53 protein-coding genes are annotated in these 52,589 nt (G+C 72.6%); 28 read left to right on the top strand and 25 right to left on the bottom strand.

Annotated elements, in window-relative coordinates:
• Positions 1-151: 151 nt before the first annotated feature.
• Entirely contained in the window at positions 152-913 is a 762-nt protein-coding gene (locus tag IF37_RS0120170) for a hypothetical protein (RefSeq protein WP_106981811.1), read from the bottom strand.
• Positions 914-1,021: 108 nt separating this feature from the next.
• Between IF37_RS0120170 and IF37_RS0120175 the strand changes: the two genes are divergently transcribed.
• Positions 1,022-1,384, top strand: a complete 363-nt coding sequence (locus IF37_RS0120175) for a DsrE family protein (RefSeq protein ID WP_030744364.1) — start codon at positions 1,022-1,024, stop codon at positions 1,382-1,384.
• Between the two features lie 19 nt (positions 1,385-1,403).
• Here IF37_RS0120175 and IF37_RS0120180 read toward each other — a convergent pair whose 3' ends face one another.
• A complete protein-coding gene (locus IF37_RS0120180; RefSeq protein ID WP_030744367.1) occupies positions 1,404-1,667 on the bottom strand; it encodes a DUF3099 domain-containing protein in 264 nt (87 codons plus the stop codon).
• 130 nt (positions 1,668-1,797) lie between these two features.
• Here IF37_RS0120180 and IF37_RS0120185 point away from each other — a divergent pair, with 130 nt between their 5' ends.
• From IF37_RS0120185 to besA, 5 genes are all read left to right on the top strand, one after another.
• Positions 1,798-2,535, top strand: a complete 738-nt coding sequence (locus tag IF37_RS0120185) for a DUF2993 domain-containing protein (protein ID WP_030744368.1) — start codon at positions 1,798-1,800, stop codon at positions 2,533-2,535.
• 204 nt (positions 2,536-2,739) lie between these two features.
• Positions 2,740-2,847 carry an Ms5788A family Cys-rich leader peptide gene (locus IF37_RS46650; RefSeq protein ID WP_348273507.1) on the top strand — a complete coding sequence of 36 codons (108 nt, stop codon included), beginning with the start codon at positions 2,740-2,742 and terminating at the stop codon, positions 2,845-2,847.
• A 127-nt stretch (positions 2,848-2,974) separates the two neighbouring features.
• Positions 2,975-3,820, top strand: coding sequence for a sulfurtransferase (locus tag IF37_RS0120190; RefSeq protein WP_030744371.1), 846 nt, complete (start codon positions 2,975-2,977; stop codon positions 3,818-3,820).
• A 46-nt stretch (positions 3,821-3,866) separates the two neighbouring features.
• Complete coding sequence (locus tag IF37_RS0120195; protein WP_030744373.1) at positions 3,867-4,154, top strand: DUF1416 domain-containing protein; 288 nt, start codon at positions 3,867-3,869, stop codon at positions 4,152-4,154.
• A 200-nt stretch (positions 4,155-4,354) separates the two neighbouring features.
• Entirely contained in the window at positions 4,355-5,746 is a 1,392-nt protein-coding gene (gene besA, locus IF37_RS0120200; protein WP_030744375.1) for an L-propargylglycine--L-glutamate ligase BesA, read from the top strand.
• Positions 5,747-5,823: 77 nt separating this feature from the next.
• Here the strand turns inward: besA and besB are convergent, their stop codons facing one another.
• The 6 genes from besB to IF37_RS39560 form a co-directional block, all read right to left on the bottom strand.
• Positions 5,824-7,374 carry an L-2-amino-4-chloropent-4-enoate dechlorinase/desaturase BesB gene (gene besB, locus IF37_RS0120205; protein ID WP_030744376.1) on the bottom strand — a complete coding sequence of 517 codons (1,551 nt, stop codon included), beginning with the start codon at positions 7,372-7,374 and terminating at the stop codon, positions 5,824-5,826.
• Positions 7,371-8,144 (bottom strand): 4-chloro-allylglycine synthase BesC, encoded by a 774-nt coding sequence (gene besC / locus IF37_RS0120210; protein WP_030744378.1) that lies wholly within the window; start codon positions 8,142-8,144, stop codon positions 7,371-7,373. Before besC ends, besB begins: the two co-directional genes overlap by 4 nt.
• A gap of 91 nt (positions 8,145-8,235) precedes the next feature.
• Positions 8,236-8,928, bottom strand: a complete 693-nt coding sequence (gene besD / locus IF37_RS0120215; RefSeq protein ID WP_253915810.1) for an L-lysine 4-chlorinase BesD — start codon at positions 8,926-8,928, stop codon at positions 8,236-8,238.
• 385 nt (positions 8,929-9,313) lie between these two features.
• Complete coding sequence (locus tag IF37_RS0120220; protein WP_030744382.1) at positions 9,314-10,666, bottom strand: hypothetical protein; 1,353 nt, start codon at positions 10,664-10,666, stop codon at positions 9,314-9,316.
• A 3-nt stretch (positions 10,667-10,669) separates the two neighbouring features.
• Complete coding sequence (locus tag IF37_RS0120225; protein ID WP_030744385.1) at positions 10,670-10,924, bottom strand: MoaD/ThiS family protein; 255 nt, start codon at positions 10,922-10,924, stop codon at positions 10,670-10,672.
• 50 nt (positions 10,925-10,974) lie between these two features.
• Positions 10,975-11,838 carry an alpha/beta hydrolase gene (locus tag IF37_RS39560; RefSeq protein ID WP_030744386.1) on the bottom strand — a complete coding sequence of 288 codons (864 nt, stop codon included), beginning with the start codon at positions 11,836-11,838 and terminating at the stop codon, positions 10,975-10,977.
• Between the two features lie 182 nt (positions 11,839-12,020).
• Here IF37_RS39560 and IF37_RS0120235 point away from each other — a divergent pair, with 182 nt between their 5' ends.
• The 6 genes from IF37_RS0120235 to IF37_RS0120260 all read left to right on the top strand — a co-directional run bounded on the left by IF37_RS0120235 (position 12,021) and on the right by IF37_RS0120260 (position 17,558).
• Entirely contained in the window at positions 12,021-12,800 is a 780-nt protein-coding gene (locus IF37_RS0120235) for a response regulator transcription factor (RefSeq protein ID WP_030744387.1), read from the top strand.
• 94 nt (positions 12,801-12,894) lie between these two features.
• Entirely contained in the window at positions 12,895-13,917 is a 1,023-nt protein-coding gene (locus tag IF37_RS0120240) for a LacI family DNA-binding transcriptional regulator (protein ID WP_079165813.1), read from the top strand.
• Positions 13,918-14,013: 96 nt separating this feature from the next.
• A complete protein-coding gene (locus IF37_RS0120245; RefSeq protein WP_030744389.1) occupies positions 14,014-15,024 on the top strand; it encodes a S1C family serine protease in 1,011 nt (336 codons plus the stop codon).
• 46 nt (positions 15,025-15,070) lie between these two features.
• On the top strand, positions 15,071-15,289 hold the full coding sequence (locus tag IF37_RS0120250) for a hypothetical protein (protein ID WP_030744390.1): 219 nt from the start codon (positions 15,071-15,073) through the stop codon (positions 15,287-15,289).
• Positions 15,290-15,375: 86 nt separating this feature from the next.
• Positions 15,376-16,110 (top strand): response regulator transcription factor, encoded by a 735-nt coding sequence (locus tag IF37_RS0120255; RefSeq protein ID WP_030744392.1) that lies wholly within the window; start codon positions 15,376-15,378, stop codon positions 16,108-16,110.
• A complete protein-coding gene (locus tag IF37_RS0120260; RefSeq protein ID WP_030744395.1) occupies positions 16,107-17,558 on the top strand; it encodes a cell wall metabolism sensor histidine kinase WalK in 1,452 nt (483 codons plus the stop codon). Before IF37_RS0120255 ends, IF37_RS0120260 begins: the two co-directional genes overlap by 4 nt.
• Positions 17,559-17,642: 84 nt before the next feature.
• On the opposite strand, the gene IF37_RS0120265 is transcribed toward IF37_RS0120260, so the two are convergent.
• Positions 17,643-19,427 (bottom strand): bifunctional UDP-sugar hydrolase/5'-nucleotidase, encoded by a 1,785-nt coding sequence (locus IF37_RS0120265; protein ID WP_030744397.1) that lies wholly within the window; start codon positions 19,425-19,427, stop codon positions 17,643-17,645.
• A gap of 185 nt (positions 19,428-19,612) precedes the next feature.
• On the opposite strand from IF37_RS0120265, the gene mshD reads away from it, so the two are divergent.
• A complete protein-coding gene (gene mshD / locus IF37_RS0120270) occupies positions 19,613-20,539 on the top strand; it encodes a mycothiol synthase (protein WP_030744400.1) in 927 nt (308 codons plus the stop codon).
• Between the two features lie 442 nt (positions 20,540-20,981).
• On the opposite strand, the gene IF37_RS0120275 is transcribed toward mshD, so the two are convergent.
• From IF37_RS0120275 to IF37_RS0120295, 5 genes are all read right to left on the bottom strand, one after another.
• The gene (locus IF37_RS0120275; RefSeq protein WP_030744406.1) at positions 20,982-21,632 is read right to left on the bottom strand and encodes a hypothetical protein; all 651 of its coding nucleotides are present in this window, start codon (positions 21,630-21,632) and stop codon (positions 20,982-20,984) included.
• On the bottom strand, positions 21,620-23,140 hold the full coding sequence (locus tag IF37_RS0120280; protein WP_106981812.1) for an ABC transporter permease: 1,521 nt from the start codon (positions 23,138-23,140) through the stop codon (positions 21,620-21,622). Before IF37_RS0120280 ends, IF37_RS0120275 begins: the two co-directional genes overlap by 13 nt.
• A 5-nt stretch (positions 23,141-23,145) precedes the next feature.
• A complete protein-coding gene (locus IF37_RS0120285) occupies positions 23,146-24,006 on the bottom strand; it encodes an ATP-binding cassette domain-containing protein (protein ID WP_030744410.1) in 861 nt (286 codons plus the stop codon).
• 73 nt (positions 24,007-24,079) lie between these two features.
• On the bottom strand, positions 24,080-24,907 hold the full coding sequence (locus IF37_RS0120290) for a zf-HC2 domain-containing protein (protein ID WP_030744425.1): 828 nt from the start codon (positions 24,905-24,907) through the stop codon (positions 24,080-24,082).
• 52 nt (positions 24,908-24,959) lie between these two features.
• Positions 24,960-25,502, bottom strand: a complete 543-nt coding sequence (locus tag IF37_RS0120295) for an RNA polymerase sigma factor (RefSeq protein ID WP_030744432.1) — start codon at positions 25,500-25,502, stop codon at positions 24,960-24,962.
• Between the two features lie 359 nt (positions 25,503-25,861).
• Here IF37_RS0120295 and IF37_RS0120300 point away from each other — a divergent pair, with 359 nt between their 5' ends.
• Genes IF37_RS0120300 through IF37_RS0120310 form a run of 3 tightly spaced genes read left to right on the top strand, consistent with a single transcriptional unit; the run spans position 25,862 to position 29,742 of the window.
• Positions 25,862-28,222, top strand: coding sequence for an RNA degradosome polyphosphate kinase (locus tag IF37_RS0120300; RefSeq protein WP_079165814.1), 2,361 nt, complete (start codon positions 25,862-25,864; stop codon positions 28,220-28,222).
• The gene (locus tag IF37_RS0120305; protein WP_030744440.1) at positions 28,203-29,312 is read left to right on the top strand and encodes a CHAD domain-containing protein; all 1,110 of its coding nucleotides are present in this window, start codon (positions 28,203-28,205) and stop codon (positions 29,310-29,312) included. The genes IF37_RS0120300 and IF37_RS0120305 overlap by 20 nt, the downstream gene beginning before the upstream one ends.
• A gap of 19 nt (positions 29,313-29,331) precedes the next feature.
• Positions 29,332-29,742 carry an NUDIX hydrolase gene (locus IF37_RS0120310; protein ID WP_030744442.1) on the top strand — a complete coding sequence of 137 codons (411 nt, stop codon included), beginning with the start codon at positions 29,332-29,334 and terminating at the stop codon, positions 29,740-29,742.
• A 46-nt stretch (positions 29,743-29,788) separates the two neighbouring features.
• Here IF37_RS0120310 and IF37_RS42300 read toward each other — a convergent pair whose 3' ends face one another.
• Positions 29,789-29,974, bottom strand: coding sequence for a hypothetical protein (locus tag IF37_RS42300; RefSeq protein WP_079165816.1), 186 nt, complete (start codon positions 29,972-29,974; stop codon positions 29,789-29,791).
• A 141-nt stretch (positions 29,975-30,115) separates the two neighbouring features.
• Here IF37_RS42300 and IF37_RS0120315 point away from each other — a divergent pair, with 141 nt between their 5' ends.
• On the top strand, positions 30,116-30,976 hold the full coding sequence (locus IF37_RS0120315; RefSeq protein WP_030744443.1) for a hypothetical protein: 861 nt from the start codon (positions 30,116-30,118) through the stop codon (positions 30,974-30,976).
• A gap of 117 nt (positions 30,977-31,093) precedes the next feature.
• Complete coding sequence (locus tag IF37_RS44975; RefSeq protein ID WP_173456930.1) at positions 31,094-31,255, top strand: hypothetical protein; 162 nt, start codon at positions 31,094-31,096, stop codon at positions 31,253-31,255.
• Between the two features lie 36 nt (positions 31,256-31,291).
• On the opposite strand, the gene IF37_RS0120325 is transcribed toward IF37_RS44975, so the two are convergent.
• On the bottom strand, positions 31,292-31,600 hold the full coding sequence (locus IF37_RS0120325) for a metal-sensitive transcriptional regulator (RefSeq protein WP_030744446.1): 309 nt from the start codon (positions 31,598-31,600) through the stop codon (positions 31,292-31,294).
• Positions 31,601-31,825: 225 nt separating this feature from the next.
• Here IF37_RS0120325 and IF37_RS0120330 point away from each other — a divergent pair, with 225 nt between their 5' ends.
• Together IF37_RS0120330 and IF37_RS0120335 are read left to right on the top strand one after the other, a co-directional pair.
• Positions 31,826-32,446 (top strand): DUF47 domain-containing protein, encoded by a 621-nt coding sequence (locus IF37_RS0120330; protein WP_030744448.1) that lies wholly within the window; start codon positions 31,826-31,828, stop codon positions 32,444-32,446.
• A gap of 7 nt (positions 32,447-32,453) precedes the next feature.
• A complete protein-coding gene (locus IF37_RS0120335; protein WP_030744449.1) occupies positions 32,454-33,452 on the top strand; it encodes an inorganic phosphate transporter in 999 nt (332 codons plus the stop codon).
• Positions 33,453-33,623: 171 nt separating this feature from the next.
• Here the strand turns inward: IF37_RS0120335 and pstB are convergent, their stop codons facing one another.
• The 4 genes from pstB to pstS form a co-directional block, all read right to left on the bottom strand.
• Positions 33,624-34,400 (bottom strand): phosphate ABC transporter ATP-binding protein PstB, encoded by a 777-nt coding sequence (gene pstB, locus IF37_RS0120340; protein WP_030744451.1) that lies wholly within the window; start codon positions 34,398-34,400, stop codon positions 33,624-33,626.
• Positions 34,401-34,446: 46 nt separating this feature from the next.
• Positions 34,447-35,511 (bottom strand): phosphate ABC transporter permease PstA, encoded by a 1,065-nt coding sequence (pstA, locus tag IF37_RS0120345; protein ID WP_030744453.1) that lies wholly within the window; start codon positions 35,509-35,511, stop codon positions 34,447-34,449.
• Positions 35,508-36,512 (bottom strand): phosphate ABC transporter permease subunit PstC, encoded by a 1,005-nt coding sequence (pstC, locus tag IF37_RS0120350; protein ID WP_030744455.1) that lies wholly within the window; start codon positions 36,510-36,512, stop codon positions 35,508-35,510. Before pstC ends, pstA begins: the two co-directional genes overlap by 4 nt.
• Positions 36,513-36,627: 115 nt before the next feature.
• Positions 36,628-37,758: a phosphate ABC transporter substrate-binding protein PstS gene (gene pstS, locus IF37_RS0120355; protein WP_030744457.1), complete on the bottom strand. Its 1,131-nt coding sequence runs from the start codon at positions 37,756-37,758 to the stop codon at positions 36,628-36,630.
• A 338-nt stretch (positions 37,759-38,096) separates the two neighbouring features.
• Between pstS and IF37_RS0120360 the strand changes: the two genes are divergently transcribed.
• On the top strand, positions 38,097-39,665 hold the full coding sequence (locus IF37_RS0120360; RefSeq protein WP_030744459.1) for an FAD-binding oxidoreductase: 1,569 nt from the start codon (positions 38,097-38,099) through the stop codon (positions 39,663-39,665).
• A gap of 55 nt (positions 39,666-39,720) precedes the next feature.
• On the opposite strand, the gene IF37_RS0120365 is transcribed toward IF37_RS0120360, so the two are convergent.
• From IF37_RS0120365 to IF37_RS0120380, 4 genes are all read right to left on the bottom strand, one after another.
• Positions 39,721-40,425: a phosphatase PAP2 family protein gene (locus IF37_RS0120365; RefSeq protein WP_030744461.1), complete on the bottom strand. Its 705-nt coding sequence runs from the start codon at positions 40,423-40,425 to the stop codon at positions 39,721-39,723.
• A 230-nt stretch (positions 40,426-40,655) separates the two neighbouring features.
• On the bottom strand, positions 40,656-41,657 hold the full coding sequence (locus tag IF37_RS0120370) for a bifunctional lytic transglycosylase/C40 family peptidase (protein ID WP_030744463.1): 1,002 nt from the start codon (positions 41,655-41,657) through the stop codon (positions 40,656-40,658).
• 92 nt (positions 41,658-41,749) lie between these two features.
• The gene (locus IF37_RS0120375) at positions 41,750-42,517 is read right to left on the bottom strand and encodes a serine protease (RefSeq protein WP_030744464.1); all 768 of its coding nucleotides are present in this window, start codon (positions 42,515-42,517) and stop codon (positions 41,750-41,752) included.
• Positions 42,518-42,596: 79 nt separating this feature from the next.
• The gene (locus tag IF37_RS0120380; RefSeq protein WP_030744465.1) at positions 42,597-43,523 is read right to left on the bottom strand and encodes an oxidoreductase; all 927 of its coding nucleotides are present in this window, start codon (positions 43,521-43,523) and stop codon (positions 42,597-42,599) included.
• Positions 43,524-43,613: 90 nt separating this feature from the next.
• Between IF37_RS0120380 and IF37_RS0120385 the strand changes: the two genes are divergently transcribed.
• The 7 genes from IF37_RS0120385 to IF37_RS0120415 all read left to right on the top strand — a co-directional run bounded on the left by IF37_RS0120385 (position 43,614) and on the right by IF37_RS0120415 (position 51,819).
• Positions 43,614-44,276 carry a TetR/AcrR family transcriptional regulator gene (locus IF37_RS0120385; RefSeq protein ID WP_079165815.1) on the top strand — a complete coding sequence of 221 codons (663 nt, stop codon included), beginning with the start codon at positions 43,614-43,616 and terminating at the stop codon, positions 44,274-44,276.
• Between the two features lie 321 nt (positions 44,277-44,597).
• Positions 44,598-44,906: a hypothetical protein gene (locus tag IF37_RS0120390; RefSeq protein ID WP_016436843.1), complete on the top strand. Its 309-nt coding sequence runs from the start codon at positions 44,598-44,600 to the stop codon at positions 44,904-44,906.
• 170 nt (positions 44,907-45,076) lie between these two features.
• The gene (locus IF37_RS0120395) at positions 45,077-45,907 is read left to right on the top strand and encodes a hypothetical protein (protein ID WP_030744469.1); all 831 of its coding nucleotides are present in this window, start codon (positions 45,077-45,079) and stop codon (positions 45,905-45,907) included.
• The gene (locus IF37_RS0120400; protein ID WP_030744471.1) at positions 45,897-47,246 is read left to right on the top strand and encodes a membrane protein; all 1,350 of its coding nucleotides are present in this window, start codon (positions 45,897-45,899) and stop codon (positions 47,244-47,246) included. The genes IF37_RS0120395 and IF37_RS0120400 overlap by 11 nt, the downstream gene beginning before the upstream one ends.
• Positions 47,243-48,805 carry an SCO6880 family protein gene (locus IF37_RS0120405; RefSeq protein WP_030744474.1) on the top strand — a complete coding sequence of 521 codons (1,563 nt, stop codon included), beginning with the start codon at positions 47,243-47,245 and terminating at the stop codon, positions 48,803-48,805. The genes IF37_RS0120400 and IF37_RS0120405 overlap by 4 nt, the downstream gene beginning before the upstream one ends.
• A 14-nt stretch (positions 48,806-48,819) precedes the next feature.
• Positions 48,820-50,232, top strand: a complete 1,413-nt coding sequence (locus tag IF37_RS0120410) for an ATP-binding protein (protein WP_030744475.1) — start codon at positions 48,820-48,822, stop codon at positions 50,230-50,232.
• 12 nt (positions 50,233-50,244) lie between these two features.
• Complete coding sequence (locus IF37_RS0120415) at positions 50,245-51,819, top strand: type IV secretory system conjugative DNA transfer family protein (protein WP_030744477.1); 1,575 nt, start codon at positions 50,245-50,247, stop codon at positions 51,817-51,819.
• A gap of 63 nt (positions 51,820-51,882) precedes the next feature.
• Here the strand turns inward: IF37_RS0120415 and IF37_RS0120420 are convergent, their stop codons facing one another.
• The gene (locus tag IF37_RS0120420) at positions 51,883-52,449 is read right to left on the bottom strand and encodes a GNAT family N-acetyltransferase (RefSeq protein WP_030744482.1); all 567 of its coding nucleotides are present in this window, start codon (positions 52,447-52,449) and stop codon (positions 51,883-51,885) included.
• Between the last annotated feature and the right edge of the window lie 140 nt (positions 52,450-52,589).

A 52,589-nucleotide genomic window follows, 5' to 3' on the forward strand; every position in this document is an offset into this window, starting at 1 on the left:
CCCCGGCGCCGGGACCGGCGGCGCGGGCCGTCCGGCACCGGCGGCCGCGCCGCCTCGGGGCCCTCGGCCGCCTCCGCCGGTTCCGCCGGTTCCGGTGTGCCCGGGGCCGCGGGCGGGTCCGGCTCTCCCGGGGCGTCGGTGTTCTCGGTCGTCACAGCCGCTCCATCTGCCGCTTCGCCAGGTCCAGGATGTCCTTCTTCGGGACCGGCTCGGTGTCGTAGATCCAGATCTGCATGGCCAGGTCCCCGCGCCAGGCGTGCGCCTCCGCCCGGTACACGCTCGCGCCGGAGCCGGTGCGGGGCGTGCGGTGCGCGTACGCCATGCCGTCGCCGGTGCCGGGGATCGCCCAGCTGTCGGCGTCGTTGTCCAACGCGGCCCAGTAGTAGCCGGACTCGGCCACGTCCTTGGCGCCGAGGACTTCCTGCTGCCGGTACTGGAGCAGCCGTATCTCGACCGTGCGGTCGCCGTCCTCGCGCCAGTCGACGACGGCGGCCCGGCGGAACTCGTCGCCGAGCTGTGCGCCGTAGCCGCCCGCCGGGTCGTTGTACGACTCCGCCAGCTGGGTGAGGTTCAGCCAGCCGTCCCGGCCCTGCCGGTACACCGCCTCGCGCGCGCCCTCCGGCTTCTTCAGCAGGAGTCTGCGCAGGTCGCCGTCGACCTTGACCCTGCGGTCCCGGGCGGCGGACAGGGGTTTCGGTGCCGGACCGGCGGCCTCGGCGAGCCGCGGCTGCGACAGCGGGGGCAGCGCGGTGGGCTCGCGGCCGACCTGGACGAGGTAGCCGGCGCAGGTGCCGGCGATCAGACCGAGCACGGCGGCACCGGTGAGCAGCGCGGGCAGCCGGCGCCGCCGCCGTCCCGGGCGCGGCTCCGGCCGCCCGGCGCCCCCCGGCTCCGGCTCGGGTCTCTCAGGCACGTCCAAGTCCCCTCCCACACACAGGAAGCGCGGCTTCCTCTTCCGCGCTCGCACAGGAGACTCATGGCATGCGCATGGAGTTGCGGGCAAGCGGATTACGATTCGGTCATGGCGAAGAAGCTGGTGATCAAGGTGACGGCCGGGGCGGACGCCCCCGAGCGCTGTTCGCAGGCGTTCACGGTCGCCGCGGTGGCCGTGGCCAGCGGGGTCGAGGTCTCGCTGTGGCTGACCGGGGAGTCCTCCTGGTTCGCGCTGCCGGGGCGGGCCGCGGAGTTCGAGCTGCCGCACGCCGCGCCGCTGCCGGACCTGATCGAGTCGGTGCTCGCCGCCGGGCGGATCACGCTGTGCACGCAGTGCGCCGCCCGCCGGGAGATCACGGAGGCGGACGTCCTGGAGGGCGTGCGGATCGCCGGCGCGCAGGTCTTCGTGCAGGAGGCCCTGGCGGACGGGGCGCAGGCGCTCGTCTACTGAGGCGTCCGCCGGGCCGCGGTCACGGACGCGGGCGCTTCTTGCCGTCCAGTTCGTCCCACCACTCGTCCGACTGCGGGTCGCCGGAGGGGTCGTCCCACCAGCGGTCCTCCGGCCCCCGCCGGTTGGCGATCATCGCGGCGACCGGCGGGATGACCATGGCCACGACGCACATGCCCACGGCCGCGGGCACGGACCAGATGCGCACGACCCCCCACGCCAGGACGAAGAGGCCGACGCAGACCCCCATCATGGCGAAGTAGACGTGCCGCCGCCGGGCGTACATAGCTCCAGGGTAGGGCCGCCCGCGCCGGTCACAACCGGTCCACGGTTTCACCGGGCGGGGCCGGGCGGGGTTACCGTGGCGTATCCGTACCGGACCCACGAACACCGTCACCGACCGGGGGAACCACCGCATGCGAGGCCTGCGCATACTGCTGATCGTCGTCGTGATCCTGGGGGCGCTGTTCGTCGTCGTCGACCGTGTCGCCGTGCGCTTCGCGGAGGGCGAGGCGGCGGACAGGCTGAAGACCTCCGAGAACCTGGCCTCGACCCCGGACGTGGACATCAAGGGCTTCCCCTTCCTCACCCAGGTCGCGGGCGGCTCCCTGGACGACGTCGAGGTCGGCATCAAGGAGTACGACGCGGCCACCGGCAAGGCCGGGCAGACCATCCGGGTCGAGGACCTCAAGGCCGACATGAAGGGCGTGGAGTTCTCCGGCGACTACAGCTCGGCCACCGCGGCCACCGCGACCGGCACCGCGACGGTCTCCTACGCCGAACTGCTGAAGACCGCCAAGTCCGAGCCGACCGAGGTCGCCCCCGGGGTCACCGCCCGGGTGGTCGGCCTCTCCGACGGCGGCAACGGGAAGATCAAGGTGGCGGTGGAGGGGGCCGTGTCGTCCCTCGGCATCGAGCGGACGGTGTCCGTGCTCAGCTCGGTGAGCGTGGTGGACGGCCGGGTCGAGGTGCACGCGGACTCCCTGCCCCAGCTGGGTGCCGCCGTGATCGCCGAGGACCGCATCCGCGCCATCACCGACTTCCGGCAGGCCATCGACCAGCTGCCCGGCGGGATCGAGCTGGACAAGGTGGAGGCCGCGAAGGACGGCGTCGAGATCAGCGTGAAGGGTTCGGACGTCCGGCTCGCGGGGTAGGGACCGGAACGCCGGCCTGGACACCCGGCGTCTCACCTCGTGAGACGGTCCTGTCCGCCACGCAGCCGCGCCGACGCGCCCGAGCGCCCGGAGGCCCCGAGAAGGGCGTCCGGGCGCTCTTCTCATATCACCATTCGGACGATCGCGTCTCGCCATGTGACACACCGGTGACACACCCGCCCGGACGTCCCTACGATCGACCGCATGCGGTATTCGACGAGCGTCCTCCAGCCGCGGGGACAGGCGGATCTCACCAAGCGGCGGGCAGTGGACCTGTGCCGCGTTGCCGCCATGCTCTGTCGCCCCTTCTGAGCGAACGTCCCCGTACGTCCGCATCCCTCGCCCGTCCTGCTGGAAGGGCACCCGTGCGCCGCTCGCCCACCGAGCGCGCCCCTCTCTACCCGCACGCCCCACCGCGACTGCCCCGGAGGAGAAGAGCATGAGCCGCAGCGACGTCCTGGTCGACGCCGACTGGCTTCAGGAGCACCTGGACGACCCGACCATCGCGATCGTCGAGGTGGACGAGGACACGTCCGCCTACGAGAAGAACCACATCAAGAACGCGATCCGCATCGACTGGACCAAGGACCTCCAGGACCCGGTCCGCCGTGACTTCATCGACCAGGAGGGCTTCGAGAAGCTCCTGTCGGAGAAGGGCATCGCCAACGACCAGACCGTGATCCTCTACGGCGGCAACAACAACTGGTTCGCCTCGTACGCCTACTGGTACTTCAAGCTCTACGGCCACGACGCCGTCAAGCTCCTCGACGGCGGCCGCAAGAAGTGGGAGCTGGACGCCCGCGAGCTGGTCGCCGGCGACGAGGTCCCGGAGCGCCCGAAGACCTCGTACAAGGCAAAGCCGCAGGACACCTCGATCCGCGCCTTCCGCGACGACGTCGTGGCCGCCATCGGCGCGCAGAACCTCGTCGACGTCCGCTCGCCCGACGAGTTCTCCGGCAAGCTGCTCGCCCCGGCCCACCTGCCGCAGGAGCAGTCGCAGCGCCCGGGCCACGTGCCGACCGCCCGCAACATCCCGTGGTCGAAGAACGCCAACGACGACGGCACGTTCAAGTCGGACGAGGAGCTGACGGCCCTCTACGCCGCGGAGGACGTCGACCTGGCCAAGGACACGATCGCCTACTGCCGCATCGGTGAGCGCTCGGCCCTGACCTGGTTCGTCCTGCACGAGCTGCTCGGCGTGGAGAACGTCAAGAACTACGACGGCTCCTGGACCGAGTACGGCTCCCTCGTCGGCGTGCCGATCGAGCTCGGCGCCGGCAAGTAACCCATCCCGACCGACCCACCCGGTCAGACCCCTCTGGAGAAGCAGTATGTGCGGTGCGAAGGCCGGCGGCCCGGACGCCTCGACGATCAAGCCCGGTGAGACCACGATCCAGGGCCAGGTGACCCGTGACGGCGAGCCGGTGACGGGGTACGTCCGTCTCCTGGACTCCACCGGCGAGTTCACCGCGGAGGTGCCCACCTCCGCGACCGGCCAGTTCCGCTTCTACGCGGCCGAGGGCACGTGGACCGTGCGCGCCCTGGTGCCGGGGGCGACCGCCGACCGTACGGTCGTCGCGCGGCAGGGCGGGCTCGCGGAGGTCGCCATCGCGGTCTGACCGGGCCGGCAGGGCTCGTGTGACGGAGGAGGGCCGCATCCCCCGGGTTGGACACCGGCGGGGATGCGGCCCTCCGGCGTGTTCCGGGGTCGTCATGAAAAATCGGGAAATTGAATATGAAATGACGGGTGAATTCCGGCCACCACCGGAACGGGCTATTCCACTACCATTTCCGGAGCGCCGCCCCTAATCTCCCCTCTATGGCAGATTCCGGTTACACGCAGATCCTGATCTACGCGCTCAACTACGCCGATCGCATGCTGGAAGAGGTGCCGTATCTGCGTTACTCCGCCGAGCGGAGCCTGGGTTATCTGTGGCGTCTGCGCGACCCGGAGGAAAGAGCCGTCGTCGTGACCTCGGAACCCGTCGATCCCTACACCCTCGAATATCATTTCCGGGATGTCTTCGGATTCGACGACCGAATGACCGCGAGCGCCCGCGACCGCCTCGCCCTGCTCACCCCCGCCTCCCACCGGTCCCGCCCGCTGGACGACCTGGTCCTCGCCGACGACGCCCTGGTGGCCGCGCTGCGGGACGCCGCCCGCGAGACACCGCGGGCCGGGATCGTGCACTTCATGGCCTCCGAATCGCTGGACGAGCTGGCCCGCAGGGTCGGCGCGGACCTGGACGAGGGACACGCCTCCCTGGTGGCCCGCTGGGGCAGCAAGGCCGGCAGCAAGGAGATCCTGCTGCGCGCGGGCGTCCCCGTGCCCGGGGGCGGCGCCGAGGCGCTGCGCACCGAGGAGGAGGTGGCGGCCGCGATCGGGCGGCTGGCCTCCGCACCACACCGGCCGCGGCACGTGCTGGTGAAGCTCAGCGCCAGCACCTGGGCGGCCTCGATCGGCAACGTGCTGATCGACTGCGAGAAGTTCGCCGCCACCGCGGACCTGCTCGGCTCGGCCGAGGTCATCCGGATGTCCGACGACGACTTCTACCGGGAACTGGCCGACGAGGGCGTCATCGTGGAGGAGTTCCTGGAGGACGTCACCTCCTCCCCCAGCGGCCAGGGGCGGATCGCGGCGGACGGCACGGTCAGCGTGGTCTCCTGCCACGACCAGGTGCTCTCCGGCGGCCAGTACTGGGGCTGCCGGTACCCGGCGGAGGAGCGGCGGCGCCCCGCCCTCACGGACGCGGTGGCCCGTACGGGGGCGGTGCTCGCCTCGCTGGGCCACCGGGGCAGCTTCGGGGTCGACTTCGTGATCGCCGGGGACCGCGAGCCGCTCGCCGTGGAGATCAATCTGCGCAAGGTCGGCCCCAGCCACGTGCTGCGCTACGCCGAGGCCCTCGTCGGCCGGGAGGTCGGGGACGACGGGGTGCTGCGCCGGCCCGACGGGCAGGCCATGTGCTACGTGCACGGCCGGATCCTCGACCCCGGCGCGCTCGGCAGTCTCGACCCGCGGACCGCCGTCGAGCGGCTGCGCGCCCAGGGCCTGCTCTACCGCCGGGACCGGGGCGAGGGCGTCGCGCTGCACGTACTGGGCGCCCTGAAGACCTGCGGCTTCGTGGAACTCACCGCGCTGGCGCCCGATTTCGCGGACGCGGAGCGGTACGCGCGGGCGGCCGAGGAGGCGCTGCGGTCCGCCGCCGGCTGAGGACGCGGCCCGCAGCCGGCCGGTGAGCGGGCGGGTCCCGGACCGTCGGGACCCGCCCGCTCACCGTGCCGCGTCGTTCACCCGGGGCGCAGGGCCCGTTCGAATGCCTCCACCACCAGCTCCGGCGGCTCGGTGCCGACGGAGACGCGCAGCATGTCGCGGTGGAGCCCCCGGGCGCGCAGGGCGGCGCGTCCCCGCTCCGTCCTGAGCAGGTCGTAGTGGGCGATGAACACCTGCGGGGAGGCCATCGTGAACTCCGCCCCGAAACTGGGCCCCTTGGCGACCGCGAGCCGGTCGTACACCTGTTCAAGGGGGACCTTGAGGTCCACCATGAGCAGGCCGCCAGGACCGCCGGTGGGGCGGGCGACCTTGCGGTAGTTGGCGGCGGAGCGGGCGTCGAGCGGCCAGCCGGTGTCCCGGACGACGCCGGGGTGGCGCTTCAGGCAGCGGGCGAGGGCGAGGGCGCCCGCGTTCACCCGCTCCATCCGCTCCGCGTAGCCGCGGACACGGGCCGCCACCCGGGCCGTGTCCCGGCGGTAGGGCTCGTCGCCGTGGCGCGGCAGCACGGTCATGAGGTCCGCGGCGAGCGGCAAACCGGGGGCGACCACCACCGCCCCCATCAGGACGTCGGCCGATCCGGTGGCGAACTTGGTGAGGCTCTCGCAGACCACGTCGGCGTACGGGACCACGTCGACGTTGTGCGGGGTGGCGATCGTCGCGTCGATCACCAGGGCGCAGCCGGCCCGGTCCGCGATCTCCCGCAGCGCCGGGACGTCGGGGACGCGCAGGCCCGGATTGCTCGGGATCTCCGCGACGATGCCGGCCAGGTCACCGGCGTGCGCGGCGACGGCCCGGGCGACCTCCGCCAGGTCGTAGGGGTCCGGGACGGTCGTGTGCCCCGCGCCGACGATCCCCTTCTCGAACAGGTGCATGGTGTCGAAGAAGATCCAGCCGAGCTGGAGCCAGTGGCTCCGGCCGTTCGCCCGCTGAATCTCCGAGACCGCCTCGACGGCCGCCGTCACGGCGTTCATGCCGCTGTTGCGCAGCGTCACGTACGCCGGGCCGGGGACGCCGTAGGCGTCGGCGAGGACCGTCCGGACGGTCTCGGCGGGCGAGTCGTCCACCGTCTCCTCGGACTGCCGGGCGTCGATCAGGCCCGCGTCCCACAGGACGTCCTCCGCCTGGCGCGAGGACAGGTGGCCGCCGGTGTGCTGCACATGGGCGCGCGCCCGCGCGGCCTCGGGCCCCCCGGCGGGCAGCCGGACCCCGGACAGGCCGTGCCCGCCGAGCACCAGGTCGCGCACCGCCTGAGGGGGCAGGCCCGCGTAGGCGGCGGCGGCCCGGGCGGACCGCGCCGAACGGGTCAGCACCAGCCCCTCCCCCGGCCCCGCGTCCTCCCGCGCGGCGAGTTCCGCCACCCGGGTCACGTACGGGTGCGTCCGGAAGCGCGGGTACCCCCAGGAGATGCGGCTCAGGGTGGCCGCGTCGCCCGACTCGTAGCCGACGACCGAGGCCACGTCGGGGATGGACACGGACACCGAGTGGAGCGAGCCGGGGACGGGCCGGCCGGCGGCGATGTGCCGCAGGCCGTCGGCCGACCCGGTCCGGCCGGAGGCCGCAGGGCTCATGCGTCGAGGCCCACGAGCCGCTGCACGCCGTCCCAGTAGTCCTCCACCAGCCCGAGGAACTCGAAGGCGCCCTCCTCGAACTCGGCCCGGGTCGCGGCCGAACCCACGTAGGGGGCCATCGCGTTGAAGACGGAGTTGCTGTGCCCCACCTCGACGTCGATGTGCAGTTGCCAGAAGTGGCGCACGTCGGCGTCGTACCCCTGGTTGCGCAGCCCGTCGTTGATCTTCGAGACCATGATGGACGACATGGTCTCGTCGGCGTAGAGCGCGCCGAGGGCCTTGTGGATCGGCGACTCGGTGTACAGCACCCGGATGCCGTCGTTGAGCCGCTTGGTGACCTCCAGCGGCTCGTAGCCGTCGAGGTGCTCCTGGTCGATGCCGAGCCGGGCGAGGAAGCCGGCGAACAGGGTGGAGTGCGTCACCTCGCCGCCGACCTCGTCCGCGACGTTCAGGATGATCTCGCGCAGGATCAGCTCGTCCCGGGTCTTGACCGCCATGCCCGTGATGTAGAAGGGGAGATGGCGGAAGAAGTAGTAGCACTCGCTGTACATGAGGCGTTCCTGCTCGGGCGTGAGCGCCTTGGTCCGGTAGGCGTTCAGGTACGGGTGCTCGACGCCGCGGTGCGTGGCGATGCGGGCGAGCATGCCGTCCAGGTAGTCCTTGATCTCCGGGTCCTGGACGGCGATCCGCCGCCGGATGCCCGGTTCGACGTGGTCGAAGTGGTCGGTCAGGGTCTTGCCGGCGGATGCCGGGGTGTTCGACTCGGTCATGGTCGTCCCTCGTCGCGGGGGAAAGCTGCGTCAGGCCCTTGCCGGGCGGGCCGGCGCCGGGACGCGGCGCCGGGCATGGCGGAGGGTGCGGTCACTCGCCGAGGGCGGCCGCCGCGGACACGTCGGCGTCCTCCCACCAGCGGTCGTCGCCCTGGAGCTCGCGCTGGAGGTCCCGGGCCCCCGCCCACGTCATGTTGAGGATGATCCGGGTGGCGTCCTGGTTGAGCGGGATCGTCCGGTGCAGCGTGGTGTCGGTGCGCAGGAAGTACAGGTCGCCCGTCGCGAAGTAGTACGTGTCGATGGGGTTGTCGACGAGGTACTGGTGGATCCGCGGCGCGGTCTTGTCCCACTCGGTGTGCGGGACGCACTGGAGCAGGCCGCCGACATCGATCGGCGGGGCCTGGAGGATCCAGATCAGGGCGAAGCTGAAGTCGCCCCAGTGCCAGCCGTGCGTGTCCCCGCGCTGTTCCTGGCGGGTGATCAGGAACTCCTCGTCCTCCTTGGGGCAGGGGTGCAGTTTCTCACCGGCGATGTCCCCCAGGGCGGCGAGCAGTTCGGGGTCGGCGTAGATCGAGGTCACCAGCTCGCTGTTGCCCGCTATGGTCTCGCTCGGCACCACCGACATCGAGCGGCGGGTGTATCCGGTCGTCTTGAGCCGGAGATCACGCCGCTCGGCGTATTTCTCCAGGAGCCGTTCCGCCTCCGCGCGGACCTCCCGGCGGGTCTGTTCCCGGATCAGTTCGGTGACGGTGACGATGCCGTACCGGTGGAAGTGCTGTGCCATGCCGCGGATGGCGCCGTGCTCCAGAGGATTGCAGACGGAATTGCTTTCCTGCCCACTGCTGCCCACAGTGATCTCCCATGCTCGGCTGGGGAGTACGCGTTCGGCGAGGACGGTCCGCGTCGAGGCCGGTGAAGTACTCGCCGGAAAGGCTAGATAGCACACAGAGCCTGATCAACGGCCCCGTATTCGGGAGGCGTGATTTAAGGCCAAGACCGGCCGCGCGGCGCGGAACGATCAGCGAACGCGCAGGCCGGCGGCCCGGTGGCGGCGGCCTGGAGCACCGTCGCGTTTCCCGGAACCGCCGGCCGGGCCGTATGGGCGGCACCCCCTGGGGCGTGAGGGGGCCGTGGGAACCGTCGGGTCCCGGTGGATTGACCCGATGCGTCTAACCGAGCGCCCGTCCCAGGACCCACACCGCCGGTGCCGCCGCCGACAGCGGCAGCGCCACGCCCGCCGTGAAGTGCACGAACCGGGACGGGTAGTCGTAACTCGCCACCCGATGGCCGATCAGCGCGCACACCGCGGCCGCCGCGCCCAGGACGGCGCCCTTCGCGCCGAAACCGGTCATGCCGCCGACCGCGATCCCCGCGCCCGCCGCCGCCAGCAGCGCGACCACGATCCGGACCGGGGCCGGCAGGGGCAGCGCCCGGGCCGCCACGGCCACCGCGACCGCCGCCGCGCCCACCGACACCGCGTGCGGGTCGGTGGCCAGGTAGCCCGTCGCCATGACCGCGAGGGCCGTCGAGGCGACCGTCGCCATCAGGCCGTACATCCGCTCGTCCGGCGAGGCGTGCGAGCGCAGCTGGAGGACGAGGGAGAGCAGCACCCACAGGCCGAGCGAGCCGAGGATGGCCACCAGGGCGTGGTCCCGGCCGGCCGCCAGGACCGCCACGTCGGCCGTCAGCGCGCCCGCGAAGGCCAGCGCGATGCCCTGCCGGGCGGGCCACATGCCGTTCAGCCGGAACCAGCCGGCGGCCGTGACCGCCTGGAGCACCACCAGCGGCACCGCGAGGGCGTACGAGGCGATGGGCGCCGCCGCGGCCAGCAGCAGGCCGAGCAGCGCGGTGAGCGCCGCCGGCTGCATGCCGGGCTCGATGATCGGGGACCGGCCCTCCAGCCGGGCCCGCTGGGCGTCGGTGATCCGCGCGTTGCCGGCGAGGGTGGCGGGGCCGTAGGCGGGCGCGTCGTCCGGCTCGGCCGCCGCCCGGGCCGCGGGCGCGGACACCGGTCCGGGCGCGGGCGCGGACACCGCCGGTGCCGGCGCGGGTTCCGGGGCGGGTGCGTACGGCTGCTGCGGCGCGTACGCCTGCGGTGCGTACGCCTCGGCGGCCTGCCGGGGATGCTGGGGGTGCTGGGGCTGCTGCGGCTGCTGCGGCTGCTGCGGCTGCTGCGGCTGCTGCGGCTGCTGGTAGTGCCCCTGCGGGTACGGGTCCTGCGGGTACCCGCCCTGCGGCTGCCGCGGGTACTGCCCCTGCTGCGGGTAGGGGGCCTGCGGATGGGCCGGCTGCTGGTACGGGTGCGGGTACGGCTGCTGCTCCTGGCGGGGCAGGTACGCCGTCTCCGCCGCCTGCACCGGCGCGTGCTCCTGCGTCTCCCAGGTCCGGCCCTGCCACTGCTGGGTCAGTTCCGGGTCATGGCCGGGCTGCTGCCCGTACTGCGGTTCCTGGCCGGGCCAGTGCTGCTGCTGGTAGGGGTCGTAGCCCTCGTGGGGGCCGCCCTGATACGGCTGGTCGGTCATCGCTCACCCTCCTGCGAACGGCGGGAGCACCTCGACCGTGCCGCCCTCGGCCAGCCGTACCGTCTCATGCGCGCGGGTCCCGACGGGGTCGCCGTCGATGAGGAAGGAGCATCGCTGGAGCACCCGCGTCAGCTCACCGGGGTGGCGCGCGCGCACGGCGGCGAGCGCGCCGGCCAGCGTGTCCGCCTCGTACGGCTCCTCGGCGACCTGGGCCGCGGCCTTGGCGGCGGCCCAGTAGCGCACCGTGACCTTGGGCATCTGAATCCTCAATCGACGGCAAGAACAGATAAAGACAGTGTGGGGTCAGGCTAGCCCGCCGCCGACACCGACCAGCGCCCGATCCGGTCCACCAGGGCGTCGTCCGCCGCGTGCTCCGCGTGGCCCATGCCCGGTTCGATCCAGAGTTCGCCGTGGTCACCGGCGGCCTCGGCGAGCATCCGGGGGTGGTCGAGCGGGAAGTAGCCGTCGCGGTCGCCGTGCACGATCAGCAGCGGGGCCGGGGCGATCCGCGGGACCGCCCGCACCGGGGAGAGCGGCACCGGGTCCCAGTCGCGGTGGTGGATGCGCGTGCGCAGGCCGTAGCGGCCGACCAGGCGGCCCTCGGGACGGGTGACCAGCCAGTGCAGGCGGCGCATGGGGGCCGTGCCCCGGTAGTACCAGCGGGCCGGCGCGCTCACCGAGACCACCGCGCGGACCGTGCCGGGGTGCAGCGCCGCGTGCCGCAGCACCACCGAGCCGCCCATCGAGAAGCCGACGGTCACCACGCGCGCGTGCCCGAGGCCGCGTGCCCAGTCCACCGCGGCGGCGAGGTCCAGCACCTCCTTGTCGCCGACCGTGGACCGGCCGCCGGAGCGCCCATGGCCGCGGAAGGAGAAGGTGACGACCGCGCCGTGACCGCGCAGGACGCCCGCCACCCGGCGCACGTGCGGCCGGTCCACGTCCCCGGTGAAGCCGTGCGCGACCACGAACACCGGGTCCCCCAAGGGCGGAGCCGGGGCGCCCGCCGGCGCCCGCGGGACCGCCTCGGGCGCGGCGGCGCGCGGCTCGTACCGGGCCTCGACCGGGACGCCGTCGGCCGTGCGCAGAAACGTCCCGACGGCGCCCCGTCTGCGCGTCTCGTCATGCGGACGTACGGTGGAACGTGCCACATGGCCTGCCGGACGGTTGCTCATGTGGGCTATTCTGCTGGGCAGAGGACTCGGGCAGTGAAGCCCCCGGGTCCTTTTGTGCTTTCGGAAGCGTTGTATACGAAGCGGGAAACCCTGAGGTGACCGCCGGTGTACGGGGCCTTCGGGAACGCAGAGCAGTGCCCGTCCGCACGCGTCCTCGCAGGGACCGAGGAGGAACAAGACGTATGAGTTCTCTGCTGCTCCTGACCAATGCCCTCCAGCCGTCGACGGAGGTGCTCCCCGCCCTCGGCCTGCTCCTGCACAACGTGCGGGTCGCCCCGGCGGAGGGCCCCGCCCTGGTCGACACCCCCGGGGCCGACGTGATCCTCGTCGACGGCCGCCGTGACCTGCCCCAGGTGCGCAGCCTGTGCCAGCTGCTGCGCTCCACCGGCCCCGGCTGTCCGCTGCTGCTGGTCGTCACCGAGGGCGGCCTCGCCGCCGTCAGCGCCGACTGGGGCATCGACGACGTACTCCTCGACACCGCGGGCCCCGCGGAGGTGGAGGCGCGGCTGCGGCTCGCCATGGGCCGGCAGCAGATCGTCAACGACGACTCCCCCATGGAGATCCGCAACGGCGACCTGTCGGTGGACGAGGCCACCTACTCCGCCAAGCTCAAGGGCCGGGTGCTGGACCTGACCTTCAAGGAGTTCGAGCTGCTCAAATACCTCGCGCAGCACCCGGGCCGGGTCTTCACCCGTGCCCAGCTGCTCCAGGAGGTGTGGGGCTACGACTACTTCGGCGGCACCCGCACCGTCGACGTGCACGTACGGCGGCTGCGCGCCAAGCTCGGGCCGGAGCACGAGTCCCTGATCGGCACCGTCCGCAACGTGGGTTACCGATTCGTTACGCCCGAGAAGCCCGACCGGTCCGGCGACGAGGCCAAGGCCAAGGCAGGCCGGGCAAAGCAGGAGGATGCGGACGCTTCCGCCGTTCTGGACGGCACCGAGGTCCACGCCCGGACGTAGCGCGTGTCCGGACGGTGTCCGGGCGGGGCGCCGGCGCCCCGCCGCACCGCGAAAGGCCCTGCCCGGGGCGGGTCAATCCGCGTAGACTCCGCGCGTGGCCAAGGTGACTCGGGATGACGTGGCGCGGCTGGCGGGGACCTCCACCGCCGTCGTCAGCTATGTCATCAACAACGGACCCCGGCCGGTCGCCCCGGCCACGCGCGAGCGCGTCCTCGCCGCGATCAAGGAGCTGGGCTACCGGCCCGACCGGGTCGCCCAGGCCATGGCCTCCCGGCGCACCGACCTGATAGGTCTGATCATCCCGGACGCCCGGCAGCCGTTCTTCGGCGAGATGGCGCACGCCGTCGAACAGGCCGCCTCCGAGCGCGGGAAGATGGTGCTCGTCGGCAACACCGACTACATCGGCGAGCGCGAGGTGCACTATCTGCGCGCCTTCCTCGGTATGCGCGTCTCGGGGCTGATCCTCGTCTCCCACGCCCTCAACGACCTCGCCGCCGCCGAGATCGACGCCTGGGACGCCCGGGTGGTGCTGCTGCACGAGCGCCCGGAGGCCATCGACGACGTCGCCGTGGTGACGGACGACCTGGGCGGCGCCCAGCTCGCCGTGCGCCACCTGCTGGAGCACGGCCACGACTACGTCGCCTGCCTGGGCGGTACGGCTCAGACGCCCGCCGTCGGCGATCCGGTCTCCGACCACGTCGAGGGCTGGCGGCGGGCCATGGCCGAGGCGGGCCTGTCCACCGAGGACCGGCTGTTCGAGGCGCCGTACAACCGCTACGACGCCTACCGCGTCGCCCTGGAGATCCTCTCCGGCCCGCGCCGGCCGCCCGCGGTCTTCTGCTCCACCGACGACCAGGCGATCGGGGTGCTGCGGGCCGCGCGCGAGCTGCGCATCGAGGTGCCCGGGGAGCTGGCGGTGGCCGGCTTCGACGACATCAAGGAGGCCGCGTTCGCCGACCCGCCGCTGACCACGGTCGCCTCCGACCGCTCGGCGATGGCCCGGGCCGCGGTCGACCTGGTGCTGGACGACGGACTGCGGGTCGCCGGGTCCCGGCGCGAGCGGCTGAAGACGTTCCCGTCCCGGCTCGTGGTGCGCGCGAGCTGCGGCTGCGGCTGACCCCGGAACCCTTCCTCATTTCGGGCAAACGAGGTTCTGCCGGGCTTCTCAGCGTGCACTCAGGAAGCTCTCATGGTCGCGGGGGACGCTTCTGTCATGACCGAGAGCCAGGGCACCCACGAGCAGCCGTACTCCTCCCCCGCCTCCCCCGTCTCCTCCTTCGCCCCCGTGCACCCGGAGTGGCCGCCCCCGCCGGCGTACCAGCCGGCCGTGGCGCCCGCCGCGCCGAGGGGGAAGCGCACCCGGCGTCCCGTCGGCCTCCTGGCCGCGGTCGCGATCGTGGCGGCGGCGGTCGGCGGCGGCACCGCCTACGCCTTCCAGGAGCTGACCGGCGAGGACACGGTCGCCGTCGCCGGCGGCAGCACCACCGTGGTGCCGACCGGCAAGAGGGGCGACGTGGCGGCGATCGCCGCCGCGGTCAGCCCGAGCGTGGTCGAGGTCAACGCGACCCTGGCGGGCGGCTCCTCCACCGGCTCGGGCGTGGTCATCACCTCCGGCGGCGAGGTCGTCACCAACAACCACGTCGTCTCCGGCGCCACCTCCGTCAAGGTGCGCACCAGTGACGGCAAGAGCTACACCGCCGAGGTGGTCGGCACCGACAGCTCCAAGGACCTGGCGCTGATCAAGCTCCAGGGCGCCTCGGGCCTGAAGGCGGCGGCGCTCGGCGACTCCCACGGCGTCCAGGTCGGTGACCCGGTCGTGGCGATCGGCTCCCCCGAGGGGCTGACCGGCACGGTGACCAGTGGCATCGTCTCCGCGCTCGACCGGGACGTCACGGTCTCCACCGACGAGAACCAGGGCCAGGGCCGGGGCGGCGACGGACAGTGGCCGTTCCAGTTCGGCGGCCGCGAGTTCAACGGCGACACCGGCTCGTCCACCACCACCTACAAGGCCATACAGACCGACGCGTCCCTGAACCCCGGCAACTCCGGCGGCGCCCTGATCGACGCGAACGGCCGGGTCATCGGCATCAACTCCGCGATGTACTCGTCGAGTTCGCAGGCGTCCTCGTCCTCCGACGCGGGCAGCATCGGTCTCGGCTTCGCCATCCCGGCCGACACCGTCAAGTCCGACCTGGCCGCACTGCGGGCGGGCTCCACCAGTTAGACCACCCGGCGCGACAGTCAGCGCACGAGTCAGCAAGGAGCAGGTCATGATCAAGCACGTTCCCCACCGGATGGCCGAGCGCGGCCCGGCCGGCATCACCCTGGCCCTCTCCATCGCCTCCCAGCTCCACGTGCCCGTACCGGCGCCCCGCGCCCCGGAGGTGGTCCCGACCCCGGCGCCCCAGCTGATGGGCCTGCGCACCTCCGCCACCCGCCGGCACCGCCGCAAGGTGACCCTGCACCGCCTGGACGCGGTCCGGGCCTGACCCGGCCCGCGCGTCCCTCGCCGGCCCGCGGGACGTGGCACGCTGAGAGACACCCCGACCCACCGCACCCCGAGGAACCGCGAGCGATGAGCCCCGCCGAAGGCGAACGTGACCCCCAGCGCATCCTGATCGTCGACGACGAGCCGGCCGTACGCGAAGCGCTCCGGCGCAGCCTCGCCTTCGAGGGGTACGACACCGAGGAGGCCGTCGACGGCGCGGACGCCCTGGAGAAGACCGCCGCCTACCAGCCGGACCTGGTCGTGCTGGACATCCAGATGCCCCGCATGGACGGCCTGACGGCGGCCCGCCGCATCCGGGGTGCGGGGGACACCCTTCCGATCCTGATGCTCACCGCCCGCGACACGGTCGGCGACCGGGTCACCGGCCTGGACGCGGGCGCCGACGACTACCTGGTCAAGCCGTTCGAACTGGACGAGCTGTTCGCCCGTATCCGCGCGCTGCTGCGCCGCAGCTCCTACGCGGCGGCGGTGTCCGCCGAGGCCCAGGAGGACGAGGCGCTCACCTTCGGCGACCTGCGCATGGACCTCGCCACCCGGGAGGTCACCCGCGGCGGCCGGCCGGTCGAACTGACCCGCACGGAGTTCACCCTGCTGGAGATGTTCATGGCCCACCCGCGCCAGGTGCTCACCCGGGAGCAGATCCTGAAGGCGGTGTGGGGCTTCGACTTCGAGCCGTCCTCCAACTCGCTCGACGTCTACGTGATGTACCTGCGCCGCAAGACCGAGGCGGGCGGCGAGCCGCGCCTGGTGCACACCGTGCGGGGCGTCGGGTACGTCCTGCGCCAGGGCGGCGCCGAGTGAGGCACCTGGTGCGCCGGTACCGGGCGCTGCCCATCCGGGCACGGCTGGCGATGCTGGTCGCGGCGGCGGTGGCGTTCGCGGTCGCCGCGGTGTCGATGACCTGCTGGTTCATCGTGGAGCGCAAGCTGTACGACCAGATCGACGAGGACCTGCGGAAGTCGCTGCGCAACACGACCCAGATGGACCAGGTGCTCAACGCCCTCACCCACTGCACGGACACCCCGCCCTCCGACACCCTCTTCGGGGACCGGTACTCCCAGGTCGTCACGGAGAACGGCGAGGTCTGCCTGTTCGGGGGCGCCACCGAGAAGATCAAGGTCACCGGGGCCGACAAGGCGGAGATCCGGCAGCTGGACCTCGGCACGATCTACTACCGCAACGGGACCGACGCCGACGGCAACGACCTGCGCGTGCTCACCCGGCCCGTGCTGGCCACCGCCACGCCGAGCGGCGAACGCGGCCCCAACGTCGGCGTGCTCGTCGCCCTGCCGCTCAAGAGCACCCAGAAGAACCTCAACGACCTGGCCCTGATCCTGCTCCTGGTGTCGGCCGTCGGGGTGGTCGGCGCCGGTGCCGCGGGCCTCGCCGTGGCACGGGTCGGGCTGCGCCCGGTCGACCGGCTCACCGACGCCGTCGAGCACGTGGCCCGCACCGAGGACCTGAGCGTGCGCATCCCCGTCGAGGAGGACAGCGAGGACGAGATCGCCCGGCTGTCCCGGTCGTTCAACTCGATGACCGCCTCGCTGGCCAGCTCCCGGGAACTCCAGCAGCAGCTGATCGCGGACGCCGGCCATGAACTGCGCACGCCCCTGACGTCGTTGCGCACCAACATCGAACTGCTCACCCGCAGCGAGGAGACGGGCCGCCCGCTGCCCCCGGAGGACCGCAAGGCGCTGCTGGCCTCGGTGAAGGCGCAGATGACCGAGCTGGCCGCGCTGATCGGCGACCTCCAGGAGCTGTCCCGCTCGGAGGGGCAGCGCGGCGAGCGCGTGCAGGTGGTCGCCTTCCGGGACACCGTCGAGGCGGCCCTGCGCCGGGCCCGGCTGCGCGGTCCGGAACTGTCCCTCACCGCGGACCTGGAGCCCTGGTTCGTCCGGGCGGAGCCGTCCGCGCTGGAGCGGGCCGTCGTCAACATCCTGGACAACGCGGTGAAGTTCAGCCCCGAGGGCGGCACGGTCGAGGTCCGGCTGGCCGACGGCGTGCTGACGGTGCGGGACCACGGCCCCGGCATCCCCGAGGACGAACTCCCGCACGTCTTCGACCGCTTCTGGCGCTCCCCCGGCGCCCGCGCGCTGCCCGGCTCCGGCCTCGGCCTGTCCATCGTGGCCCGCACCGTGCAGCAGGCGGGCGGCGAGGTCACCCTGGCCCGCGCGGAGGGCGGTGGCACGGTGGCGACGGTACGGCTGCCGGGGGCGCCGACACCGCCGCCGGAGACACCGGCCGGCTGACCGGCCGGGCCCGGTGCCCACGGCCGTGGGTCCGGGGCGGCGGCGCCGCGCGTCCACAGCTGTGGACGACGGCCGGGACAGGGCCTACCGCACCACGGTGATCCGGTCCGCCTTCGGCGGGGCGATCGGGTTCGCCGCCGACGAGTTCGCGGTCAGGTACTTCTCCAGGGCCGTCAGGTCGTCCGCGCCCACCAGGTCGCCCGTGCCCTGGCCCAGGGTCGGGAAGCCGTCGCCGCCGCCCGCGAGGAAGCTGTTGGTGGCGACGCGGTAGGTGGCCGCCGGGTCGACCGGGGCGCCGTTCAGCCGGATGGAGCCGGTGACCACGCGGTCCGCCCCGGACCGGGTGAGGTCCAGGGTGTAGGTGAGGCCGGCCGACGGCTGGAGGATCTTCGGGGCCGCCTCGTTGGCGCCGCTCACCTGCTCCTTCAGCACCTGGATCAGCTGGGCGCCGGTGAAGTCCTGGAGGTTCACCGTGTTGGCGAACGGCTGCACCGTGAAGCCCTCGGCGTAGGTGACCACGCCGTCGCCCTCGGCGCCCTTGGCCGCGTAGGTCAGGCCGGCCCGGACCCCGCCCGGGTTCATCAGGGCCAGGCTGGTCCTCGGGTCCAGCTCACGGCCGAGGGCGAGCTGGGCGTCGGCGATCAGGTCGCCCATCGGGGACTCGGTGCCGGTGTTGTTCACGTCGGCGGAGACGTAGCCGATGGGCCGGTCGCCGATCGGGGCGGCCAGGGTGTTCCAGCGGGAGATCAGACCGGTCATGTCCGCCGCCTTGGGGACGTCCCGGGTGACGGCGTGGTTCGCGGACTTCACCGCCGTCCGCACGATGTCGCCGGTCCGGCGGTCGTACGTCAGCGTGGTGTCGGTGTACAGCCGGCCGAAGGAAGCCGCCGACGTGACCATGCGCGGGCGGCCGGACGGGTCCGGGACGGTGCAGACGTAGGCGTTGTGGGTGTGGCCGGTGACCAGGGCGTCCACCGCGGGCGTGACGTTCTTCGCGATGTCCACGATCGGGCCGGAGATGCCGCTGCCGGCGCCCGGGGAGTCGCAGTCGTAGTTGTAGGAGCCGGAGGCCGGGTAGCCGCCCTCGTGGATCAGGGCCACGATCGACTGCACGCCCTGGCGCTGGAGCACCTTGGCGTACTTGTTGATGGTCTCGGCCTCGTCCTTGAAGCTCAGGCCCTTGACGCCGTCGGCGGAGACGATGCCCGGGGTGCCCTCGAGCGTGACCCCGATGAAGCCGATCTTGACGCCCTTCTTCTGCCAGACCCAGTACGGCTTGAGGATCGGCTGCTTCGTCTTCTCGTCCAGGACGTTCGCGGCCAGGTACGGGAAGTCGGCGCCCTGGAACTCCTTGTCCGTGTAGCAGCCGTCCGTGGGGTGGCAGCCGCCGTTCTGGAGGCGGGCCAGCTCCTTCGCGCCCTCGTCGAACTCGTGGTTGCCGACCGAGGTGACGTCCAGGTCCAGCTCGTTCAGCGCCTCGACGGTGGGCTCGTCGTGGAACAGGCCCGACAGCAGCGGGGAGGCGCCGACCAGGTCGCCGCCGGCCGCGGTGACCGAGTACGGGTGGCCCTTGCGGGCCTGGCGGAGGTGGGTGGCGAGGTACTCGACGCCGCCCGCGTCGACCGTCTTCAGCGTGCCGTCGGGCTGGGTCTCGGTGACCCGGCCGGACGAGCCGGACGGGGGCTCCAGGTTGCCGTGCAGGTCGTTGAAGGAGAGCAGCTGGACGTCCTGGTAGCGGCCCGCACGGTGGTGGCCCTCGTGCGCGTCCGCCGACGGGGCGGTGGTCAGCGCGGCGGCCGTGGCGAGACCGGCCGCGGTGGCGAGGAAGGCGAAGGTGGTGCGTCTGGTGCGCCGGGGTGCGGCTGGCATGGGACCCCCCTGTGGATCGGCTGTGCCGGTTCGGCGCAGCCTAAGGTCAACGCGCGTAGCACGACAGGGGGTTCCGGGTTACATCCTGGTTTCCCTTCACCGGCGCCTCTCCGGCCCCTTCCGCACCGTCCCTCCGTCTCCGTCGCACCGGGACTTCGCCCCGGCCGCCCCGTACCCTCATACGCATGAGCAGCGACGACACCGTACGGGGCTTTCCCGCCCGCTCCATCGAGACCTACTCCGCGCTCACCCCGGACCAGGCCGAGGCCGTGCTGCGCCTGCTCGGCGACGCCGCCCGGGTGGACGGGCAGCAGCCGGTGTCCGAACAGGGCCGGCTGCAACTGCGCGGGGGTAGCCGCGAGGGCGTCTCGCACCTGCTGCTGGCGGTCGACGGCGAACTCGCCGGGTACGCCCAGCTGGAGGACACCGACCCGGTGGAGGCACCGGCCGCCGAGCTGGTCGTGCACCCCGGGCACCGCGGACACGGGCACGGCCGGGCGCTGGGCTCGGCCCTGCTCGCCGCCTCCGGCAAGCGGCTGCGGGTGTGGGCGCACGGCGGACACCCCGCCGCCCGGCACCTCGCCCAGGTGCTCGGTCTGACCCTGTTCCGCGAACTGCGCCAGATGCGGCGCCCGTTGACCGGCCTCGAACTGCCGGACCCGGTGCTGCCGGAGGGCGTCACCGTGCGCGCCTTCGTGCCCGGCAAGGACGACGCGGCCTGGCTCGCGGTGAACGCCGCCGCCTTCGCCCACCACCCGGAACAGGGCTCGCTGACCCAGCGGGACCTGGACGACCGCAAGGCCGAGTCGTGGTTCGACCCGGCCGGCTTCTTCCTCGCCGAGCGGCGCGGCGAGCTGATCGGCTTCCACTGGACCAAGACGCACGCCGAGGAGGGGCTCGGCGAGGTGTACGTCGTCGGCGTACGGCCCGGCGAGCAGGGCGGCGGCCTCGGCAAGGCCCTCACCACGATCGGGCTGCGCCACCTGGCCGCCCAGCAGCTGCCGACCGCGATGCTCTACGTCGACGCCGACAACAAGGCGGCGGTGACGGTGTACGAGCGCCTGGGCTTCACGATCCACGAGACGGACCTGATGTACCGCACGGAGACGTGACCGTCGGGGCCCGCCCGTTCCGCCCACCGACCCCACCGACCGAGCACCGAAAGCGACACCCAGCACACCGGGCTCCCGGCGAAGCGCCGGGAGCCCGACCAGACGCCGCACTGATCCCGGCCAGGCGCCGTATGGGGACGGCCGGTGTGGCGTAGGGCGCGGCCGACGGGGAGCGGGGCGGCCGGTGGGGCGCGGGGCGCGGCCCCGGCGGGCGACAGGGCCTCTCGCCGTAACCGGCTCGGTGGCGGGCGCGTACCGGGCGGGCGCCTGCGGGCTCCCGCCCCCCGCACCCGCGCCAGCCCCGAGCAGGCCAACCCGCGCCACAGCCGCAGAACCCGAGCAGCACCGGCACGGCGGCCGGGACACCTCCCGAACACCGAAACCACCACGGCGGCACCCGCACACCGGGCACGCGTGCGCCGCACCCGCGCTCCGTGCCGGGTCAGCCGGTGCGGGGCGGGCGGGTGGCGCGGTGCGGCAGGGGCTCGCGGAGCGACAGTGCCCCCACGGCCACCGCCGCCGCCAGCAGCCACGCCCAGCGTGCGTGCGCGGCCGGCCACCTGGGGTCCCGGGGCCCGACGAACAGCGCCCAGTCGTCCGGCAGCAGCAGCGGTGCGAGGACGGCGGCCGCGAGCAGGGCCGCTGCCACCGGCAGGCCGGGGCACGGGTCGTCCGTGCGGCGCACGGCGACCGCGGCACCGGCCACGGCCAGCGCGCAGGCGGCCCCGGCCTCCAGGGTGACGTCCCCGGCCGGCGGCCGGACCTGACCGGGCACCAGGAGCAGTACGGCCGTCCACCACAGGGCGGCGACCGGCGCCACCAGCGCCACCCGCAGCGCGGCACGGGCGGCCCGGCCGGTCGGGACCGGGGCCGTGCCGTGCCGGGCGGGGTCGTCCAGCAGGAAGGCGAGGCCCAGGGCGAGGGCGAGCGCGGCGGCCCGCAGCAGGTTCAGCGCGAGCGGCCCGCCGCCCTCGCGGCCGAGCAGCCGGGGCAGCCCGGCGGTGAGCAGCCCGGCCGCCCCGGCCGCGCCCAGCGTCCGCCACGGCAGCGTGCGCCAGACCGGTACCACCAGCGCCGGGATCACTCCGCGCACCGGTCCGGCCCCACCCGGACGGGCACGCCGAGCAGTTCGGCCACGCGGGCCGTGGTGACGCGCGGGGCGGTCAGCTCGCTCCAGTGCGCCTTGACCCGGCCGACGACGCCGGGCAGGGGCCGGTGCAGCAGCGCGCGGACCACCTTGGTCTGACCGGCGGTCATGGTCAGCGGTTCGGTCGGGGAGAGGACCACCGCCGAGCCGCTGAGACTGTCGTCGAGGCGGACGTGGCGGAGCGCGGACTCCGGGTCGTCCTGCCAGGCGAGGGAGAGCCACATGACGGTGACCATCCGGCCGTCGCACAGCCCGGCCGCCGACTTCTCGTCGCCCGCGACCAGCACCCCGGCCACGGCCGTGGAGAACTCCGGGACGCGGTTGCCGCCCCAGGCGGTGCCCACGGTCACCTGGTGGGGGGTGGTGGACGGGGTGAGCGCGGCGTCACCGCCGAGCCCGTACCGGGCCTCCAGCCGCTGCCGGACGAGGAGCCGCTGCCCGTGCGCGCGTCCTCCCGCGAGCGCCTGCACCCGCCGCGCGACCCGCGCCCAGTCGTCGGTCCGGGGTGTCCACTCGGGGAACGCGCAGTAGGCCGAGGTGCCCCGCCGTACGCAGGTCTGGTCCTTCTCGGGGGTCAGCGAGGCGCGCACCCGGGCGGCGGTCGTCCCCGCGGGCACGTCGCCGGTCTGGGCGGCCCCGCCTAGCACGGTCAGGCCGAGCGCGGCGGCGAGCGCGGCCTGGACACCGCGGGTGCGGGTGCCGGAGACCAGGACGGCGAGCAGCGCCAGCGTCAGGGCGAGCCCGGCGAGGTACAGGGCGTGCCAGGCGGCGGGGCGGCCGAGCAGGGCGGACGGGAAGGGGTCGGTGCGGGCCGCGCCGACCACCGGGGCGAACCAGGCGGCCCCGGTCTCCTGCCCGGCGAAGGGGAACGCGGCCCCGACGAACATCACCCAGCACACCACCACGAGCAGCGGTGCCGCGACGGCCGACGGCGCCAGCCGGGCGAGCAGCACTCCGACCGCCCCGAACAGCAGCACCGTCAGCGGTCCGGCCAGCAGCTCGGCCACCGAGCCCCGGCCGACCGCTCCGGGTTTGGCCGCCTCCCAGGCGAACTGCGCGGCCACCCCGGCGGCGGTGAGCAGCGCGAGCGGTACGACGGACAGCGCGTGGGCGGCCGTACGGTGTCCCCGGGACAGCACCAGCACGCCGAGGTGGCGTTCGGTGTCCCGGCGCCGGGAGCGCAGCACGGCGTGGTTGGCGCAGAGCAGCGCGGCCAGGCCGACGATCAGTGGTCCGCCCTGGGTGGCGCGGTCGGCGTCCTGGAGCGCCGGGTAGTCGTCGTACGGCCTCAGGTTGTGCCACACGATCCAGGCCGCGTACCCGGCGAGGGCGAGCAGGACGGGCAGGCGCAGCAGCAGTCCGCGGGCCTCGAAGCGGGCGAGCGCGAGCACGGCCGCCCGGGGGGCGCCCGGGGCTGGGGCGGGGGCCGTCGCCGGTTCGGCACCGGTCGGCAGCGCGGTCACGCGGTCACCTCCGCGAGGTCGCCGTCGAGGGTGAGCAGGTAGCCGTCCTCCAGGGTGGGTTCGAGGAGGTCGGCGCCGTCGGGCGGGTCGCCGACGTTGCGGAAGGCGCCCGCGGCGGTACGCCAGCCGGCCTTCGCCCCGGGGTCGCGTCCGGTGCTGCTCCACACCCGTCCGGCGGCCCGCCCGGTGAGTTCGGCCGGGGTGCCGTCGAAGCGGATCCGGCCGCCCGCCATGACCAGCACCCGGTGGCAGAGCATCGCCACGTCCTCGGTCTGGTGGGTGGAGAGCAGGACCGTGCGGTCCTCCCCGGCCCGGGCGATCACCTCCCGGAAGCGCATGCGCTGTTCGGGGTCGAGGCCGACGGTCGGTTCGTCCAGCACCAGGAATCCGGGGTCGCCGACGAGGGCGGCGGCCAGCGCGACCCGCTGCCGCATGCCGCCGGAGAGCTTCTTGATGCGCTTGCCGCGCACCTCGGTGAGGTCGGCCCAGTCGAGCACGCGCCGCACCTCCCGGTGCCGGGCGGCACGGTCGGTCAGCTCCTTGAGGATCGCGACGTAGTCCACGAACTCGAAGGGGGTGAAGTCGGGGTGGAAGCCGGGGGTCTGCGGCAGGTAGCCCAGCCGGCGCCGCAGTTCCCGGCGGCCCCGCGCGCCGGCCGGGTCGTGGCCGAGCACCGTGAAGGCGCCCCGGTCGGCCCGCACGGCGGTGGCCAGCACCCGCAGCAGGGTGGTCTTGCCCGCGCCGTTCGGCCCGAGCAGCCCGGTGACGCCCCGGCTCAGCCGCAGGGACACGTCGTCGAGCGCGTCGGTGGCGCCGTAGCGGAGGCTGAGCCCGGAGGCGGAGACGGTGACGGTCATACGGCGCTCCTGTGCGCGAGGGGGGAGCGGGTCCCCCGGGGAGGAAGGGCGTGGGACGGACGGGGGACGCGGCTCACCGGGCGCCCCCGTGGGACTGGTCGAAACGGTCCCGGGCGAGGAAGAGCAGCCCGGCGGCGAGCCCCGCCACCCCGGCCGCCACGCCCTGCCCGGCCGCGGTGAACGGGGCGAGCACGCGGTCACCGCCCTCCCGGGCGGCGCCGGCCACGAGCAGCAGGACCACCCAGCCGGCGCCGGCCGCCGAGGGCCCCGCGACCGGTCCGAGCCCCGGCGTCAGCGCGAGCCCGGTGGCGGTGAGCGCGAGCGCGGGCAGCAGCCAGCCGAACGCGCTCAGCCCGAATCCCGGCAGGGCGAGGCCGGCCAGGCCGCTCAGGGCGAGTCCGGCGGCGAGCACGGCGACCGTGCGGATCAGCAGCAGGCGGAAGCCGTGCGTCGGGGAGACGACCGCCATCTCGTACGTCGGGTCGGCCGCGGGCCCGTACGACAGGGCGACCCCGGCGAGCGGCAGCAGCGGGGCGACGGCCAGGAAGAAGGTGTCCGAGTGGCCGGTCCGTGCGGTCAGCACGGACATCGCCAGCACCAGCGTGACCGCCGCCAGCCAGGAGCGGCGCAGCACCGGCGTCGCGGCCAGCAGCCGGGCCGTGTGGTCCGCCACCCCGAGGCGCACCAGCAGCCGCTCGAACAGGCGGGGCCGTGGCGCGTCCAGCTCGGCGTCCAGCCGTTCCCACGCCGCGTCCAGCGCGGCGGGGTCGCCGGCCGCGGCCAGCGCCGCCCGGCACCGGGCGCAGCCGGCCAGGTGGGTGTCGGCGGACCACAGCAGCGGCGGGGACAGCTCCCCGCGCGCGTAGGCCCGCAGGTCGTCCTCGGTGACGTGCCAGCTCATCCGGCCACCCCCGGGGACACCGGCAGTACGGCCGGCCGTTCGGAACGTTCCGTCATGCCAGTGCCTCCCGCAGTTGCTTCCGGGCCCGCATCGCCCGTGTCTTGACCGTGCCCGGCGGAATCCCGAGCAGGACGGCCGCCTCCCGGGTGGTCAGCCCGTCGACGACCGTCGCCTGGAGCACCGCCCGCAGCTCCGGGGAGAGCCGGACGAGCGCGCCCGCCAGGTCCCCGTGCTCCACCCCGGCGAGCACCCGGTCCTCGGCGGACACCTCGTCCCGGTGCCGCAGCCGGGCCAGCATCTGCCGCAGCCGGCCGCGCGCCCCGTCGCCGCGCTGCGCGTCCACGAGCCGGCGGGCGCCGATGCGCCACAGCCAGCCGGCCACCTCGCCCTCGTCGCGGTAGCGCGCTCCGCCCCGCCAGACGGCGAGGAAGGTCTCCTGGACGACGTCGTCGACGACACCGGCGTCGGCGCAGCGCCCGCGCAGCCGTGCGGTCAGCCACGGCGCGTAACGCCGGTACAGCTGCTCGAAGGCGTGCCGGTCGCGGTCCGCCGCGATGGCCCGCAGCAGTTCCCCGTCGCTTCTCGTCTCGCTCACGTCTCCTCATCGGAACGGGCCCGCCGATCGGTTCACATCGTCCGCGCGGTCTTCGGCCGGTTTCCGGGCGGCTCCCGCACCACCGGCTTCCGGGCAGCCCCTGACCCACGAGATCGTCCAGCGCTCGGAACAGGCGCTCCGCCCCGGCCTGCCGGTCCCCGGCCACCGGCGCGCGGCGCGGTCTCGGCACCGTCGCCGGACGCCCGCGCGCACGCCGGTGCGGTACGTTCACGCCACGGCGGGGAAGACCGACCGGACCGGCGTTTCCCGCCCCCGCGACCCCTTCGGGCCGCCCCCCGCTATCCCGCACGTCATGTCGCCGTAACCATTGATTCAGCCGGGCTTGCGACGCTCGGCCAATGAAGCCCGCCGTGCCAGAGCCTTCGCCGCCCCCCGAGGGTCCCGCGGGGAACGGGGCCGTGACGCTCCCGCCCGCACGTTCCGACGCGCCTGTGTCGCCCGTGGCGCGGAAGAATGGGTTCATGAGTCAGCAAGAGACGCAGGCCGACGTCCAGCACCCGCAGCCCTCCGTGGGCTCCATCGCCGCGCACCGCCAGCACGCCGTGGCGGCGACGGTCTCCGATCTCGAACCCGACCTCGACGCCGACCTCGACGTCTACGAGGAGGCCGCGGGCGGCGGTACCCCGCTGCCGCAGGGCCGCTTCCTCGACCGGGAGCGCAGCTGGCTCGCCTTCAACGAGCGGGTCCTGGAGCTGGCCGAGGACCCGGACACGCCCCTGCTGGAACGCGCGAACTTCCTCGCCATCTTCGCCAGCAACCTGGACGAGTTCTTCATGGTCCGGGTGGCCGGCCTGAAGCGTCGCATCGCCACCGGTGTCGCCACCCGCTCCGCCTCCGGCCTCCAGCCGCGCGAGGTGCTGGAGATGATCTGGGCCCGCTCCCGCGAGCTGATGGCCCGGCACGCCGCCTGCTACCACGAGGACGTCGCCCCCGCGCTCGCCGAGGAGGGCATCCACCTGGTCCGCTGGTCGGAGCTGACCGACAAGGAGCAGGCCCGGCTCTTCACGCTCTTCCGGCACCAGATCTTCCCGGTCCTGACCCCGCTGGCCGTCGACCCCGCGCACCCCTTCCCCTACATCTCCGGCCTCTCGCTGAACCTGGCCGTCGTCGTGCGCAACCCGGTCAGCGGCCACAAGCACTTCGCGCGGGTGAAGGTGCCGCCGCTGCTCACCCGCTTCCTGGAGGCGTCCCCGGGCCGCTACGTCCCCATCGAGGACGTCATCGCCGCCCCCAACCACCTGGAAGAGCTGTTCCCGGGCATGGAGATCCTGGAGCACCACGCCTTCCGGATCACCCGCAACGAGGACCTGGAGGTCGAGGAGGACGACGCCGAGAACCTTCTCCAGGCCCTGGAGAAGGAACTCATGCGGCGCCGCTTCGGCCCGCCGGTCCGCCTGGAGGTCGAGGAGTCCATCGACCGCGAGGTGCTCGACCTGCTGGTCCGCGAGCTGAAGATCTCCGAGGCCGAGGTCTACCCGCTGCCCGGCCCGCTCGACCTGACCGGCCTGTTCCGCATCCACGGCCTGGACCGGCCGGAGCTGAAGTACCCGAAGTTCGTCGCCGGCACCCACCGCGACCTGGCCGAGGTGGAGTCCGCCTCCCCGCCGGACATCTTCGCCGCCCTGCGCGCCCGGGACGTGCTGCTGCACCACCCGTACGACAGCTTCTCCACCTCCGTGCAGGCGTTCCTGGAGCAGGCGGCGGCCGACCCGGACGTCCTCGCTATCAAGCAGACCCTGTACCGCACCTCCGGCGACTCGCCCATCGTGGACGCGCTGATAGACGCCGCCGAGTCCGGCAAGCAGGTCCTCGTGCTGGTCGAGATCAAGGCCCGCTTCGACGAGCACGCCAACATCAAGTGGGCGCGCAAGCTGGAGGAGTCCGGCTGTCACGTCGTCTACGGCCTGGTCGGTCTGAAGACGCACTGCAAGCTGTCCCTGGTGGTCCGCCAGGAGGGCGAGACCCTGCGCCGCTACAGCCACGTCGGCACCGGCAACTACCACCCGAAGACCGCCCGCCTGTACGAGGACCTCGGCCTGCTCACCGCGGACCCGCAGGTCGGCGCGGACCTCTCCGACCTCTTCAACCGGCTGTCCGGCTACTCGCGCCGGGAGACCTACCGCCGGCTGCTGGTGGCCCCCAAGTCGCTCCGCGACGGCCTGGTCTCCCGCATCCACAAGGAGGTCCAGCACCACCGCGCGGGCCGCCCGGCCTTCGTCCGCATCAAGGTCAACTCCATGGTGGACGAGGCGGTCATCGACGCCCTGTACCGGGCCTCCCAGGCGGGCGTGCCGGTCGACGTCTGGGTCCGCGGCATCTGCGCGATACGCCCCGGCGTCACCGGCCTGTCGGAGAACATCCGGGTCCGCTCGATCCTCGGCCGCTTCCTGGAGCACTCCCGGGTGTTCGCCTTCGGCAACGGCGGCGAACCCGAGGTGTGGATCGGCAGCGCCGACATGATGCACCGCAACCTCGACCGCCGGATAGAGGCCCTGGTCCGGGTCGTCGACCCCGGCCACCGCGCAGCCCTCAACCGACTGCTGGACACCGGCATGTCCGACACCACCGCCTCCTGGCACCTCGGCCCGGACGGCGAGTGGACGCGACACGCGACCGACACGGACGGCCAACCCCTGCGCAACGTCCAGGAGATGCTCATAGACGCCCGGAGGCGCCGGCGTGGCACAGCAACACCTTGACCCGACGGACCCCACGGCCGGGGCGGTGACCGGCGACGCCCTCGCGCGCTACCTGCGCGCCCAGGCCACGGAGTTCCTGCGCGCCCTCCGCCTGCACCGGGAGACCGGCGGCACCGCCGGCGCCCCCGCGCGCGGCTACCCGGGCGTGGGGAACGACGGCGCGGAGGAGTCCGTCGACGCGGCGCGCGCCCTGCGCCGCTCGGCCCGCCGCATCAGCGGCAGCCTGCACACCTTCCGCCCCCTGCTCGATGCCGGCTGGTCCGAGGAGATGCGCCCCGAACTGGCCTGGCTCTCCGGCACGCTGGGGCTGGAGCACGCCTACGAGGCCCGTCTGGAGCGGCTGCTGCTGGCGCTGCACCGGCTGTCCGGGGCGACGGCGGTGTCCGTCCGGACGGTCGACGCCCTGGTCGCCGGCAGGGCGGCGCCCGGCGGCCGGCCGGCCGGCGCGACGGCGACCCGGGAACGCGGCAGCCTCACCGTGGGCGCGGCCAAGGCGGGCGCCCTGCTCGAACGCCAGCTGACCCTGGCCCGGACCCGGGCCCACTCCACGGCACTCCAGGCGCTCGGCTCGTCCCGCTTCCACGCCGTCGCCGACAAGGTCGCCCTGCTCGCCAGCGAGGTCCCCCTCACCCCCGCCGCCCCCGCCACCGGCCTCGCCGCGCTCGCCGGCGCGGCCGGGGAACGCCTCACCGACGCCGTCACCGCGCTCCCCCTGGTCACCGCGGGCCATCCCTACAACGCGGAGGCACTGGTCCACGGCCTGTCCGCGGACCCGTCCCCGCACCCCCAGGACGGCCCCTGGCACCAGGTCCGCCTGCTGCTGCGCCTGTACCGGTACGCCCGTGAGGTGCTGTACGGCGGCGACGCCCCCCTGGACGTGCGGCTGCTGACGGCGGGCCAGGCGCTGAACCGGCACCGGGACGCCTCCGAGGCAGCGGCGGCGGCGGCCCAGGCGGCCCGCACCCCGCGCATCACCCCGGCCACCGCCTACGCGCTCGGCGTGCTCCACGCAGACCAGCGGCACGAGGTGGAGGCGGCCCGGTTCGCCTTCCAGCAGGCGTGGCAGACGCAGACCGTCGACGCGCCCTGAACCCCCGTCAGGAGGCGGTGTGAACGACCCCGAGATCCAGGCGGCCGGCTGCGTGCTGTGGCGCCGCTCCCCGGTCACCGGCGAGGTGGAGCTGTGTCTGGTCCACCGGCCGAAGTACGACGACTGGTCCCACCCGAAAGGCAAGCTGAAGCGGGGCGAGGACCCGGTCGCCGGCGCCCTGCGCGAGGTCGCCGAGGAGACCGGGTACGCCGCCGAGCCCGGCGACGAACTGCCGGCCGTGCGCTACTACGCGGGCGGGCGGCCGAAGCGGGTGCGCTACTGGGCCGCACAGGCGGTTTCCGGCCACTTCACGCCCAACTCCGAGGTCGACCGCATCCTGTGGCTCTCCCCCGCCGCCGCCCGGGCCCGGCTCACCCAGCACCTCGACCGCGACCTGGTGGACGCGCTCGGCCTGCCGACGCGCCCTTAGGGACGGCGGGGCCGGGACCTCGTACCCCCGGCCCCCCGGGGCCCGTTCACCGGCCCGCCCCGTGGTCCTCCGCGTCCGTGCGCGCCTGGCTTCTGGCCCGGCGGGCGGGGCCGCGCCAGCCGCAGCTGCACCGGGCCACGCAGAAGCGTCCCTGCTCGGTCGTCGTCGTCAGGTGTTCCCGCCCGGACGGGGCGTGCTCCGGCCCGTCCGCTTGCGCCGAGGTGAATCCCACCCGGACAACGTTACCCAGCCCGCGCCCACCCACCCCCACGGCCGTCGGACCTCCCCCGGCGGCGCGTGACGACGCCCTCGACCCGTCGTTAACCGAGCGACAGAGGGTCCCGTGACGGACACCGGCTGAGGTGGGCAGGCGATGGATCGGCGGCAGGTCAGGCGCACGGGCGAGGCGGTCGCCGCGGTGGGCATCCTCCTCGGCCTCGGGGCGGGCGCCACGGGCTGTTCGGGCAGCGGGGCCGCCGCCGAGGACGTCAAGGGCGGGGGCGATCCCGTCGCCACCCTGCGCCGGGCCGCCGACGCGCTGCGCGACGCGGGCAGCTCCAAGGCGGGCACCTCGATGGAGATGGCCACCGGCGGCACCCGGGTCACCATCCGCGGCAAGGGCGTCTACGACTACCGGCGCCGCCTCGGCCGGCTCACCGTGATGCTGCCGGCGGACGCCTCCGGCGCCTCCGGGCACCGGCCCATCACCGAACTCCTCGCGCCCGGCGCGCTGTACATGAAGAACCGGGGCGCGGGCGTGCCCGCCGACAAATGGGTGCGGGTGGACACCGCGACGCTGTCCGACGGCAACCTCGTCACCGGCGGCGCGACCGACCCGTACGCGGCGGCCGAGCTGCTGCGCGGAACGCGCGAGGCGGTCCTCGCCGGGCGCACCGAGCTGGCCGGCACCCCGGTGCGGCACTACCGCGGCACCGCCGACCTGGGCCGCGCCGCCCGGTACGCCTCGGCCGGGAACAGGGCGCCCCTGGCCGCGGCGGCGAGAGGGTTCGCCACGGCGGTGGTCCCGTTCGACGTCTATCTGGACGACCAGGGCCGCGTCCGCAAGCTCCGGCAGCGCTTCAGCTTCGTCAACGGCCGCGAGAAGGCCGCGGTGGCGGTCGCCTCCACCCTGCTGCTCTACGGGTTCGGCACGCCCGTGGACGTCCGGCTGCCGGCCCCGGCGGACATCTACACGGGCCGGATCGCCGAGGACGAGCCCGCGAGCGGCGGCTGAATCCGGCCAGGCACTAGTCCGGGACGCCCTCCCGTAAGTAGCCCGTCCGTGCCATGCGCGGTGTGTGGAGCACTGCCTACCCTAGGAAGCGGTGACGGTAGGGGAGAGGTGAGGCGGGTGGCTCCGGTCGGCGGCACGGCGGTTCAGGACGACGTCGCCCTCGCCGAGATCGAGCTGTGCGGAGAGCTGATCATCGCGGCCTCGGCCGCCGAGGACCGGCTCAGCCTGGAGAGCATCGACGAGGTGCTGCGGGTCGCCGAGGAGCGGAATCCGGACTGAGCGCGGTGCGCGCGGCCCGTCGGCGCACCGGGCGGCTCAGGTGCGCAGCAGACGGCCGATCGCCTTCGTCGCCTCGTCCACCTTCGCGTCGATCTCGTCGCCGCCCTTGACGGCCGCGTCCGCCACGCAGTGCCGCAGGTGCTCCTCCAGCAGCTGGAGCGCGAAGGACTGGAGGGCCTTGGTGGAGGCCGAGACCTGCGTGAGTATGTCGATGCAGTAGGTGTCCTCGTCCACCATCCGCTGGAGACCGCGGATCTGCCCCTCGATCCGGCGCAGCCGCTTGAGGTGCTCGTCCTTCTGCTTGTGGTAGCCGTGCGTGGCGCCGGCCTCGGTCGTCGTCGTCATCGCGGGCCTCCGTCTCGGGACGAGCTGCGGACAAAAGGGACACATGCCGCCACATACCCCTAGTGGGTATATGGTAACGAACTTTGCGGGGTAGGGACGGCTTGGTACGCCCCCGTGCCGACCACTCTGCCTCATGGGCGACACTGGGATGCGGCCCGATAGCCGTGGCCGGATGATGCGCCTAGCATCAGCCTGACCGAAACCGAAGCACCCCGAGGACCCCACGTGCGCTTTCGTCTGACCCCCAGGGAGACGAGCTTCTACGACATGTTCGCCGCGTCCGCGGACAACATCGTCACCGGCTCGAAACTCCTGATGGAACTGCTCGGGGCGGACGCGTCTGCCCGGGCCGAGATCGCAGAGCGTATGCGGGCCGCGGAACACGCAGGTGACGACGCCACGCACGCGATCTTCCACCAGCTGAACTCCTCGTTCATCACGCCGTTCGACCGGGAGGACATCTACGCCCTCGCCGGTTCCCTGGACGACATCATGGACTTCATGGAGGAAGCCGTCGACCTGGTCGTCCTCTACAACGTCGAGGAACTGCCCAAGGGCGTCGAGCAGCAGATCGAGGTCCTGGCCCGCGCGGCCGAGCTGACGGCCGAGGCCATGCCGAACCTGCGCACCATGGACAACCTCACCGAGTACTGGATCGAGGTCAACCGGCTGGAGAACCAGGCCGACCAGATCCACCGCAAGCTGCTCGCCCACCTCTTCAACGGCAAGTACGACGCGATCGAGGTGCTGAAGCTCAAGCAGATCGTGGACGTCCTGGAAGAGGCGGCGGACGCGTTCGAGCACGTGGCGAACACGGTGGAGACCATCGCCGTCAAGGAGTCCTGAGGCGTCGATGGACACCTTCGCCCTGATAGTGACCGTCGCGGTCGCTCTCTTCTTCACGTACACGAACGGCTTCCACGACTCGGCGAACGCGATCGCGACGTCGGTGTCGACGCGGGCGCTGACCCCGCGGGCGGCCCTCGCCATGGCCGCGGTGATGAACCTGGCCGGTGCCTTCATGGGCTCCGGAGTCGCCAAGACGGTCAGCGAGGGACTGATCGAGACGCCCCAGGGCTCGACGGGGATGGGCATCCTCTTCGCCGCCCTGATCGGCGCGATCGTCTGGAACCTGGTCACCTGGTACTTCGGCCTGCCGTCCTCCTCCTCGCACGCCCTGTTCGGCGGCATGGTGGGGGCGGCGCTGGCGGGCGGCACGGACGTGCTGTGGGGCGGCGTTCTCGAGAAGATCGTCATCCCGATGTTCCTGTCCCCGGTCGTCGGCCTGCTCGTCGGCTATCTGGTCATGACGGCGATCATGTGGCTGTTCCGGCGGTCCAACCCGCACAAGGCCAAGCGCGGCTTCCGCATAGCGCAGACCGTCTCGGCCGCCGGCATGGCCCTCGGCCACGGCCTCCAGGACGCCCAGAAGACGATGGGTGTCGTGGTGCTGGCCCTGGTCATCTCCGGCCATGAGACGTTCGGCGACCCGATCCCGGTCTGGGTGAAGATCGTCTGCGCGGTGATGCTGTCGCTGGGCACGTACGCCGGCGGCTGGCGGATCATGCGCACACTGGGCCGCAAGATCATCGAGCTGGACCCGCCGCAGGGGTTCGCCGCGGAGGCGACGGGCGCGTCGATCATGTTCACGACCGCGTTCATCTTCAAGGCCCCGATCTCCACGACCCATGTCATCACCTCGGCGATCATGGGCGTCGGCGCGACCAAGCGGGTCAACGCCGTCCGCTGGGGCGTGGCCAAGAACATCGTCCTGGGCTGGTTCATCACGATGCCGGCCGCCGCGCTGGTGGCCGCCCTCGCCTTCGGCGTGGTCAAACTGGTGGCCCTGTAGACAGCGGCGCCTTTCCGCCGGGCATCCGCCGGCCGGCCGGGGCGGCGAACGCGGTGGGCCCGCCCCCGGAATCCGGGGGCGGGCCCTTCGCGTCCTCGCGGTGGCACCGCCATGCAGCACCGCGAGGGGTCCGTCGGCGCGCCCCGGCCCGGCCGGGGGCGGCCGCGTCCGTCAGCCGAAGCGGCCGGAGATGTAGTCCTCCGTCGCCTGCACGGACGGGTTGGAGAAGATCCGCTCGGTGTCGTCGATCTCGATCAGGCGCCCCGGCTGGCCCACGGCGGCCAGGTTGAAGAACGCCGTACGGTCCGAGACCCGCGCCGCCTGCTGCATGTTGTGCGTCACGATGACGATCGTGAACCGCTCCTTCAGCTCACCGATCAGGTCCTCGATGGCGAGCGTGGAGATCGGGTCCAGCGCCGAGCACGGCTCGTCCATGAGCAGGACCTTCGGCTCGACCGCGATCGCCCGCGCGATGCACAGACGCTGCTGCTGGCCGCCGGAGAGACCGGAGCCCGGCCTGTTCAGGCGGTCCTTCACCTCGTTCCAGAGGTTCGCGCCCTTGAGCGACTTCTCGACGATGTCGTTCAGCTCGCTCTTCTTGTAGTTGCCGTTCAGCTTCAGGCCGGCCGCCACGTTCTCGAAGATCGACATCGTGGGGAACGGGTTCGGACGCTGGAAGACCATGCCCACCTCGCGGCGGACGGACACCGGGTCGATCCCGGTGCCGTACAGGTCCTCGTCGTCGAGCATCACCTTGCCCTCGACCCGCCCGCCGGGCGTGACCTCGTGCATGCGGTTCAGCGTGCGCAGGAACGTCGACTTGCCGCAGCCGGACGGCCCGATGAACGCCGTCACCGAGCGCGGCTCGACCGTCATCGAGATGTCGTCTATCGCCTTGTGGGAGCCGTAGTAGGCGGAGAGCCCGCTCACGTCGATTCGCTTGGCCATGTCCTCTTCACTTCCAGATGAGTCTTGTTCGGTCGCCTGGGCCGCGTCAGCGACCGGACTTGGGGGCCTTCCAGCGGGCGATGCCGCGGGCCACCAGGTTGAGGATCATCACGAAGGCGATCAGCGTGAGGGACGCCGCCCACGCGCGGTCGTACGCCGCGTTGGCGCCCGCGCTCTGCGCGTACTGCTGGTAGATGTACAGCGGCAGCGACGCCTGCGCGCCCTCGAACGGGTTGTTGTTGATGAACGGGTTGCCGAACACCAGCAGCAGCACCGGCGCGGTCTCGCCCGCGATACGGGCGATGGCGAGCATGACGCCGGTGGTGATGCCGCCGATGGACGTCGGCAGGACCACCTTCAGGATGGTCCGCCACTTCGGCACGCCCAGCGCCAGCGAGGCCTCGCGCAGCTCGTTCGGGACGAGCTTGAGCATCTCCTCGGTGGAGCGGACGACGACCGGCATCATCAGGATGGCCAGGGCCAGCGAACCGGCGAAGCCGAACGGCTGCATCTTCAGGATGAGCATCAGGCTGAGGATGAACAGACCCGCCACGATCGACGGGATGCCCGTCATGACGTCGACGAAGAACGTCACCGCCTGGGCGAGGCGGCCGCGCCCGTACTCCACCAGGTAGATGGCGGTGAGCACACCGATCGGGGCACCGATCAGGGTGGCGAGGCCGACCTGCTCCAGGCTGCCGATGATGGCGTGGTAGATGCCGCCGCCGGGCTCGGAGTCGGCGACGACGCCCATGGAGTGGGTGAGGAAGTAGAGGTCGAGGACCTTCACACCGCGCGAGACGGTCACCCAGACCAGGGAGACCAGCGGGATGACGGCGAGCAGGAAGGCGACCCAGACGAACGAGGTCGCGATGCGGTCCTTGGCCTGCCGGCGGCCCTCCACCTTGGTGGCGATGGCGTAGGTGCCGAGGAGGAACAGGATCGCGGCGATCAGGCCCCACTGGACCTTGCTGTGCAGGCCGGCGGCGAGGCCGATGCCCACCGCGACCACCACGGAACCGGCGGCGATGGCCCACGGGGACCACGTCGGGAGGCTGGCGCCGCGCAGCGACGAACCGGCGCCCTTGTCGGTGACGGCTGCGGTGCTCATGCGTTGGCCCCCGAGTACTCCTTGCGGCGGGCGATGATCGCGCGGGCCGCTCCGTTGACCAGCAGGGTGATGACGAAGAGCACCAGACCGGAGGCGATCAGCGCGTCCCGGCCCAGCAGGGTGGCCTCACCGAACTTGCTGGCGATGTTCTGGGCGAAGGTGCCGCCGCCCGGGTTCAGCACGCTGAGGTGGATGTCGTAGTCCGGGGAGAGCACGGTGGCCACGGCCATCGTCTCGCCGAGGGCGCGGCCGAGGCCGAGCATGGACGCGGAGATCACACCGGAGCGGCCGAAGGGCAGGACCGACATGCGGACGACCTCCCAGCGGGTGGCGCCGAGGGCCAGCGCGGCCTCCTCGTGCATCCGCGGGACCTGCCGGAACACCTCGCGGCTGACGTTGGTGATGATCGGCAGGATCATGATCGCCAGCAGGATGCCCACGGTGAGCATGGCGCGGGGGGCGCCGCCCTCCCAGGAGAAGATCCCGGTCCACCCGAGGTAGTCGTTGAGCCAGCCGTACAGGCCCTGCATGTGCGGGACCAGGATGAGCGCGCCCCACAGGCCGTACACGATGGACGGCACGGCGGCGAGCAGGTCGATCACGTAGGCGATCGGGCCGCTCAGCCGGCGCGGGGCGTAGTGCGTGAGGAACAGCGCGATCGCGACGGCGATCGGGACCGCGATGACCATGGCGATGATCGAGGAGACGACCGTGCCGAAGGCCAGCACCGCGATGCCGAAGCTCGGCGGCTGGAGGTTGGTGTTCCACTCGAAGGAGGTCAGGAAGTTCCCGTGGTCCTCGCTGATCGCGAGGCAGGCGCGGTAGGTGAGGAAGACCGCGATCGCGGCCATGATCACCAGCAGCAGGATGCCGGATCCGCGCGACAGCCCCAGGAAGATGCGGTCACCGGGGCGGGTGGCGCCACGGGACACGCGCTTCTGCTCGGCGGTCGTGGGCTGGGGTATGGGAGGGGGGGCGTCGGATGTCGTCGATATGTCCATCGGGTTCTCCGGTCTGCGGAGCCGCGGACCCGCTGGGGGCCACGGCTCGTGGCGGCGGTGCACCGGACGGTGCGGCCCGGCCCTGGGTGGCGCCGGGCCGCACTTGCGGATCAGGTCAGCTCAGGCCGTCGATGGTGGTGCGGACCTTCGCGATGATCTCGTCGGGGATCGGGGCGTAGTCGTTCTGCGACAGCACCTTCTGGCCGTCCTCGCTGGCGATGTAGCGCAGGAACGCCTTGGTGGCGGGCAGGGTGTCGGCCTTGTTGCCCTTGTCGCAGACGATCTCGTACGTGACCAGGGTGATCGGGTAGGCGCCCTCGGCCTTGGTCTTGTAGTCGAGCTGGAGCGCCAGGTCCTTGCCGGTGCCGACGACCTTGGCCGCGGCGATGTCCGCGGTGGCCGACTCGGTGGACGGCTTCACCGGGGTCTTGGCGCCGGTGTCGATGGAGACGGTGGTCATGTCCTTGGCGTAGGACAGCTCGAAGTAGCCGATCGCGCCGGAGTTCTGCTTGACGCCCTGGGCCACACCGGCGGAGCCGGAGGCCGCCTGGCCGCCCTGCGCCTGCCAGGCCTTGCCGCCGGAGTACTTCCAGTCGCCCGGGGCGGTGGCGATCAGGTACTTGGTGAAGTTGTCCGTGGTGCCGGAGTCCTCGGAGCGGTGGAACGCCTGGATCTTCAGGTCGGGAAGCTTCGCGTCGGGGTTGAGCTTCTTGATCGCCGCGTCGTTCCAGTTCTTGATCTTGCTGTCGAAGATCTTGGCGATCGTCGGCGCGTCGAGGACCAGGTTGTCCACGCCCGGGACGTTGTAGCCGAGGGCGATCGGACCGCCGACCATCGGCAGGTCGATGCCCTGACCGCCGGCGCAGACCTTCTTGGAGGCGGTGACCTCTTCGGGCTTCAGCGCGGAGTCCGAACCGGCGAACGCGATCTGGCCCTGGTTGAAGGAGGTGACACCGGCACCGGAGCCGGCGCCCTTGTAGTTGATCTGCACACCGCAGGCCTTGGAGAACTCCTTGACCCAGGCGTCGATCGCGTTCTTCTGCGCGGAGGAGCCGTCTGCGAGCAGTTGGCCCTTGGCGTCGTCGCACTTGACGGAGCCGGCGCCGGCGGACGCGGACGTGCCGCCCGACGCCTTGCCGCCGCCACCGTTGTCGTCGGAGCCGCACGCCGACAGAGCCAGGGCGCCGGTGACGGCGACAGCACCGAGGGAGATGGCGCGCAGCCGGTTCTTGCGCTGAAGCTTCACTTTCGGGAGTTCCTTCCAGGAGCCGCCGCTGTCGGCGGCGCGCGAGGTAACGCGAGGTAAGTGGTGAGTGCGTAAGCGCATCCAAGACCGCACTCCGCACCCGGTACGGCCGAAATTAGGCAGAACAGGTGAAGCCGTCGATGGCCAGAAATGAACGGCGGGTGAACCCCTGCCGTCAGCCCGGTTAGGTCACGGAATGCTCACGGGGAGGGCACATGAAGGTTCCGCCACCGGGTTGCACGGACGCGCACACACGGTGCCCGTTCGACCCGATCGGGGGAACCCCCTTGCGCGGGCCGTCGTCTCGTTCCACGACAGCCGAAGGAAGGGCGACGGACATGGAACGGCGTACGTTCATATCGGGCGGCGCGGCCGTCCTGGCGACGACCGCACTCACCGCGTGCGGTGCGGGCGGAGGCGCCACCGCCCCTGCGGCGCACACCGGTACGCCGTCGCTCCCATCATCCCTTGCCCCCATGAAGACCACCAGCGCGGCGGCCGCCGCGAACTGGGCGGGCCTCGCCCGGGACCTGGACGGTTCCCTGCTGCGGCCCGGCGACGCCTCCTGGCCGACCGCCCACCAGCTCTACAACACCCGCTTCGACGGCCTGAAGCCGGCCGCGGTCGCCTACGTCGCGCACGCCGCCGACATCCGCACCACCCTGGCGTACGCCCGGGCGCACCGGCTCAAGGTGTCCATCCGCAACGGCGGCCACTCCTACGCGGGCTACTCCTCCGGCGACAACCGGCTGATCGTCGACGTGTCACGGCTCAACCGGGTGCGGGCGAGCGGCGGACAGGCCGTCGTCGGCGCCGGCGCCAAACTGATCGACGTCTACCGCGCCCTGGCCGCGAAGGGCGTGACCATACCCGCCGGCTCCTGCCCCACCGTCGGCGTCTCCGGTCTGGTGCTCGGCGGCGGCCATGGCGTCGTCTCCCGCGCGTACGGCCTGACCTGCGACAGCCTCACCCAGGCCACCCTGATCACGGCCGACGGCACCCAGGTCACCGCCGACACCACCCACCACCCCGACCTCTTCTGGGCGCTGCGCGGCGCCGGCAACGGCAACTTCGGCGTCGTCACCGAGCTGGTCTTCCGCACCCACACCGCGCCGCAGGCCGTCAGCGCCTATCTGACCTGGCCGTGGTCCAAGGCCGCCCAGGTGCTCACGGCCTGGCAGGAGTGGGGCCCCGGCCAGCCCGACGAGATCTGGTCCTCGCTGCACCTGGAGTGCTCCCCGGGCCGCACCCCGACCGTCTCCGTGGCCTGCTTCTCCCTCGGCACCTACGGCGAGCTCCAGAACGCCGTGGACCGCCTGGCCCACGCCGTCGGCGCCGACGCCGCCTCCGTCTCCCTGCGCCGCCGCGGCTACGAGGAGGCGATGGAGGGCTACGCCGGCTGCTCCTCCTTCTCCACCGACGCCCAGTGCCATCTGCCGGGCTCCACCCCGGGCCGCTCCCCGCAGGGCAGGCTGGGCCGGGAGACGTACGCGGCCCGCTCCGACTTCTTCGACCGCTCGCTGTCCGCGGCCGGCGTCCAGACCGTGCTGCGGCAGATCGCCGCGGTGCGCGGCGGCGCCGGCAGCGTCGCGTTCACCGCCCTCGGCGGCGCGGTCAACCGGGTCGACCCCACCGCGACCGCGTTCGTCCACCGCCGCTCCCGGATGCTCGCCCAGTACATCGCCTCCTGGGGCGCGGGGGCCTCCGGCGGCACCGCCCAGTCCTGGCTGGCCTCGGCGCACGACGCGATGCGGCCGTACGCCTCGGGCGCCGCCTACCAGAACTACGCCGACCCCACCCTGAAGGACTGGAGGAAGGCGTACTACGGGGTCGCGGCGGCCCGGCTGGCGAAGGTGAAGCAGAGCTACGACCCGCAGCGCTTCTTCTCCTACGCGCAGGGCCTGTAACCCGCGCGGCCGGCGGGCACGCCCGCCGGCCCCCCGAGGGCTCCCGCCTCCGCGGCTACGCCGCCAGGTCGCGTTCCTCGCTCTCCACCGGCGTGCGGGCGCCGGGCAGCAGGGCCTCCCGGCCGGCCTCCGCCACCGGACGGCGCCGGATGAGCCGGCCCGCCCGCGGCGAGCGCTCCACGGCCCGCATCAGCGGGGTGAGCAGGGCCGTCGCCGGCGGGGACAGCAGCAGGACGACCGCCGTGCCCAGCGCGAAACCGCCGATGACGTCCGTCGGGTAGTGCACGCCCATGTAGACCCGGCAGAAGCCCTCCAGCAGGGCCAGGCCGATGCCCGCGAGGCCGAAGCGGCGGTTGGCGACGAAGAGTCCGACGCCGAGCGCCATCGTGATCGTCGCGTGGTCGCTGACGAAGGAGAAGTCGGTCTTGCCGCCGACGAGGACGTCCAGCCCCCGGTGGTCCCGGAACGGGCGCGGGCGCTCCACGAAGCCGCGTATCGGGACGTTCACGAGCACCGCGAGACCGGCCGCGAGCGGCGCCCACACCAACGCGGCCACCGAGGGCGCCGCGTCCTCGCCGCCCCGGCGCCGCACGGACCACCAGCACCCGAGGACCAGCAGCACCATGGCGAGCAGCAGGCCGTACTCGCCGACGAACTCCATGATCCGGTCGAACCAGCCGGGGGCGTCCTTGGCCAGGCCGTTGATGTCGTAGAGCAGTTCGACGTCGGGGTTCGATCCGGATTCGGCGAGTACAGCCATGGTGCTGCGGCCCCTTCGTCGTTGCTCCGGACGCACCGGGTGTGCGTCGCTCCTGCCCCCCGTGGTTCGTAGATCCGCTTCCGCTGCACTGCCGTAGTGACGTCCGCTCGGCTACGTCAACAGGAACGCACAGCCGCCATGGATACGTTCCACTCTCCACTGAATGATCACGCAGACGTTATCGAAGAGAGACTCGTCACCGCAGCTCAGGCGATGGCTTCACGCCGGGTTCAGACCGCGGTGGGGAGCGCTTTCGCGCCATCCTCGGTCACCCGGGTGGCACCGAAGTAGTCGGGGGTGTCGATCGGGTCGAAGCGGATCACGGCGCCGGTGCGCGGCGCGTCGATCATGTACCCGCCGCCGACATAGATGCCCACGTGCCGGATGGCCCGCGAATCGGTGAGGTCGTCGGAGAAGAACACCAGGTCGCCGGGGAGCAGTTCGTCGCGCGAGGGGTGCGGCCCGGCGTTGTACTGGTCGTTGGCCACGCGCGGCAGGGTGATGTCCACCTTCTCGTAGGCGGCCTTGGTCAGGCCCGAGCAGTCGAAGCGCCCGCCCTGGTCGGCGGTGCCGTTGCCGCCCCACAGGTACGGCGTGCCGAGCTTGCTCTGCGCGAACGCGATGGCGGCGGCGGCCTGCCGGCTGGGGTCGAGCCGGGTGACGGGCGCGGCGAAGCTCTTCTCCAGGCTGCGGATCCGCTTGACGTAGTTCTGCGTCTCGCTGATCGCCGGCACCCCGCCGGACCTGATGACGCGGTAGGCGCCCGCGTTGTAGGCGGCGAGCATGTTGTCGGAGACGTCACCGGGCACGTCCTTGACGTACTTCGCCAGTTCGCAGTCGTACGAGGCGGCGGACGGGATCGCGTCGTCCGGGTCCCAGATGTCCCGCTTGCCGTCCCCGTCGCCGTCGATGCCGTGCGTGGCCCAGGTGCTGGGGATGAACTGGGCGATGCCGCGGGCGTCGGCCGGGCTGACGACCGTCGGGTTCCAGCCACTTTCCTGGTACAGCTGGGCGGCGAGCAGCGCGGGGGTGAGCGCCGGGCAGAGATTGCCCCACGTCTGCACGAGCGACTTGTAGGCGGCCGGCACCGCCCCCTTGGCCAGCCCCCGGCTCCCCGTCGTCACCCCGTTGACCAGGTTCCCGGCCACGATGTACACCCCGACGACGAGCACCATGACGAAGCCCAGGCCGAGCCCGACAGCCGTCCCACCGATCACCCATGTCTTCCGCACGGTTCAACTTTCCCCCATGCGGGCGCCGTTCAAGGCCATTCGGACGCGAAGTGGCGTCATTTCACAGGTAAGGGGCCCGGACTGACCCCCACTCAGGACCCGGCCGCGGCCTCCCGGTACAGCCGCGCCGCCTCGCCGCCCAGCACCACGCTGTAGGAGACGTCGGCCGTGGCACCCCCCTGCTCATGGCCGCCGAGGACGCCGACGACCCGGCCGTCGCCGTCCACCCAGGGGCTGCCGCTGGTACCGCCGGTGAAGTCGGGGCAGGCGATGCGCTGCTGCGTACCGCTCTGCGCGGTGGGCCGGTTGGCGCAGGTGACCGGCGTCTCGCGGGAGTCGGGGTAACCGGTGACGGTCACCGCGGTGGCGCCGGTGGCCACGCCGGTCGCGAACCGGCCCGCCCCGACCACGTCCTCCAGCCGCCGGCCGCCGGGTCCGGTCACGGTGGCGAAGGCGAGGTCGCTGTCCTCGTCACGCGCCCGCTTCCACCCGTCGGGCAGGAAGGTCCTCGTCACCCGCCACACCCCGTACGGCGCCCGCCCGTCGCGGTAGCCCGGCACGAACACCAGGTCGCCGGCGCCGTCCACACAGTGCGCGGCGGTGACGACCAGGTCGCCCCGGGGACTGTGCACGACGGAGGCGGTGCAGAAGTGGCCGCCGGGCAGCCGGCCCGCCCGGTCCGCGCCGAACAGGGCACCCACCCGCGCGCCGTGCGGGCTCGCGCCGGGGTCACCGGTGACCCCGAGGGGCCCCGGCCCGGCGTCGGCGGCGGCCACGGACGCCGACGTCAGCGCGAGCAGCACCACGACGCCGAGCGACGCGGGCCGCACCCTGACCGGTCTGCGGAAGATGCGCTTCATCAGGGCTCACTCTTTCCCCCCAAGGTGAGAAACCCGCTCGGATCTCACTGAGAATTTCCTGTGAAGCGCGCCCGGCGCGTCAGCGCGCCGCCGCCGTGAGCCCCCACTCCACGCCCGTGAGTTCCTCCGACAGCGTCCACAGCCGGCGGGCCGCCACCGGGTCGCTCGCCGCCGCGCTGCGGCCGGCCAGGGCCGGGGCCCCGCGCAGCTCGGCCGGGCCGTCGGGGCCGACGTAGGCGGCGCCGGGCAGGTCCTGGGTCGCCGCGTAGAGGGTGGGCAGGGCGCCCGCCGTGTCGTCCTGGGCGAGGAACCGGGTGCCGACCGTCAGGAAGGCCCGGGCGAAGGGGTTCGCGGTGCGGCTCTGGAGGTTGGTGGCCGCCCAGCCGGGGTGGGCCGCGAGGGCGCGTACGGGGGACCCGGCCTCGGTCAGGCGCCGCTGGAGCTCCAGGGTGAACAGCAGGTTGGCCAGCTTGGACTGGGCGTAGGCGCGGACGGGGCCGTAGCCGCCGCGCAGGTTCACGTCCTCGAAGTGGATCACCCCGTCGCCCCAGCGGTGCGCGCCGGACGACACGGTCACCACCCGGTCTGTGACCTGCGGCAGCAGCAGGCCGGTCAGCGCGAAGTGCCCGAGGTGGTTGGTGCCGAACTGGGTCTCGAAGCCCTGCGCGGTGCGCCCCTCCGGCAGCATCATCACGCCCGCGTTGTTGATCAGTACGTCCAGCGGCCGGTCCCAGCCCGCGGCGAACTCGCGCACCGAGTCGAGGTCCGCCAGGTCCAGCCGGCGCACCTCGGTGCTGCCGCCCGCCCGCGCCGCGGCGGCACCGCCCCGGGCGAGGTCCCGCACCGCGAACACCACGTGCGCCCCGGCGCGTGCCAGCGCCCGGGCGGCGGCGAACCCGATGCCGCTGTTGGCCCCGGTGATCACCACGGTGCGGCCGGTCTGGTCGGGAAGGCGGGTCGCGTCCCACTTGCCGCGCCCACGGCGTGCTTCTGTCGTGTCAGCCATGGTCCGAATGTAGGCAATGTCAACAATGCTGTCAATGACAACAATGCTGTCGCCGTCAACATCCTGGTCCGCACCGATACGATGGATCACATGCCGCGCCCGCCCCAGCCCGCCCCGACCCCGCCGTCGTCGTCGCCGTCGCCGTCTTCGGCATCTCCGTCCGCGAGCCGCCGGTACCACCACGGCGATCTGCGCGCCGCCCTCCTCGCGAGCGCCGAGCGCACCCTGCGCGAGAAGGGCGCGGGCGCGCTCTCGCTGCGGGAACTGGCCCGGGACACCGGCGTGAGCCATGCCGCGCCGGGCCGGCACTTCAAGGACAAGCAGGCCCTGCTGGACGCCCTGGCGCTGGACGGGTACGACCGCCTGAACCAGGCCCTCGCCACCGCCGCCCACCACCCCGGCCACTCCCTCGAGGAACGGGTGACGGCACTGGCCCGCGCCTACCTCGGCTTCGCCGTCGACAACCCCGAGCTGCTGGAGCTGATGTTCGCGCGCAAGCACGACCCCGACAGCTCCGCCCAGCTCGCTACAGCCGTCGACCGCTCCCTGGGCACCTTCACGCGGATGATCGCGGAGGCCCAGGAGCGGGGCGAGATCATCCAGGGCGACCCCGAACGCATCACCATGGTCGCCGCGGCGAGCCTGCACGGCCTCGCCGCCCTCATCGCCGGCTGCGCCCTCGACGCCCAGGAGGCGCTGGCCGGCCTGGACGAGCACGTCCACCTGCTGCTGCACGGCCTGCGACCCCGCTGAACCGCCCCATCCCGTCCCGCCCCGCTCCGCGCTCCGGCGTGAGAACATCGAGACGACGCCTCACCCGACCAGCCGTCAGAAACCGCGCCAGGCCGTGAAGAAGCACAACGACAGAACCACGGGGAAGGTTCCGGTCGGACTTCATTGCCCGGCGTGACCTGCCGTGATACACAGAGTGACCGTACGCGCTGTTCGTACGAAACCCGCCAGTCAATGACGCCAAGTCGACATACGTTGGCGCGGTTGTCAGCGACAATGATGCCTGACCTCTGCACACCGCAGAGGCGTTCGCGGAACTACCCACCAGGGGCGGTGACTTACATGCTCTTTGCGGCCGACAAGGGAGACATCAACACCATCATCGGCGGGATCGCTCCGGACTGGGGCCCCTTCGGCAGCCTGGGCAACGAGGCCAAGGTGATGATCGAGGTGGTCATGGCCGTGGCCATCCTGCTCTGCCTCGGCCTCGCGGTGTGGGGCGCGGCGAAGCAGCGCATCGGCGCCACGGCCCTGCGGGACACCTTCAGCGCGGAACAGGGCAAGGGCCTGATCATCGCCGGCCTCACCGGGGTCTTCATCATCGGCTCCCTCGGCACACTGTTCACCATCGTGTACGGCATGGCGGTGTAGCCCCGCCCTGCCGGGCCCGCCCGGCAGCGGCCACCCCCTCCACCCCACCCGTCCGTCGTGCCCACCGGCTGAGGTTGCGTTTCCCTGATGTCGAGTCACCACACCGCGCCCGCGCGGGAACCAGCACGGCTACCGTCGTATGTCTACGAGGGTGAGGGAGCGCACACGGCATGAGTCCCGGAGACGAACAGGGCTACACCGACTACGCCGAGACGGGCCAGACCCGCACCCGTCTCCCCGACCCCGACCCCTACGGCGGGGCCCCCCGCCGCCCCCACCGCTCCTCCTCCAGAAGCCTGATCACGGTGGTCGGCGTGGTGGTCCTCCTGATCGCCGCCATCGCCTTCGCGAACCGGGGGGGCGATTCCCCGGGGGAGGACGAGGCGGCGTCGAGGACGGACAGACCGACGGCCTCCGCGACGGCGGCGAGCGGCACCCGCCCGGTGGAGACCCGCAGCGCCGGAGTCCCGACGGGATTCGCCCACACCGAGCAGGGAGCGCAGTCGGCGGCCTCCAACTACGCCGTGGCCCTCGGGTCGACGGGCATGTTCAACAAGGACGGCCGCCACGCACTCCTGCGCCTCCTCTACACCGCCGAGGCGGCGGACCGGCTCCAGGCCCCCATGGACCAGGCGTACTCGACCGAACTCCTCGCCAAGATGGGCCTGGACGCGGCGGGCAACCCCCCGAAGGGCGACACGTTCGTCTCCCGGGTGATCCCGATCGGCACGACGGTGCGGCAGTACAAGGCCGACAGCGCCAAGGTCGCCGTCTGGTACGTGGGGCTCATCGGCATGGCCGGAAGCGGTTCGACCGACCCGGTCACCTCGTCCTGGAAGACATGGACGTTCGACCTGCGGTGGTCCGACGGCGACTGGAAGATCGACTCCCAGACACAGCAGAACGGCCCCGCCCCGGTGCCCGGTGACGACAGGGCAGCCACCTCCGACGAGATCAGCAAGGCCATCGACGAGTACGGAGGGTTCACGTATGCCCGGTAGTCCGCGACGTGCGCTCACGCTCGCCGGAGTCGTGACAGCTGTACAGACCACGGCCGTACTGCTGGCCACGCGCGCCTTCGCCGAGCCCTCGCCCACCCCGTCCGGCAGCCCGTCCCCCTCACCGTCGGGCAGCGGGCTCAACTGTGACGCGATCCCGGGCGAGGCCAAGAAGTACTGCGAGCGCGGCAACGGTCCGAGCAGTACCAAAGGCACCATCACTCCGGACACCTCCACACTCGACCCACTGTCGTCGCTGGCCAAGGGCTGTGCCGAAGCCGCCGCATGGACGGTGGACAAGCTCAGCAAGGCCGTCAAGGAAACCGCCAGCGTCGACTTCACCAATCAGGCGTTCCTCAAGCAGTACGCCATCGTCTTCGCCGCCTCCACCATCCTCACCCTCCTGCTGTGGCTGCTGGCCGTGGCCAAGCGGGCCGTGCGCGGCGTGCCGCTGACCACCGCCATCTCCGAGGCCGTCGGCTTCCTCTGGCTCACCGTGCTGGCCTCCGCCTTCACCCCGCTGATCCTGTACACCGTCGTATCGGCCGCGGACAGCGTCACGGACGTCCTCGCCAAAGCCACCGGCGACCAGGCCGACACCTTCTTCGGCACCTTCTCCGGCGCCCTGAAGAAGGGCAACGACATCGGCGGCGGACCGATCATGCTGATCGTCGTCTCCCTGGTCAGCATCCTCGCCGCCGGCATCCTCTGGCTGGAACTGGTCATCAGGGCCGCCCTCCTCTACGTCGGCGCCCTCCTCGGCACCGTCGTCTACGCGGGGCTCGTCGACAAGAACCTGTGGGGCCACGTACGCCGCTGGGCCGGCATCATGATCGCCGTCATCCTCGTCAAACCGGTCATCGTGATCGTCCTCGGACTCGCCGGCGCGCTCTCCGGCGACAACGGCCCCGACGCCTTCTCCGCCGTCGTCTCCGGCCTCGCCATCATCCTGCTCGCCATCTTCGCCAGCGCGATGATCTACCGCTTCGTCCCCGGCTTCGGCGACGAACTCGCCAGCGGCCGGAACAACCGCCTCATGCGGGGCGCCGAGGGCAAGGCCGCCGCCGTCATCAGCTCCCCCGCCACCCTCGTCGCCCAGGGCATCAAGACCCACAGCACCCGCGCCGACAGCAACGGGGGAGCCGGAGCCTCCGGCGGCAGCACTCCTCGCCAGGCCAACCCCGCCAGCGGCGGCGTGGCCGCCCACAGCAGCCGTACCCCCACCGGGAGCACCGGCGGAACCGTCCCCTCCGCCACGCCCGCGCCCCGCGCGTCCAGCCCGGTCAACACCCCGCACGCCAGCAACGCACGCAACAACCGCTCGGGAGGTGAAGGGCGTTGACGACCGAGTCCCACCTGTCCCATCCGGTCACGCCCCGCCGTACGTATCTCATCGGCCGCGCCCGGCCGAACGCGATCATCGGCCGGAACCGTGAGTCCGGCGAGATCGGCCTGATCATCGCCGGGGCGTTCCTCGGCATGATGTGCGGCCTCCTCGTCCCGACGCTGTCCCTGCGGATCTTCCTGCTGATGGGCTTCCCGCTGCTCGCCCTCGCCGCGGTCTACATGCCGTACAAGCACCGCACCTTCTACAAGTGGTTCGAGATCAACCGCTCGTACAAGCGGACCGTCAAGGGCGGCAACGCCGTCTACCGGTCCGGCGCCATGGAGGCGGGCACCCGCCTCGACGGACGCGAGATCGAGGTCGGACCGCCCCCGGGCATCGGGCGGATCAGCTGGCTCGCCGCGCCCTTCGGCCCGGACGAGATCGCCGTGCTCCTGCACGCCGACCGCAAGACCGTCACCGCCGCCATCGAGATCGAGGGCCCCGGCGTCGGCCTGCGCGACTCCGAGGACCAGGAGGCCCTGGTCGACCGCTTCGGCACCCTGCTCAAGCACGTCGCCAACGGGGACGGCTTCGTCACCCGCATCCAGATGCTGGCCCGCACCCTGCCCGCCGACCCGGACGCGCACGCCAAGGACGTCACCCTGCGCGGCGACGGCCGCTCCGCGGACTGGCTCCGCCAGTCCTACGACCAGCTCCAGTCCATGGTCTCCACCAGCAGCGAGCAGCACCGCGCCTACCTCGTCGCCTGCATGCACTACAACCGCGAACTGGCCGCCGAGGCCCAGGCCATGGCCCGGGCCGCCCGCGCCCAGGGCGGCGGCAAGGTCGACCGGGACGCCGGACTCGCCGTCGTCATGGCCCGCGAGCTGACCGACATCTGCTCCCGGCTCCAGGAGGCCGACATCCGGGTCCGGCAGCCGCTCGGCCAGGGCCGGCTGGCCTCCCTCATCCACTCCATGTACGACCCCGACCACCCCATCGACCACATCCAGGCGATGACCCGGCGCAACGCCTGGCCGGCCGAGCTGGACGCCGTACAGCCCACCTACCTCCAGGCCAAGACCCGCGAGTCCGGCACCCGCGCGCCCTGGTGCCACGCGACGGCCTGGGTGAAGGAGTGGCCGATGACCCCGGTCGGGGTCAACTTCCTCGCCCCGCTCCTGGTCCACACCCCGGACGTCATCCGCACGGTCGCCGTGACCATGGACCTCGAGCCCACCGAGGTCGCCATCGAGCGCATGCTGACCGAGAAGACCAACGACGAGGCCGAGGCGTCCCGCGCCGCCAAGATGAACCGGACCGTCGACCCGCGCGACGTCGCCGCGCACAACCGTCTCGACCAGCGGGGCGAAGACCTCGCCAGCGGCGCCGCCGGCGTCAACCTGGTCGGCTACATCACCGTCTCCTCCCGCTCCCCGGAGGCCCTCGCCCGCGACAAGCGCACCATAAGGGCCTCCGCCGGCAAGTCGTACCTCAAGCTGGAGTGGTGCGACCGGGAGCACCACCGCGCCTTCGTGAACACACTTCCGTTCGCCACCGGCATCCGAAGGTAGGGGCTGATTCTCCGATGCGGGATCCGCTGTCCGTCCTCACCGACGCCTTCACCTCGTTCCTCTTCGGGAAGGTCGAGACGACCCGGTCGCCGGTGCGCACCTCCACGGGCCAGGCCCAGGCCGTCTACCTGCCGACGGCCGCGCCCGGCCTCGGCGACTCCGGCGTCATCATCGGCCGCGAGGTGTACTCCGGCAAGGGCTACATCTACGACCCCTTCCAGCTGTACGGCCAGCAGCTGCCGGCCCCGCACTGGCTGGTCCTCGGCGAGTCCGGCAACGGCAAGTCGGCGCTGGAGAAGACGTACGTCCTGCGCCAGCTGCGGTTCAGGGACCGCCAGGTCGTCGTCCTGGACGCACAGGGCGAGGACGGGGTGGGCGAGTGGAACCTCATCGCGCAGGAGCTGGGGATAACGCCGATCCGGCTGGACCCGACGGCCGCCCTGGACCACGGCATCCGGCTCAACCCGCTGGACCCGTCGATCACCACCACCGGCCAGCTCGCCCTGCTGCGGACCATCATCGAGGTCGCGATGGGGCACGGCCTGGACGAGCGCTCCGGCTTCGCCCTGAAGGTCGCGCACTCCTACGTCAACGAGACGATCGTCGACCGCCAGCCGGTCCTCACCGACATCGTGGAGCAGCTGCGGCACCCCGAGCCGGAGTCGGCGGAGGCGATGAACGTCGCCATAGACGACGTACGGGCCTGGGGCCTGGACGTCGCCCTGGTCCTGGACCGGCTCGTCGACGGTGACCTGCGCGGCATGTTCGACGGCCCGACCACGGTCGGCATCGACCTGGACGCGCCCCTCATCGTCTTCGACCTCTCCCACATCGACCGCAACTCCATCGCCATGCCCATCCTCATGGCGATCGTCGGGGTGTGGCTGGAGCACACCTGGATCCGCCCCGACCGGAAGAAGCGCATCTTCCTGGTCGAGGAGGCCTGGCACATCATCAACAGCCCGTTCGTGGCCCAGCTGTTCCAGCGGCTGCTGAAGTTCGGGCGCCGGCTCGGCCTGTCCTTCGTGGCGGTCGTCCACCACCTGTCCGACGTGGTCGACGGGGCCGCGGCGAAGGAGGCGGCGGCCATCCTGAAGATGGCCTCCACCAGGACCGTCTACGCCCAGAAGGCGGACGAGGCCCGGGCGACGGGCCGGGTCCTCGGACTGCCCCGGTGGGCCGTGGAGATCATCCCCACGCTCACCCCCGGTATCGCCGTGTGGGACGTCAACGGCAACGTCCAGGTCGTCAAGCACCTGGTCACCGAGACGGAACGGCCGCTGGTCTTCACCGACCGCGCGATGACCGAGTCCTCCAGCGACCTGACGGCCGACGACGCCCTGCGCGCGGCCGAGCTGGAGGCCGAGCAACGCGCCGCGGCCTTCGTGGAACAGCACCTGGGCGACTCCGAGTCGACGGTGGCCTAGGAGGGGTACGGCGTGAGACCGGACGATCGCCGCGACGGCCGTCGGGAGGGCCAGGGCGGCATCCCCGACGGCCTGCTGATCGGCATCCTCGCGTTCCTGCTCGGCATGACCGTGCTGGTGTGGACGGCCACGGGCCTCGCCGCCCTGTTCACGCGGGGTGCCTGGCCCGATGGCGTCAGCTTCGTCCGCACCCCGCTCGCCATGCGCCACCTCATCGGGCGGCCGCACGACATCGCCGGCGCCTGGCCGGACACCCCGCCGTCCCAGCTGTCCGGCTGGGGCCTGTTCTGGGGCCTGGTCATAGGCCAGCTGATGATCCTCGTCGTCCTCACCGTGTTCCTGCTGGGCACGGTGGCACGGTGGCGGGCGGCGAAGGCACGGCGCGGGGTGGCGGCCGGGGACCGGTCGGGGAAGGCACCCCGGCCGACGACGGGCGGCGAGGACACCGGGCCGAGGCCCGCGACCGGCCCGTACCGGCCCACGGAGCCCGTCCACGAGGCTCCCGCGCCCCTGCCCGCACCGGCAGCCGCACCACCCGTACCCGTACCCGCCCCCGAACGGCAGCCGGAGGTGCCGGCGCCGCGCGGCGAGCCCGCACCCCCGCCGCCGGACGGCCGCCCGGCCGACGGTGACCGGACGGGCGGCGAGGACCGGTCGGGCGGCGGGGACAAGCTTCTGATCGCGCCCCGGGAGGACCGGCGGACCACGGCCGCCCGGGCCGTACGCGAGGCCGAGGGCCCCGTCCTCCTCGTCACCTCCAACCCGGACCTCTGGGCGGAGACCAAGGACACCCGCTCGAAACTGGGCCCCACGCTCCTCTACGACCCCACGCACCTCTGTGACACCCCGGCCCGCCTGCACTGGTCCCCCACGGCGGGCTGCGAGGACAAGCAGACGGCACTGCACCGGGCCACGGCGCTGCTCGCCCCGGTGCGCCCCACCGCCAGGATCGACCAGGCGGTGGCGGACACCGCGATCACGCTGCTGCGCAGCTACCTGCACGCCGCCGCGCTGGACAACCGCACCGTCCGGCACGTCCACCGCTGGTCCCAGGGCACCCAGGTCCAGGATGCCGTGCGCACCCTGCGCACCCATCCCAAGGCCGCCCCGGGCGCCGCCGGTGAGCTGGAGGCCGCGCTCACCGCGCACCCGGAACGCCGGGACATCGCCCAGGAGTTGACCGGCCGCGCGCTCGCCGCGCTGTCCACGGTGAACATCCGCGAGGCATGCACCCCCAACCGAAACGATGCGCTCGCCTTGGATTCTTTCGTCCACGAAGGGGGCACGCTTTATGTGGTCGGTGAATCCATCGAGGACCCGAGGAGCAGGCCCGGCGCGATGCCCCTCCTGACGGCCCTCGTCTCAAGCGTGGTCGAGCGCGGCCGGCGCATGGCCGAACGGTCATCCTCCGGTCGGCTCGACCCACCACTCACCCTGGTCCTGGACGACGTCGCGGCCGTGGCCCCGTTCCCGGAGCTGCCGGACCTGCTGGCCGCCGGGGCCGACCGGGGTCTGCCCACGCTCGCCCTGCTCCGCTCCCGGGAACAGGCCCGCTCCCGCTGGCCGCGCCGGGAACTCCCCGTTTAGGACGGCCGGTCCGGCGGGAAGCGCCCTCCAGGAGCCTTCAGGAGCCCCGGTCAGGCGTCCTGGTCAGGCGTCCCGTTCGAGGACGAGTTCCAGCTCGCTCTCGGCTTCGTTCTTCGAGAAGGCCACGACCCGGCCACTCGGCTCGAAGCCGATCCTGCGGTACGCCGCCTGGGCCCGAGCGTTCTCCTTGTGGACGAACAGCCGCACGCCCTCGGTCTTGCGCTCCCACGCCCACGTCAGTCCGGCGTCGAACAGGGCCTCGATCAGCCCCTTCCCCCGGTGCTCCGGGCGGATGAAGACACCGACCACGTGTCCTTGCCGCCGCTCGACCGGGTAGCCGGCCCAGTCCTCGGCCCCGGCCTCCTCGATGAGCATGGTGACCGTGCCGGCCCAGGCCCCGTCGGGGGCTTCGGCGATGAACTGGCGAGCGGTCGAGGAGCCGGTACCGGAGCCGACGGCCCGGTCCTGCCAGAAGGAGTCCGGCCGGGCCGCGGCTTCCTCGTAGTCCTCCAGGAAGGCGAGGTGTGCGACCGGGTCCCGCAGTGCGTCCAGACGCAGTTGCTTCACCCGCTCCCACTCGTCGGGACGTATGGCGCGGATGACGTAGTCGTTCCTGGTCAGGAGGGTCATGGGGCCACCGTAGACGAACCGTCCCCGAGGTTCTTCCCCATAACGCAGAAAACCCCCGCATCGAAATGATGCGGGGGTTTTCCCAAAAATTGTTCGGCGGCGTCCTACTCTCCCACAGGGTCCCCCCTGCAGTACCATCG

The sequence above is a fragment of the Streptomyces sp. NRRL S-31 genome, assembly GCF_000718775.1.
Lineage (GTDB): Bacteria > Actinomycetota > Actinomycetes > Streptomycetales > Streptomycetaceae > Streptomyces.

Coding starts and splice junctions, on each gene's coding strand:
- IF37_RS0120175 (WP_030744364.1), top strand. CDS start 1,022: ATGGCGAAGAAGCTGGTGATCAAGGTGACGGCCGGGGCGGACGCCCCC.
- IF37_RS0120180 (WP_030744367.1), bottom strand. CDS start 1,667: ATGTACGCCCGGCGGCGGCACGTCTACTTCGCCATGATGGGGGTCTGC.
- IF37_RS0120185 (WP_030744368.1), top strand. CDS start 1,798: ATGCGAGGCCTGCGCATACTGCTGATCGTCGTCGTGATCCTGGGGGCG.
- IF37_RS46650 (WP_348273507.1), top strand. CDS start 2,740: ATGCGGTATTCGACGAGCGTCCTCCAGCCGCGGGGACAGGCGGATCTC.
- IF37_RS0120190 (WP_030744371.1), top strand. CDS start 2,975: ATGAGCCGCAGCGACGTCCTGGTCGACGCCGACTGGCTTCAGGAGCAC.
- IF37_RS0120195 (WP_030744373.1), top strand. CDS start 3,867: ATGTGCGGTGCGAAGGCCGGCGGCCCGGACGCCTCGACGATCAAGCCC.
- besA (WP_030744375.1), top strand. CDS start 4,355: ATGGCAGATTCCGGTTACACGCAGATCCTGATCTACGCGCTCAACTAC.
- besB (WP_030744376.1), bottom strand. CDS start 7,374: ATGAGCCCTGCGGCCTCCGGCCGGACCGGGTCGGCCGACGGCCTGCGG.
- besC (WP_030744378.1), bottom strand. CDS start 8,144: ATGACCGAGTCGAACACCCCGGCATCCGCCGGCAAGACCCTGACCGAC.
- besD (WP_253915810.1), bottom strand. CDS start 8,928: ATGGCACAGCACTTCCACCGGTACGGCATCGTCACCGTCACCGAACTG.
- IF37_RS0120220 (WP_030744382.1), bottom strand. CDS start 10,666: ATGACCGACCAGCCGTATCAGGGCGGCCCCCACGAGGGCTACGACCCC.
- IF37_RS0120225 (WP_030744385.1), bottom strand. CDS start 10,924: ATGCCCAAGGTCACGGTGCGCTACTGGGCCGCCGCCAAGGCCGCGGCC.
- IF37_RS39560 (WP_030744386.1), bottom strand. CDS start 11,838: ATGAGCAACCGTCCGGCAGGCCATGTGGCACGTTCCACCGTACGTCCG.
- IF37_RS0120235 (WP_030744387.1), top strand. CDS start 12,021: ATGAGTTCTCTGCTGCTCCTGACCAATGCCCTCCAGCCGTCGACGGAG.
- IF37_RS0120245 (WP_030744389.1), top strand. CDS start 14,014: ATGACCGAGAGCCAGGGCACCCACGAGCAGCCGTACTCCTCCCCCGCC.
- IF37_RS0120250 (WP_030744390.1), top strand. CDS start 15,071: ATGATCAAGCACGTTCCCCACCGGATGGCCGAGCGCGGCCCGGCCGGC.
- IF37_RS0120255 (WP_030744392.1), top strand. CDS start 15,376: ATGAGCCCCGCCGAAGGCGAACGTGACCCCCAGCGCATCCTGATCGTC.
- IF37_RS0120265 (WP_030744397.1), bottom strand. CDS start 19,427: ATGCCAGCCGCACCCCGGCGCACCAGACGCACCACCTTCGCCTTCCTC.
- mshD (WP_030744400.1), top strand. CDS start 19,613: ATGAGCAGCGACGACACCGTACGGGGCTTTCCCGCCCGCTCCATCGAG.
- IF37_RS0120285 (WP_030744410.1), bottom strand. CDS start 24,006: ATGACCGTCACCGTCTCCGCCTCCGGGCTCAGCCTCCGCTACGGCGCC.
- IF37_RS0120290 (WP_030744425.1), bottom strand. CDS start 24,907: ATGAGCTGGCACGTCACCGAGGACGACCTGCGGGCCTACGCGCGCGGG.
- IF37_RS0120300 (WP_079165814.1), top strand. CDS start 25,862: ATGAAGCCCGCCGTGCCAGAGCCTTCGCCGCCCCCCGAGGGTCCCGCG.
- IF37_RS0120315 (WP_030744443.1), top strand. CDS start 30,116: ATGGATCGGCGGCAGGTCAGGCGCACGGGCGAGGCGGTCGCCGCGGTG.
- IF37_RS0120325 (WP_030744446.1), bottom strand. CDS start 31,600: ATGACGACGACGACCGAGGCCGGCGCCACGCACGGCTACCACAAGCAG.
- IF37_RS0120335 (WP_030744449.1), top strand. CDS start 32,454: ATGGACACCTTCGCCCTGATAGTGACCGTCGCGGTCGCTCTCTTCTTC.
- pstB (WP_030744451.1), bottom strand. CDS start 34,400: ATGGCCAAGCGAATCGACGTGAGCGGGCTCTCCGCCTACTACGGCTCC.
- pstA (WP_030744453.1), bottom strand. CDS start 35,511: ATGAGCACCGCAGCCGTCACCGACAAGGGCGCCGGTTCGTCGCTGCGC.
- pstC (WP_030744455.1), bottom strand. CDS start 36,512: ATGGACATATCGACGACATCCGACGCCCCCCCTCCCATACCCCAGCCC.
- IF37_RS0120360 (WP_030744459.1), top strand. CDS start 38,097: ATGGAACGGCGTACGTTCATATCGGGCGGCGCGGCCGTCCTGGCGACG.
- IF37_RS0120365 (WP_030744461.1), bottom strand. CDS start 40,425: ATGGCTGTACTCGCCGAATCCGGATCGAACCCCGACGTCGAACTGCTC.
- IF37_RS0120375 (WP_030744464.1), bottom strand. CDS start 42,517: ATGAAGCGCATCTTCCGCAGACCGGTCAGGGTGCGGCCCGCGTCGCTC.
- IF37_RS0120380 (WP_030744465.1), bottom strand. CDS start 43,523: ATGGCTGACACGACAGAAGCACGCCGTGGGCGCGGCAAGTGGGACGCG.
- IF37_RS0120385 (WP_079165815.1), top strand. CDS start 43,614: ATGCCGCGCCCGCCCCAGCCCGCCCCGACCCCGCCGTCGTCGTCGCCG.
- IF37_RS0120390 (WP_016436843.1), top strand. CDS start 44,598: ATGCTCTTTGCGGCCGACAAGGGAGACATCAACACCATCATCGGCGGG.
- IF37_RS0120395 (WP_030744469.1), top strand. CDS start 45,077: ATGAGTCCCGGAGACGAACAGGGCTACACCGACTACGCCGAGACGGGC.
- IF37_RS0120400 (WP_030744471.1), top strand. CDS start 45,897: ATGCCCGGTAGTCCGCGACGTGCGCTCACGCTCGCCGGAGTCGTGACA.
- IF37_RS0120410 (WP_030744475.1), top strand. CDS start 48,820: ATGCGGGATCCGCTGTCCGTCCTCACCGACGCCTTCACCTCGTTCCTC.
- IF37_RS0120420 (WP_030744482.1), bottom strand. CDS start 52,449: ATGACCCTCCTGACCAGGAACGACTACGTCATCCGCGCCATACGTCCC.